Here is a 55103-nt window from a genome sequence, read left to right as displayed (position 1 = left end):
GCCGGTCAGCATCGCGGAATCGAGCCGCGCGCGGGTGTCGGCGCGCAAGGGCGTCGAGGGATCGACCTGCACTACCGCGACGACCCGGCGCGGATCCTGCGGCAGCAGGCGCACGTCGAGCGCCTCGCCGACCTTGATGCCGTTGAACGACACGGTCGAGCCCTTGGCGAGTCCGCCGACCGAACCGGAGAACACGATGCGGAGCGCCTGGGTCGCCTGTCCCCGCGATCCGCCCTGGAGCCAGAACACGAAGCCGAAGGCCGCCAGGACGACGCCGATGGTGAAGGCGCCGATCAGCACGTAGTTTGCGCGAGTCTCCATCGGCTCAGCTCTAATCCCGATCCGAGGGGGTGAAGCGGTGCGCAACCGCACCGGAGGCGATCATCCCGCGCTCACGCAGACGATCAGGCATGGGCATAGTCCGGCTGCGCGGGTCGAGCCGGCGTGGCCAGCGCGCGGGCGCGCTTGCCGTGGAAGTAGGAGCGCAGCCAGGGGTGGTCGCTCGCCAGCATCTCCTCGATGGTGCCCTGCGCGATGATCCGGCCGTCGCCGAGCGCCGCGATGCGGTCGCAGGCGGTGTAGAGGCTATCGAGGTCGTGCGTCACCATGAAGACGGTGAGACCCAGGGTCCTCTTGAGGGTCGAGACGAGGTCGTCGAACTCGCCCGCGCCGATCGGGTCGAGGCCCGAGGTCGGCTCGTCGAGGAACAGGATTTCCGGGTCGAGCGCCAACGAGCGGGCGAGCGCCGCGCGCTTGATCATGCCGCCCGAGAGTTCCGAGGGGTACTTGTCGGCCGCATCCGGCTTGAGGCCGACCATCTCGATCTTGAGCCGGGCGAACTCGTCGAGCAGCCGCTCGGAGAGCTTCAGATGCTCGCGCATCGGCATCTGGATGTTCTGCTTGACGGTGAGACCCGAGAACAGCGCGCCCTGCTGGAACAGCACGCCCCAGCGCTGCTCGAGCTGGCGGCGCCGGGCGACGGTGAGGCCGTCCACGTTCTCACCGAAGATCTCGATCGTGCCGGAGCGCTTCGGCACCAACCCGAGGATGGTCCGCGTCAGCACCGACTTGCCCTGGCCCGAGGGGCCGACAAAACCCAGGATCTCGCCGCGGCGGATGTCGAGATCGAGCCCCTTCATCACCGTACGGTGGCCGAAGCCGACGACGAGATCGCGCACGCGGATAATTGCGTCGCTCTGGCCGGAATCCGGCGCCGCCGAGGAAAGGTGAGGCGTGGTCAAGGGATCGGTCCGGATGTCGTCTGCCCGCATGATGCTAGAAATCGATCGCTGCGAAGAAGACCGCGAACAGCCCATCCAGCACGATCACCATGAAGATTGACTTGACGACTGAGGCGGTGACGTGGCGCCCGAGCGATTCCGCCGAGCCCTCGACCGCGAATCCCTCGATCGTCGCGATGATCCCGATGGTCAGCGCCATGAACGGCGCCTTGATCAATCCGACGGCGAAATGGTGGAACGATACCGCCGCCTGGAGCCGTGCCAGGAAGGCATCGACGGTCATCCCGCCATAGATCGCCGCGGTCAGACCGCCGCCCGCCAGCGCCGCGAGCGAGCCGAGGAAGGCCAGGATCGGCAGGCCGATCACCAGGGCGAGGATGCGCGGCAGGATCAGGATCTCGATCGGGTCGAGGCCCATGACGCGCAGGGCATCGACCTCCTCGCGCATCCGCATCGAGCCGATCTCGGCGGTGAAGGCCGAGCCGGAGCGGCCCGCCACCATGATCGAGGTGAGCAGCACCCCGAGCTCGCGCAGGATCAGCAGGCCGATCAGGTTCACGACGAAGCTCTGCGCGCCGAAGCGCTGGAGCTGGAAGATGCCCTGCTGCGCGACGATGCCGCCGACGAGGAAGGAGATCAGCACGATGATCGGCACGCCGCGAAGCGCCACCTGTTCGAGCTGGTTGACGAGGGCCGCCATGCGGAAGGTCTGCGGCCGGCGCGCGACCCGGCCGCCGGCGGCGACCACCTCACCGAGGAAGGCGATCCCGGACAGGATCTCGTTGCCGCCCCGCGCGACGCGCCGGCCGGTGCCGTCGAGGAGGCGCACCAGCGGGTTGCGCGTGTCCCGCGGAGCTGGCTCCGGCTCGCGCAGGCCCATCTCGCCGAGCAGGATGCGGTGCTCGGGCCGGGCGCCGGCATAGGCCAGCCGCCCGCCCGCCGCCTCGATCTCGGCGCGGGTGCGCTCCAGCACCCAGGCGCCGAGCGTGTCGAGACGCGCCAGCCCGCTCAGATCCACCAGCACCGGTTGGGATCGTCCCTGCGCCGCGATCTGCGCCGATGCACGCTCCACCGCCGGGCCCTGATCCGCCGTCCAGCGGCCGTGCAGGACCACGCGGCCGCCCGCATCGAGGTCGGCGCCGGCCGTCTCCAAGGTGCTTGAGCCGTCTGCGATCCGCACGCGCCGCTCCCGCTTCCGCTCCGAAAATCCTGAAACGAAATTCTTACCAAGATGCGTCGAATCCGATCTGTCGGATTCGACGTCGCGGCCGACTGGAGTCGTCCTCGGGGCGCTGCCCCGATTTCCCGCCAAAGGGGTGATCCCTTCGGGATCCCGTTCTCGGGATCGCTGGGGAAGCGTCGCCTATACCTTATGGGTGGAGGTGCTGCCAAATCGGCCGGGATCATGGATGCGTTGCGCCAGAACGACGAGGCCGAGGCCGGCGAGCGCCAGCGGCGCCATCATCAGGAAGGTCGAGGGGCCGCCGAACGAGCGGTAGACCGCGCCGCAGGCCAGCGTCGCCAGGGCCGAGACCAGGGCGGTCGAGGCGCCGACCGTGCCCTGCGCCCGGCCCCGGGCGCCCTCCGGGGCGAAGCCGGACACCGCCGCCATGACGCCGAGATGGGTCGCGCCGAAGGTCAGGCCGTGCAGCATCTGGAGCGGCATGAGCAGGGCGATCTCGCCGTCCGCGAGGCCGAGACCCAGGGCCCGCAGCAGGGCGGCGCCCGCGCCGAGGCCGAGCAGGCGGAACGGGCTGCGCCAGCGCGCCGGCCAGCGACCGACGAAGGCGAACAGCGCGATCTCCGCCGCGACGCCGATCGCCCAGAGCGCGCCGATCCAGGGAGCCGAGACCCCGTGGCGGGCCCAGTCGAGGCTGCCGAAGGCGTAGATCGCCGCGTGACTCGCCTGGATCAGCGCCGCCGCGGCGATGGAGAGCCAGAGAACCCGCGGCAGGGGCGGGGAGACGCCCCTCTCGGGAAGCGGCGCGACGGCCGGGGCGGCCTCCCGGCCGGACGCCGCGACCGCAGTCGCCACAAGCGCAAGCCCGGTGAGCAGCAGCGGCACCGCCGCCCGGTCGCCCAGCAGGCCGAGAAGCGCGCCGCCCGCGAGGTTCGCGGCGAGGAAGGCGACCGAGCCGCACAGGCGGATGCGGGCATAGTCGATCCGCTTCGAGCGGCGGGCGGCGGCCAGCGTCAGGTAATCGATGCTCGGCACCAGCGGGGCCTGGGCCACCGCGTTCACGACGATCAGCACGCCGAGCAGCGCCGCCGCAAGCGCGGCGGCCGCCGGCATCAGGGCGTAGCTCAGTGCGAGGGTGAGGCTGCCCGCGACGAGCAGCGTGCGCGGGCGCACGCCGCGGTCGATCAGCCCCATCAGCGGGCGCGTCGCCATGACCTTCGTCGCGATCGGCAGGGCGAGCAGCAGGCCGATCAGCCCGGCATCGAGACCGAGCGCGCCGAGCCAGACGGGCATGAACGGCATGGCGATGCCGATCTCGACAAAGACCACGGCGTAGAGGAGGCCGAGCCGGATCGGATCGGGCTCGGCGGTCGGTGAGGTGATTGTCACGGGATCGCGGCGCAACGGGCCGCCCCTTGATCTGCAGAAAACTTCGCGCGGCGGGGCGAAGTGCGAGGAAGCGTAAGCCGACGTTAAAGCGCGCCTGTCAATCTTGTCCCGACCGTCAATGGTCGCGGCACGCCTCGCGGTGGGGCCGAGTCTGTGCGGGGTGTGATGTCGAGTTCCCGTTCCCTGACGCCGCTGGACGCGTCGCAATACGATGCCATCGAGGATGCCGTCCGGGAAACCGAGCGGGGCCGGTGGTTTCTCACCGAATACGCCCGCCGCAACCGCAACGCCGACACCGAGGTGCTGCTGGACGCGATCCGGCGCATCGAGAACGTCGTCACGACGGACCGGCCGGACGATGTCGGGCGCTTCCGCGGCGATCTCATGGAGATGGCCGATGCCATCGCCCGGACCCGCGTCGAGGTGGCCGCCCTCTCCGCGCCCGAGCAGGGCGAGAGCCGCCTCACCGTCGCCTCGGAGGCCCTCGACGCGATCGTGCGCGCCACCGAGCGGGCGACCTCCGACATCCTGAGCGCCGCCGAGGAAGTGCAGGAAGCCGCCTGGACCCTGCGCGAGACCGGCGCCGATTCCGAGCTGTGCGATGCCCTCGATCGGCACGCCACGCAGATCTACACCGCCTGCTCGTTTCAGGATCTCACGGCGCAGCGCACGAGTCGCGTGGTTCACACCCTGCGCTACCTCGAGAACCGCATCGCCTCGATGATCGGGATCTGGGGCAATCCCGACGACGTGGTACCCTCTCTCGACCCGCAGAACCATGCCGAAGCGGCCGCCGCCCTCGATCAGAGCGACGTCGATCGCTTCCTCGACATGGAGGGGGCGTCCGCCCCGGTCAGGACGACCCTGCCGCCGCTGCCGGCGGTGATCCTCGACGACGATCTCGCCTTCGTGCCGGAGAGCCGCGAGACGGCCGAGCCTTCGCTCGACGAGGTATCGATTGGCGCCGAAGCGGTGGCGCCCGTCCTGCACGTCGCCGAGGAGGTTCCGGCCGAACCCACATCCCCCGAGATGCTGACTCTGGAGCCGGTCGAAGCGGATGCTGCGGCCGAACCGGCTCCGGAGAGCGTCTCCGCACTTCTGGATCCGGCGCCGATCGAGGCTGTGCCCGAGGCGGTGGAGCACGAGTCCCCGTTTGACATCCCTGCGGAGACTGCGGATGCCGAGATAGTCGAGGCGACCGATCCGACGGCCGAGCCCGCCGTTCCGGCTGAACCCGACCCGACCATGCCGGCGGCCCAGCCCCTGGTCGTTGCCGACTTCGAAGAGGGCGCCGAGGACGACCTCGCCCTGGCCTTCCCCGATCTCGACACGCTGAGCATCGAGGAGAAGATCGCGCTCTTCGCGTGACGGCGCGGCGGATCGAACCGATGCGGTGCGTCATGCCGCATCGACCGCCCGGAAAACCGGCGGCCCTTTTTCGGGCGGATGGCGTATACGGGCCCGCGTTATGGCCCTGCATCTTCTGAAGCTGTGCGTCGGTCCCGCCTCGATCGAGGAGCTGGAGGCGCGGATCGCCCATAATCGGGCGGAGGCCTTGCGCCTCGGCCAGGAGCCGGTGACGGCGCATGTCACCCGCATGTTCCCCAAGCGGGCACAGGCCATCGCCGGGGGCGGCTCGATCTACTGGGTGATGAAGGGGACGTTGACCTGCCGCCAGTCGATCCGTGCCATCGAGCAGGTCACGGGAAGCGATGGGATCGATCGATGCCGTCTCGTGCTCGATCCGGCGGTGACGCCGGTCTCGCCGCGTCCCTGCCGCCCGTTCCAGGGCTGGCGCTATCTCGAGGCCCGCGATGCGCCGGCCGACCTCGACCGGGCCAGTGCCGGCGAAGTCGCCGAGATGCCCGAGAGCCTGCGGCGCGAGCTGGTCGCGCTCGGATTGATCTGAGGAAATCGTCGAGGCTGTCGCGCTTCGGCAGGACAGCCGGGATGGCCCCGCTCCGGAGGGTGCGAGGCCGGTTCGGTCAGGCCGCTTCCTTCAGTCGCACGGCGGCCGGGGTGATCCCGAGGCGGTCGGCGAGGTGCCAGCGCAGTTCGCGCGGGGAGTGATACTCGTAGGAAGGGTCGATGAGGTGGCTGAGGTCGGCCTGCGCGCTGCGCGCCTGCGTGTCGACCAGGCTGCCCACCCGAAAGGTCGCCGCGTTGGTCACCGGCGATATGGCGCCCTGATGGCGCCGGAACTCGAACGTCATTGCTTTTTCTTTCTCGCCGGATCCCGCGCCATCAGTTCGGCGTGGCCGGCGTCGTTTCTGGTTGTTTTGAGGTGTCGGCGGCGCCCGCCGTGAGGTGCCCCTGAAACGCGTTCCGGGGACCCCGTTGCCGGTGGGTGCCGCTTCGTTGGTCAGACGGCACGGTCGGGCCGGTTCTGCACCGGCCCCGAGGCGGATTAGACCGCCTGGAGGTTGCCGGCCGCGTCCTTGCCGCTGCGCTTGTCGGTCAGAACCTCGTAGGAAATCTTCTGGCCCTCGACGAGGTTGCGCAGGCCGGCCCGCTCGACGGCGGAGATGTGGACGAACACGTCCTTGCCGCCGTTATCCGGCTGGATGAAGCCGTAGCCCTTGGTCTCGTTGAACCACTTAACAGTCCCAGTATCCACGAATAGTTCCTTCGTTCTTCACACGCCAAGCGCAAGCATCTGCTCGAAGCGAGCACGTGGCAGCGTCCGCCGATTTTGCGGGATGACGGGCGATGTGCGGATCAATCGAAGCCTTTCGCCTCGCCGCGCCCGTCAGGACTGTATGTAGGCCGCCGTTGCGGCCTTAACAAGGCAGAATGCGATTCCATCGGCGCGGCGCCTCGCGCGGAGCCCCGGATCGGAACGCGGAGTACCGCCTCCGCCACCCTGTGACAAAGCCCGGGGCCGGTGCATATATGAACGTCAATCCAGGCGGTTACCGGACCGCCCTCAAGGCAGTTCAGTCAGGCGGTTCATGGCGGGTATCTCGGTTTCCCTCGAAGGCGCGAACATCCAGCTTTCGTTCCAGAAGGACGACCAATCAACGGCGGTGGTCATGGACGCTCGCGCCGCCCGCGCCCTCGTGCGCGCCGTCGGCCAACTCCTCACCGCCATCGACGATGACGGCGAGGTCGATCTGCCCGACGAGAACGGCGACGAGGAGGTCGCCATGCTCGACGTGACCTCCTCGGCCATCGAGGTCGGCACCGACGAGCAGGGTCAGGCCGTGGTGGCTCTCCAGGCCGGCGCCCTGCCGCCGTTCCAGCTCCGCCTGACCGACGAGGAGGCCCGCCACGTGGCCTCCAGCCTCAGCGAGATCCTGGCCGCGCCGCGGGACGTGAGAACCTCGCACGGCGGTCATTGAGGACCGCGGGGCCTACGCTCACACACGTCCGTCCCCTCGGCCGGCTCGTTCTGATCCTGCCAGAGCCGGCCGGCTTCCTCGGCATCGTCGAGTCAAACCTCCGGCCTGCCCCGGCGTCGGCGCATGATGCTTGCGCACGCGGCCAATTCTTGCCTGACCATGACAATGAATCCCTCACCGCCTCTGCGTGCGCCGGCAGAGGTTGTTGAGAAGGCTGCGTCTCGACACAAACGTGTAAGGAATCAGGGTCGGAAGTATCCCGCGGCGTTAGAACGCTGTGACGCAAATGTAATATCGGATGGCCGCGTCCCGCTCTCGCATGAGCGGGACGCGATGCGCCTCGAATCAGAGCCGGATCCCGGGATCGGTCGGCCCGCCAGGCAGGTAATCCGGCTCGGAACCGGGGCCACGCGGCTCGTCGATGTTCGGATCATCGACCGGGTAGGGCGTGCGCGGGCCGGTCGGACCGATATCCGGCTGGTCGTCGGGCTGCGGGGGCGGCGGGAGATCGCCGGGGATCTGTCCGCCGGGGGTGGGTTCGGGGGTCGGGATGCCGGGATTGGCCATGGACCGCCTCCTTCGTTCGTTTCGGGGAATGGCGGTCCAACACATGCCTCCTGATCCGGTTCCGTTCCTCCTTCCTCTCTCTGCCACCTCGTCGCCTGCCCGGGTGCGACGCGATCGCCGCGGTCGGAACCTCACTCCGAGCGGCCGGTTGGCCCGGCAATTCCCGACACGAACGGAGACGACGCCATGCCCGATATCCGCGAGGCCAAGATCCTCATCGTCGCCACCGACGGTTTCGAGGAGAGCGAGCTGACGGTACCGCAGGCCAAGCTGAAGGAGGCCGGTGCCAAGGTCACCGTGGCCAGCCCGCAATCGCGCCAGTCGAAGGACACGATCCGCGGCTGGGACAAGACCGACTGGGGCAAGAACGTGCCGGTCGATCTCGACCTCGAGAGCGTGAACCCGGCCGATTACGACGCCCTCGTCCTGCCGGGCGGGCAGATCAACCCGGACAAGCTGCGCCTCGAACCGAAGGCGCTGGAGGTGGTGCGCGCCTTCCTCACCTCCGGCAAGGTGGTGGCCGCGATCTGCCACGGCCCCTGGCTGCTGATCGAGGCCGGGGCGGTCAAGGGGCGCACGCTGACCTCGTTCGCCTCGATCAAGACCGACGTGATCAACGCGGGCGGAAACTGGCAGGACAAGGAGGTCGTGACCGACGGCGGCATCGTCACCAGCCGCAATCCCGGCGACCTCGAAGCCTTCTGCGCCAAGATCGTCGAGGAGGTGAAGGAGGGCCGCCACGAGCCGCGCCAGCTCGCCGCCTGATCGGGCTCTTCGCCTGTTCCCTTGAACGACAAGGCCGCCGGCCTTCGGGCCGGCGGCTTTTTCGTGCTTGATCCGCGCCGGGTCGATGCCCGGTGCCGCGCATCAGCGCTTGGCGACGGCCTTCTGCAGCTTGGGCCGCTCCGAGGCGGCGCCGGCCATCAGCTTGGCGAGGTGGTCCTGGTCGAGCCCGCCGAGGCTCGCCGGCACGACCGCCGCTTCCGGGGACGGGCGTTCGCCCTTTCGCGGGGCGATCGAGCCGGTGGTGACCGGATCGGCGAGCGCCGCCACCGGCAGGGCCGGCGAGGCGGGCTCGCGCTGGACGCGCATCGCCCAATGGGCGGCGGTGGAGAGGACGGCGATGGCCAGGATCGCCTTGATGCCGCCGGTCAGGAAACGCCGCATGGTCGGGCCCGAAAACGCTGGGAACGCGGCCGGTTCCCCGGCCTGCCGGCATCATCACGCAAGATCGTGAACGAACCGTCCGGCCCCCAGCCGGCGAAGCGTGCCGGATCGGGAAGGCCCGCTCGCGCGGGCCGTCGCGGCCTCAGGTCCGATGCGCGATCTCCGCCGGAGGCTTCTGGTTCTCCGGCTCGGCCGCCTTGCGGGTGCGCCACAGGCTGTAGACGACGCCGAGAGTGAGCAGGACCAGGGTGACGACGAGCGAGACCCACGGCGGCAGGTGCACGAGTTCGAGCGTGTCGGCGACCACGATCTTGGCGCCGATGAAGAGCAGGATGAGGGCGAGCGCCGTCTTCAGGTAGGCGAAGCGGTCCACCATCGCGGCGAGTGCGAAGTAGAGCGCGCGCAGGCCCAGAATGGCGAAGATGTTCGAGGTGTAGACGATGAACGGGTCGGTCGTGATCGCGAAGATCGCCGGCACGCTGTCGACGGCGAAGATCACGTCCGCGATGTTGACGAGCACCAGGGCCACGGCGAGCGGCGTCAGCCAGCGCACGGTCTTGCCCGTCTTCGGGTCCGGCCTGCGGACGATGAAGTGCTGGCCCTCCGGCTTCTCGGTGACGCGCACCCACTTCTTGAGGAGGCGCATCGAGGCGCTGTTCCGCACATCCTGCTCCTCCTCCTCCTTGGAGAAGAGCATCTTGAGGCCGACGTAGATCAGGAAGGCGGCGAAGATCGAGAGCACCCAGTGCGCCTGCTGGACCAGGGCCGAGCCCAGCCCGATCATCAGGCCGCGCAGCAGCACCGCGGCGAGGATGCCCCAGACCAGCACCCGGTGCTGCGCCGCCCGCGGCACACCGAGCGAGGTGAGGATCACCGCGATCACGAAGACGTTGTCCATCGACAACGACTTCTCGATCACGAGGCCGGTCACGTATTCCTGGGCCGGGTCGAACCCGAGCATCCACCAGATCCAGCCGCCGAAGGCGAGACCGAGGGTGAAGTAGAAGGCCGTGAGGAGCAGGCTCTCCTTCACGCCGATCTCATGGTTCTTGTCGCGGTGGAGCAGGCCGAGATCGAAGGCCAGCAGGCCGGCCACCAGGGCGTGGAAGCCGAGCCACATCCAGACGGGCTTGCCGAGCCACTCGTGGGTGAGAAATTCCATCATCATCGCGCGGGACCGGATGCTTCACTTTCGGGAGAGCATCGGCTCCGACATCGCGGAGGCGTCTGCCGCATCCCTCCCGAACGGGCCGCCGAGCCGGCGGACGGTGGGCCTCACCGGAAAACCGGGGGCGTCGCGAGGGGTACGGTGCGCGTTCCGCCAGAGGGGCCCGCAGCCGATGCCGCGCAGTTAGAGAGGAGATCGCGTCGAATCAAGGGCAGCGCGATTTTCATCCCGGCTCTTCACCCGCACAGCGAGTTGCCGCTTTTCCGGCCTGTGCCGCTTGACAGCGCCGGCCGCACGGGGCCCTGCCGCGGATCATGGAAGCGGATCGAGAGAACGGAATCGCCATCGTCGGCGGCGGGCCGGCGGGGCTCGCGGCGGCGGAGCGGCTCGCCGAGGCGGGGCGGCACGTCACGGTCTACGAGCGCATGCCGTCGGTCGGCCGCAAGCTGCTCATCGCCGGGCGCGGCGGGCTCAATCTGACCCATTCCGAGCCGCTGCCGGACTTCCTGGCGCGCTATGCCCCGGTCGACCCGCGCCTGCCGGCCGCTGTCGCGGACTATCCGCCGGAGGCCCTCCGGGCATGGTGCGAGGGGCTGGGCCAGAAGACTTTTGTCGGATCGAGCGGCCGGGTCTTTCCGGAGAGCTTCAAGGCCTCGCCGCTGCTGCGCGCCTGGCTCGCCCGTCTCGAAGCGCTCGGCGTCGCGATCCGCACCCGGCACCGGCTCGTCGGCCTGGAGGAGGGCGCGCTCACCTTTGAGACGCCGGACGGCCCGCGGACCGTCCGGCCGCGGGCGACCGTGCTCGCGCTCGGCGGCGCGAGCTGGCCGCGGCTCGGATCGGACGGAGCCTGGGTTCCGCTGCTGGAGCGGAACGGCGTGAGCGTCGCGCCGCTCAAACCCGCCAATGTCGGCTTCCGCGTCGCGTGGTCGGCGCATTTCGCGCAGCGCTTCGCCGGCGAGCCGCTCAAGCGCCTCGCCGCGCGCATCGGCGAGGCGAGCGCGCGCGGCGAAGCCGTCGCCACGGCGGACGGCCTTGAGGGCGGCGTGATCTACGCATTGTCGCGGCCGATCCGCGAGGCGGTCGAGCGCGACGGCGCCGCCGAGCTCAGCCTCGACCTCCGCCCGGATCTCGACGCGGCGGCGCTGACGGCGCGTCTCGTCCGAAGCCGGTCCGGCGAAAGCCTTTCCACCCGTCTGCGCAAGGCGGCTTCGCTCAGCCCGGCCGCCATCGGCCTGCTGCGCGAGGCGCACGCCAACGCCCTGCCGGCGGAGGCGAAGGCGCTGGCGGCGGCGATCAAGGCCGCGCCCCTGCGGCTCGTCGCGCCGGCTCCGATCGCGCGGGCGATCTCGACCGCCGGCGGCGTCGCCTTCGCCGAACTCGACGCGCACTTCATGCTGCGGGCGCGGCCCGGCCTCTTCGTGGCCGGCGAGATGCTCGACTGGGAGGCGCCGACGGGCGGCTACCTGCTCCAGGCTGCCTTCGCCAGCGGCCGGGCGGCGGCGAAGGGGATGCTCGCCTGGCTCGAGGGACCGGGCTGAGCCCCGCTCAGGGCCGGGCGCAGATCCCGACCATGCCGCCGCTGCCGGCCGGGCACGACGCCTTGGTTTCCCCCTCCAGGGTTGCCGCGCCGCCGGTCTGACAGGTGGCGGAGGCCAGAACCTCGCCCGCATCGCAGCCGAGCGTGCAGCCCGCCTCGGTGCAGGCCCGTGCCCGGACGACGCGGAACGGGGCCGGCACCGTCGCGGCAGCCTCGGCTTTCGCGCCCGCCTCACCCCTGGGGCCGCGTTCGCCCGCCGGACCCTGCGCGCCTTTGGGGCCCTGTTCCCCCCTGGGTCCGGGCGGCCCGGCCGGGCCCGCCGCACCCTGCGGCCCCGCCTCGCCCTTCGGGCCGGCCTCTCCCTTCGTCCCCGCGGAACCCGCGGGACCGGGCGGGCCCTGGATTCCGGCATTGCCCTGCGGCCCGGCCGGACCGGGCTCGCCCGCCTTACCGGCCGGTCCCTCCGGCGCGCAGTTGGCGACCACCGCCTCGCGCTCGTCCTCGCCGGCCTTGATCACCGCGACGCAGGTCGCGGGCCGGTAGGGCAGACGGAACTCGAAGCGTCCGCGCCGGTCGGAGAGGACGGAGATGTCGTCGTCGAGGATCACCGTCACGCCGCTCCTGCGCACGCTGCCGGTGATCTGCAGGTTGCCGCCCTCGATGCGCGCATCCCAGATCTGGATCGGCTGGACCGGCTGGCTCGGTGCCTTCGCGCGGGTGCGGGCCGGTCGCGACGGCACGGCGGAATCGTCCTGGGAAGGGGCCTGCGCCTGGGCCGCCGGCCCCGCGAGGGCGAGGCCCAGCGCGATCAGGATCGGCGCGCGCGTCGGGCGCCAACGTCCCAGGCTCCGCGTCTTCGGCATCCTCGCACCTCTACTCTTGTCCCGCGCGTCTTCCGGCGCGGCGGGGCAGGTTTCGGTTGCGGGTCGCCCAGGGTCAAGCCCGGCCAGCCCTCCACATCCGTCCACAGCGCCTGTCCACAGAGCAAGGCTCTGCAGGCTCGGACGCGTCTCGAAACCATCCACAGGCGAGCACGAGGCCAGGTGGGGATGAGGATGTCACCCCTGCACGATCGCGGAAAAGCGCGAGCCATCGCAGGGCCGATATCCTAAGAAGGCCGGCAACGACCCGAGCCGCCGACGACCCGAGGGGGGGCGACGGGCCGGGACTTGCGACCTCGAGACTGAACCGCCGCCATGCTTCGCCCGCTTCTCTCCGTCCTGCTTCTTCTGTCCCCGGTCGCACCGGCCGCCGCGCAGGCCGACGCGTGCGATGCCCTCGCCGCCCGCATCGCCCAGGCGACCGGGGCGAAGAAGGCCGGCCGTCGGGTCGGGCCGAGCATCGACGTGAGGGCGGCGAGCGGGGTGCGGCTCGATCTCACCTGCCGCGCGCAGCCCATCGTGCAGGCTTCCTCAAGCGATCCTTCGCCCTCCGCCGAGTATTTTCGCGAGCTGACGATCGCCGCCGAGCTCGTCGTCGGCGAGCCGGCCGCGACCGTGCAGCCGATCCTGGCCCGCGCCTACCAGACCGCCCTGCGCGAGGGCCGCAAATCCTTCATCCAGCAGAACGGTTGGTCGGCGAGCTGCTACACCGACAGCGCCGGGGCCCTGCGCACGCTCTGCTCGGTCGGTCGCATCCCGACGGAGTGACAGCACCGATCGGCCCGTCTGCGCGGCGATTGGGGGCGGTGCTCGGGCAGAGCCCGGATCCGCGGTCCCGAAGGGATCGTCCGGCCCGGGAATGAGGCTGACAGGGCGGCTGGCTTGAGACCGGCCGAAGATCTTTCCCGATCGTTCCCGCTTGAACGAAGGGCACGCCCGCGCCAATGCGGAGGGCGAAGATTTCATCGCAAGGATCGGGCGCAGGGATCGGGCACGCGGATCAGGCGCAAGGATCAGGCGAAGGACAATTGCTGAGGAAACCCGCGATGGCCGATCCGACCGTCAACCACCTGTTCGGCCTCGTGCGCACCCATTGTCCGGCCGAGCCGGGCGCCAAGGTCTTCATCGAGACGCCGGACGGCGCGCGCTACACCTATGCCGACCTGATAGCCCGCTCGGGCGCCTACGCGAACGCCCTCCAGACCCTCGGCGTGAAGCCCGGCGACCGGGTCGCGGTGCAGGTCGAGAAGAGTGCCGAGGTGATCTTCCTCTATCTCGGCGCGGTGCGGGCAGGCGCAGTCTTCCTGCCGCTCAACACCGCCTATACCGGACCCGAGATCGCCTACTTCCTCGGCGACGCGGAGCCGGCGCTGTTCGTGTGCGACCCGGCCCGCGAGGCCGACCTGTCGGCGGTCGCCGCGCAGGCCGGCGTCCCGCAACTGCGCACCCTCGACGCCGCCGGGCACGGCAGCATGGCCGAGGCCGCCGACGCGGCGGCGCCCGACTTCGCCGACGTCGTGCGCGGACCCGACGACCTCGCCGCGATCCTCTACACCTCGGGCACGACCGGGCGCTCCAAGGGCGCCATGCTGAGCCACGACAACCTGGCATCGAACGCCCTGACGCTCGCGCAGTACTGGCACTTCACCGAGCGGGACGTGCTGATCCACGCCCTGCCGGTGTTCCACACCCACGGGCTGTTCGTGGCCACCAACATCGTTCTGGCCACCGGCGGCACGATGCTGTTCCTGCCGCGGCTGGATGCGAAGAAGATCCTGGAGCTGATGCCGCGGGCCACCGTGATGATGGGGGTGCCGACTTTCTACACCCGCCTCCTGAAGGAGCCCGGCCTCGACCGGGAGGTGGCGGCTCGCATGCGCCTGTTCGTCTCGGGCTCCGCGCCGCTCCTGGCTGAGACGCATCGGGAGTGGCAGCAGCGCACCGGACACGCCATCCTCGAACGCTACGGCATGACCGAGACCAACATGAACACCTCGAACCCCTACGAGGGCGCGCGGCGGGCCGGCACGGTCGGCTTCCCGCTGCCGGGGGTGACGCTGCGCGTGGTCGAGCCCGAGACCGGCGCGCCGCTCGGCCCCGAGGAGGTCGGGATGATCGAGGTCAAGGGCCCGAACGTGTTCCAGGGCTACTGGCGCATGCCGGAGAAGACCGCCGCCGAGCTGAAGGTGGACGGGTTCTTCATCACGGGCGATCTCGGCAAGATCGACCGCGACGGCTACGTTCACATCGTCGGCCGCGGCAAGGACCTCATCATCACCGGCGGCTACAACGTCTATCCCAAGGAGATCGAGACCGAGATCGACGCGCTTCCGGGCGTCGTCGAATCCGCGGTGATCGGTCTCGCCCATCCCGATTTCGGCGAGGGGGTGACGGCGGTGGTGGTGCCGGGCGAGGGCGCACCCGACGAGGCGTCGGTCCTCGCGGCCCTGGAGGGCCGTCTGGCCAAGTACAAGTGCCCCAAGCGCGTGCTGTTCGCGGCCGAATTGCCCCGCAACGCCATGGGCAAGGTGCAGAAAAATCTTTTGCGCGAGGCCCATGCCGACCTCTATCGCGGCTGACGGCCGGCCTCGTGACGGTTGTGGCCGCGGGCGGTCAAGCGTGGGGCGGAGCGACCGCCGCCGGGTCTTCCTGAACCGACACGGCGCGCACTCGCGGCCCTGGCGCTCTCAAGCCTGTGATGCGATGCTTCGCCGTGCCGGTGATAAGAGCGGGCCGCATGGTTCCGGGGGTGAGCCGTCCCGGCGGCACATCGGCCGCTGCGAGCCCGCGGTGTGTGTCTTGTCCGAACCGCGGAGTTTTCTTCGAACGTGACCAGCAGTACCGAGCAGGACCGGATCGCTGCCGAGCTGGTCCGCGTCTCCGACAGCTCCGATCCGTTCGCCGCCGCCGTCAAGGCGACGCGGATGCCGATGCTCATCACCGACCCGCACCGGGCCGACAACCCGATCATCTTCGTCAATGAGGCCTTCATCAAGCTGACCGGCTACGGCCGCGACGAGATCCTCGGCCGCAACTGCCGCTTCCTGCAGGGGACGGAGACGGATCCGCGCGATGTGGCGCGCATCCGCGACGCGATCGAGCGGCGGGTGCCGATCGAGCTCGAGCTGCTGAACCACAAGAAGAGCGGCGAGGTGTTCTGGAACCGCCTCCTGATCTCGCCGGTCTTCGACGACGAGGGGCAACTCACCTACTTCTTCGCCTCGCAGTTCGACGTCACCCTGGAGCGCGACCGCATGGTGCGTCTCCAGCGCGACCGCGACGCCCTGGAACAGGAGGTCGAGCGCCGCAACGACGACCTCACCCGCAGCGAGCATCGCCTCGAATTCATGCTGGCGGCCGGCCGGCTCGGCGCCTGGAGCCTCGACCTCGCCGAGCGCCGCCTCGTCGCCTCGGACCTGTGCAAGCAGAATTTCGGCCGTCCTCTGGGCGAGCCCTTCACCTACGACGATCTCGTCGAGGCCGTGGTGCCGGAGGATCGCGAACGGATGCAGGCGGCGATGAAGGCCGCCATCGATCGCCGGTCCGATTACGACGTCGAGCACCGCGTCTCGGCGCCCTGCGGCGAGGTGCGCTGGGTGCAGCTGCGCGGCCGGGCCTATTACCGGGCGGACGGGGCGCCGCTCTCCATGGCCGGCATCTCGCTCGACGTGACCGAACGCAAGCGGGCCGATGAGCAGCGCGCCCTGCTCGCCGCCGAGATGAAGCACCGGGTGAAGAACTCCATCGCCACGGTCCAGTCGATCGCCCACCAGACCCTGCGCAACGCCGCCTCCCTGGACGACGCCCGCCGCACGCTCGATGCGCGCCTCAACTCGCTCGCCACCGCCCACGACATCCTGACGTCGGAGGCGACCGCCGGCGTGACCCTGGCCGAGGCGGTGGAGAGCGCCCTGCAGCCTTTCCGGGTCAGCCCGCGCAACCGCATCCGGGTCGGCGGGCCGGAGGTGCGCCTCACCTCCCGCCTGACCCTCGCCATGGTGATGGCCCTGCACGAACTCGCCACCAATGCGGTGAAGTACGGCGGCCTCTCGAACGATTCGGGCCGGGTGATCCTCAACTGGGAAATCGAAGGGACGGCGCCCAAGCGCCTGCTGATGCGCTGGGAGGAACTCGACGGTCCACCGGTCGAGAAGCCATCCCGGGTCGGCTTCGGCACGCGGATGATCGAGCGGGTGCTGGCCGCCGAGTTCGGCGGCGAGGCCAAGATCGATTACCGCGCCCGCGGCCTCGTTCTCACCGTCGAGGCGCCGCTGCCGGAGCGCGAGGGCGGCTGACGGCCGCCTCATCGCCCGATCCGACCCGGATCTTATCGGGGGATGATCCGGCTTCGAGGGAACGGCCAAGCCTGATCCGGGGTTGAACCGCGTCTCACTCAAGGCGCGTCCCTCAAGGCGCGTGCGCCCGACCCCGCCGAGCGATGCCGTCCTCTCCCCCGACCCCGCCCCGTTCCCCTGCGGAGGGCATGGCCTCCGTGCTCTGGACCCTGATGATGGGCGCGGCTCTGGTCGCGCTCGCCGCCGCGCCCCGGCGCCGGCCCGACGAGGAGCCGCCGGAGCAGCCGGAGGCGAAGGAGCACAACGGCGGCGCCCATTCCCACGAAGGCCGTTCCGCCCGCTGGGTGGCGGCGACGCAGCAGGACCGCGGGCGTGCCGCCGACCATCCCGGCGAGATCCCGTCTCCCGGCTGGTGGGACATCGCCACGCGGGTCTACCTGGAATTCAACAAGGACCGGGTGCTCTCGGTGGCGGCGGGCGTGACCTTCTACACCCTGCTGTCGCTGTTTCCGGCGATCGCCGCGCTCGTCACCTGCTACGGGCTGGTGGCCGATGTGAACACGATCAACGTCCACCTCGCCACGCTGCACGGCGTGCTGCCGGAGAGCGCCATCGACATCATCGGCGAGCAGGTCAAGCGGATCGCCGCCAAGGGCGGAGGCGCGCTCGGCTTCACCTTCTTCACCAGCCTGACGCTGTCGCTGTGGAGCGCCAACGCCGCCATGAAGGCGATGTTCGATGCGCTCAACGTGGTCTACGAGGAGGAGGAGAAGCGCAACTTCTTCTGGCTTAACGTCCGCTCGCTCACCTTCACCGCGGGCGCCCTGCTGTTCATCATCCTGGCGCTGATGTCGATCGTCGTGCTGCCGGTGGTATTCAACTTCCTCGGCCTCGGCGACGGCGCCCGCCTCATCGCCATGGCGCGCTGGCCGGTGCTGCTCCTCGTCCTGCTCGGCGGGCTCGCCGTGCTCTACCGCTACGGCCCGAGCCGGGAGCGGGCGCGCTGGCGCTGGGTCGGCGCGGGCAGCGTGGTGGCGGGCCTGCTCTGGCTCGTCGCATCGATCCTGTTCTCCTGGTACGTCGCCAATTTCGGCAACTACAACGAGACCTATGGCTCGCTCGGCGCGGTGATCGGCTTCATGACCTGGATCTGGATCTCGGCGACGATCGTGCTGCTCGGCGGCGAGATCAACGCCGAGATCGAGCACCAGACCGCCCGCGATTCGACCACGAGCCCGCAGAAGCCGCTGGGACAGCGCGGCGCGCGCATGGCCGACACCGTGGGCGCGGCGGCCTGAGGTTCGGACAACATATCATCGGTTCTTGCGCGACAGGGTCGCACTCGTGACAAGCGGTGCCCGGCACCATCTTGCCGAATGAGAAACGAACCGAGGAACGCGACAATGGCCGGATCCGACGTCATCGGGCAAGATCCCGGACTTCGTACGGAAGACGAGTGGCGCGCGACGCTGACACCTGAACAATATCGCGTGCTGCGCGAGCACGGCACCGAGCGGGCCGGCACGAGCGGCCTCAACGCCGAGAAGCGCTCCGGGACCTTCTTCTGCGCCGGATGCGGCGCCCCGCTGTTCGAGAGCGGCACCAAGTACGAGTCGGGCAGCGGTTGGCCGAGCTTCTTCGCGCCGCTCGACGGTGCGGTCGAGACGCAGGTCGACCGCAGCCACTGGATGACCCGCACCGAGGTGCATTGCGCCCGCTGCAAGGGGCATCTCGGGCACGTTTTCGAGGACGGACCGGCGCCGACGGGGCTGCGCTACTGCATGAACGGCGTCGCCCTCGGCTTCGAGCCGGAGGGTTGAACCCAGCGGAATCCATGGGCTTCGTCCCATGAATTCCACGCCTTTTCTGCCTCCAGGCTTGCCGCGCGGTTGTTTCGGGCTCAACACTTCGCCATGAAGGTCCCTTGAAGAAGAGGTTAACGCCCCGGTCTTCGCGAACCGCCCCTGTCCGATACGGTGGGCGGCCGCCGATCCCGCTCCGGATCGGTTTCCCGAAGGCCGAGCGTCCGGGCCGGTCCCGGACCGGTGCATGCCGACCCGCGGAGGGAAGTGAATGAGTGTCGTTCGCCGGTTTCTCGTGGCGCCCTCTCTGGTCCGCCTCCTGCGGAAGGAGCGGGGCGGATCCCGCGTCACCGAGGGCTACTTCGCGCCGCAGGCCGGGCGGACCTCGTTCGTCCGCCTGCAGGGCACCAACTGCTTCCTCGTGCTGATGACCGGAGCCGAGGGCGCGATGGCCGAGGAGCGCACCGAGGTACCGCGCGCCCACGGCGACGCGCTGCTCGACGTCTGCCAGGGCCGGGCCGTCTACGAGCGCACCACGGTTTCCCTCGGCGGCTCGGTCGAGGCGCTGGTCGATCGCTACGTGCGCCCGTCAGGCCTCGACATTGTCAGCCTCGTCTTCCCCGACGCGGCCGCCGCCCAGGGCTTCACGCCGCCGGTCTGGTTCGGCGCCGAGGTGACGACGGACAAGGCCTATGACGGCCAGTCGATCGCGCTGACCGGCGTCCCGACCCCCGGCGACATCCCCCTCAGCAACGCCGCTCTGGACGCGGTGCTCGACCTGATCGAGCCGCGCTTCGGCTCCAATCGCCCGCCCTTCTCCCCGTCGAAGCCGGTGACGCCGTCTCGGGACAATTCGGTCCCGCCGCGCTCGCCCGAGCCGCCGCGTCACCCTCCGATCCCGGAGGCGCTCCTCGCCGCGGCCGTGGCGGAGCCTGCGACGTCGGCCGAGACTAAGTCGGAGGAGCAGTCTCAGGCCGCCGAAGAGCCCCTCCCGGCCGCGGCCGAAGTGGAGCCCGCTCCCGAGGCGCCCAAGGCGGAGCACGCGCCGGCCGAAGAGACCCGGGCCGAGGAGCCGGCGACCGAGCCGGCGGTGCCCGCCGAGGAGGAGGAGCCGGCGCACTCCGAGTCGGTCGAGGCGGCCAAGTCGGACGAGCCTCAGACGGCGGCCGAGCATGCCGAAGCTCCGAAGCCCGCCGCCGAAGCCGGTGAGCGGCTTGCGCCGGATGCACGCATCGACGACGTCATCGAGAGCCTCTCGAAGGCGCTGGGTGCGGCGATCCGCAACCCGCAGGAGCCGGGCCGCGATGAGGACGTGACCGAGGCGTTCGAGCGCTGGCAGGTCCGTCCCCGGCGCACGCAGCAGACCTGACCGGCCGCCGCTCGCAGGGGCCGACAAGAGTTGAGGAAGCCGGCCTCCGCAGGGGCCGGCTTTTCTGTTTCAACCCTGGAGCGTTGGCGGCCCTCCCAGCGCATCGTGCTGGATATCGGATCCAGCACGATGCGCTGGGCTTTTGTTTTTGCATCATCTTTTCCGAAAGCCGCAAACCACCTTTCGGGAGGATGCTCCAGCCGGGGATGGCGCCTCCCGCATGCGCAGCAGAGGTGCGGGAGCAGAACACAAGGCTGAAACCCAAGGCCGGAACTTGGGGATGGCGCCCCGGTCGCTCGGAACCGGCAAGGGCTACGCTTCGTTGGCTGGCATCCAGTCGCGTCCCGCTCGCGCGTAGCGCTGGTTAAGTCCGGATAACAAATGAGGAATCTCCGCCATGAGACGTCTCGCCATCGCCGCCGCAGGCTTGATGCTGTGCCTCCTGCCCATCGCCGGTGAGGCTCAGGCCCAGGGTATTCCGGGCGGCATGCGCCGCGGTGCGGCCGAGGGCGATCGCGTCGCCGGACCGATCGGCGGGATCGTGGGCGGCGCCGTCGGCGGCGCGGTGGGCGGTGTGAACGGCGTGCTCGGCATCGATCCCGGCCGGCGCGCCTACCGCACCCGGATGCGCTCGCACCGCCACGACCATCATCACCGCCGCCATCATCGCCGCTATCGCTGAGGCCGGCTCGCAGCGCCATCGCGCGGGGGAGGGGGCTCCCTCCGCCGCGCGTGCCGGCGCATCAGGGCATCCTCCCCCAGGAGGGCGAGGCCCGAGGCGACGATGATCGCGGCGCCGAGCATGGTCCAGAGGCTCGGCATGTCGCCGAAGAGCAGGTAGCCCAGCAGGACCGACCACAGGATCTGCGTGTAGATGAAGGGCGCGAGCAGGCTCGCCGGCGCCCGCGCATGGGCCAGCACGAGCAGCCAGTGCCCGATCGTGCCGAACAGCCCGACCGCGATCAGCATCGCCCAGACCGTGCCGGAGGCCGGCGCCGTCCAGATCCAGGGCAGGAGCGGGCTCATCACGGCGAGGCCGCCGAGTCCGGTGTAGAACATTGTCGTCGCGGTCGAGTCGTAGGCCGCGAGTTTGCGCGTCACGATCACGTAGATCGCGTAGCAGAGCATCGCACCGAGGCTGAACAGGATGGCCGGCTTGGCCACCAGCGCGTCCGGCCGCACGATGACGAGGACGCCGACGAAGCCCGCTGCCACCGCCGCGAGCCGCATCCGCGACGACCATTCGCCCAGCAGCGGACCGGCGAGCAGCGCGACGGTGAGCGGCGCGGCGAACTGGATCGAGATCGTCTCGGCGAGCTGGAGCGAGCGCAGGGCCAGGAAGTTGAGGGCGGTCGAGCCGAACAGGAGCAGCGAGCGCAGGATCTGCAGCGGCAGGCGCCGGGAGCGGGACACGCCCGGCCGCGTCACCGGATTGATGAAGGCCGTCACCAGCGTGACGTTGACGGCGTAGCGCATGAAGGTGGTGAGCAGCGGATCGACGCCCGTCCCCGCCAGCACCTTGCCCGTGGCGTCGAGGCCGGCGAAGAACACCGGGGCGATGCACATCAGGGCGATGCCCACGAGGCGCCGCGGATCGCGGGCGACCGGTCCTACCGCTTCTCCGGCCTGTCTGGCGGACACGTCTCACTCCCGGTTTCCGGCCCACGTCCGGATCGAGGCCGTAGACCAAGCCGGCGTCCGGCGCAGCCCGATCGGCGCAGGTCTCCTCCTCTGAAGGAAACGAAAGCCCGCTGACTTCAACGGTTTTTGCGCGCCGGCCCCGTCACGCCTCTGCGGCGAAGCCGGCGCCCGGCTCGTGGATCGGGCACCCGTTATGCTCGGCCCGAAAGCGGGCGGAGGCGGGGTAGACGACCCGGCGGGCGCGCATGATCGCGCCGAGCGGCCGATGCGCGGCGAGTGCGTGCCAGGGGTTGAAGGCCAGACCGTCGTCGATCCGCCGCATCTTGTCCTCGCTCCAGGCGTCCTGGCGCGGCACGGTCAGGCGGGCCACCGCGACGTAGGGGCTCCGGTCTTCCGGCCAGGGCTGCGAGGCGTCCTCGACCGGCATCGTCTCCTCGTCGGTGCGCAGCTGCGCCCGCAGCTCCCACACGCCCTCGTTCTCGGCGAAGAAGGCGGTGACCGCCTCGCGTAGGCCGTTGGGCCGACCGTTGACGTTGAGGCTCGCGCCCGTGAGCACCGTCAGCGCGGGCGAGACCGGTGCGACCGCGACCTTGGCGACGTAGGCACCCCAGCGCAGGGAAACCTGGCTGTAGAACGTCTCGCCGAGGATGTGCGTCTCCGGGTGGCCGCCCATCGCGATCAGGGTCGGGCTCTGGGTGCCGAGACCTTCGAGCACCGTTTCGACGCCGCGCAGGATGGCGGAGAACGCCTTCTTGAACACCTGCGGCGTGTCCGTGGTCGCGGCGAGGAGCTTCAGGCTCTTGAGGAAGGCGGCGTCGTCCGGCGCCGTGAAGGCGGGCGCGTCGGCCATCACGAAATCCTGGCTCGTCCCCTCCGCACCCTCCAGGCGCTCTCCCTCGACGCCGACGATCTTCAGCGCGAGGCCGCGCGGGGTCGAGACGCTGTCGTCGAGGATGTCGCCGGGATTGGTGGAGAAGCGAAGGACGGCCTTGTAGGAGCCGGGCTTCTCGAACAGCCCCTGCGCCAGTTCGGGAGGCAGGCCGTCCAGGATGTCGAGCCGGCCGACCAGCAGGCCGTGCGCCTTGGCGTGAACACCCCGCACCGCCCGCCCGTAATCCTTGAACGTGGTCTCCTGGATCTTCGCGAAGGTCGCGAGCATCTGCGCGTGGATGTCGGCCTCGTCGGTGCGCGGCTGCTCGACCGAGGGGTGGTAGGGAATCGGGCTCGCAGCGTTCACGTCCAGCCTCGCGCACGGGTCTCCGGCCTCGCGGGACCGGTCTAGGGCCCAACCGGGACCGAAGAGGGCCGTTCAGCGGCGAGCGGTCAAGTTTGCGCGACCGGTCCGTCGAGGGGAGCGAGGCGGGGTTCGGGCGCCAGCGCCGCGGACGGGCCGGGTCGCCGGGGTCGGGCGAGACGCCGGGCGAGGCCGGGCAGATCGACCGGGCTCTCGCTCTGCGACGCCTGACCGAAGACCCGCCGGTCGAGGCCGGCGATGTCGCGCGCCAGATCGGGCTCTCCCCGCCAGAGTGCGGCGAGATCCGGCTGCGCCTGCTCGGCGCGGCCGAGCGCCGCCCGGAACGCCGCCGCGTCGCCCGAGGCTGCGGCGAGGCGCAGGGCGCGGGCCTGCCCGCGGTCGAGGCGACGGCGGCCGGGGCCGGTGCGGAAGCCGATCAGCGCGAGTCCGAGGCCGAAGGCGGCAAGTGATGCCGCGGCCAGCACCGGCCAGGACGCGGGAGCCGCCGCCTTGAGATCCTCCTCCCGGTCGGCGAGGCCGCCGCCGATCTGGCGGGCCGGAATCTCGGCCTCGCGCTGGGTGCGGGTGAGGGTGTCGAACCAGGGGATCTTGATCGCGTCGAGCGGGATCACCTCCGACACGCCCTTCTTGATGTCCCACTGGTAGGTCGCCCGCGCCACCGGGCCGGAGGGCGTGATGATGGTCTCGCGCTTCACCGGGCCGGCGAAGGTGATGATGCCGCGGGTGCGCATGACCGGGCGCGGCGGCAGCCCTTCGGCCAGCATGCCCTGCGCCTCGACCGTGACGATCCGGCGGGCCGTGTCGCCCTTGTTCAGCGTCTCCGGGTCGGGATCCCAGGAATCGGTGATCGACACGTCCCGCGCCGGCAGCCACCAGGGCTCGGCCGCGTCGGGGCCGCCGGTCGCCCCGGTCCAGGCCGCGACCGGGAAGGGCACGGGCTCCGAGCGGACGTCGATCTGCTTGCGCTCGCCCCCGTCGTTGATGGTGAGGCGGTGGATGAACGGATCGATGGTGAAGGTCCCCGTATGCTGGGGGAAGATCGCGATGGTGCGCTCGAATTCCAGCGCCATCTGACCGTCGGGCAGCCGCGTGCGGCCCCAATGGTCGCGGCCGAGCTGCGTCCAGGAGAAGTTGACCAGCGGCGGTTGGCGCATCTCCTCCAGCAGGATCTGCGTGCGGTAGACGCCGCGCAGGCGCAGCAGCACCATCTCGCGGGCATAGGGCTGGGTCCCGTTGGGGAGGTCGGGCGTCACCGTGAGGGTGAGGTCGCCGGGCTCGATGGCGCGGGCGGGCGTGAGGACGGCCAGCAGGATGAGGCAGAGCGCCGCCAACACTCCCCTCTCCCCTCTGCGGGAGAGGGTGGCCCGCGAAGCGGGTCGGGTGAGGGGAGCGCCCTTTCCGGAGAGACCTGAGCCGGCCCCTTTCGCGCCTGCTCCGCAGGCACCCTCCCCCGCAGAGGGGAGAGGGGTGTTCGCGCGGCGCCGGAGAACGTCGAAAAGAATCACCACGGGTTGCTGCCTCCCGGGATGGCGGTGCCGGCCTCGATGCGGCGGGCCTGCTCGGCCTTGAGGCGCAGCTTCAGGAAGCGGCCGGGCTCGTCCGGCAGGGTCTGGAGCCAGAGCCGGTCGGGATGAATCTCGTGGGCCTCGAAGCTTTTCGTCACCCGCCGGGCCTCGCGCTCGGGCGCGGCGGCGACCATGGCCGAGCCGGCGCCCTGGCGCCCGCGGCCGGCCGCGTCGCTCGCCGAGCCGCGGGCCTGACCCTTGCCGGAATCGATCGCCTGCTGCTCCGCCTTGCCGCGCCGTGCCACCGGGCTGGTGCCGGGCAGCGAGGCGGACGAACTCGCCTCCTTGTTGCCGGCCAGACCCTCGCCGCTGGAGGTGGCGCGGATGTCGTCGTTCTGGTCCTGGTTGGCGGTGTTGTTGTAGCGGGCGCCATACTGGGCCGAGGCGTTGGCGATGCCGCCGCCCTTGCCGCGGTCGATCTCCTCTTCCAGCGCCCTCGCGATCAGCGAGCGGTTGGCCTGCGCGTCGGCGTCGCGCGGATTGTAGGTCAGCGCCTCGTCGTAGGCGTCGAGCGCGCCCTTGAGGTCGCCGGATCGGGCGAGCGCGTTGCCGAGGTTGTAGGCGCCGCGCTTGCCCTGCGCCCGGAACATCGGAATCGCCTCGCCGTAGCGCCCGGCCTCGTAGAGGGCGGCGGCCCGCCAGGCGGGCACCTCGAACACGTGGAGGGCCGCGCTCGGCAGCCCGACCGCCATCAGGAAGCGGCCCAGCGTCGTGCGCGGCTCCGACACGAGCAGCAGGCCGAGGATGCCGATTCCCGCGAGCGCGAGGCCGGCAATGCGCGCGAGCCGCCGCCAGTTGCGCGGGAAGGCGATGGGAAGCGCCCGCCGGAGGGGCGTCGCTCCGGCAAAGAGCCGGGAAGGAGCGGGCGCCACCATCATGCGCTCCGACGGAACAGGAGAAGGGCCGGCACCAGCGCCAACAGCAGCAGCCAGCGGCCGAAATCGGCGAAGGCGAGCACGCCGAAGCCGCCCGCAGCGAGATGCTGCGCGGTCGAGGCGCCGACGCGGTCGAGCACCGCCTGCGGGCTGTCGATGTCGGCGGCACGGCCTCCGCCGGCCCCGGCGAGCCGGTCGAGGGCGGCCCGGTCGGGGCGCGGCGCGCCGGGCGGCAGTGCCTTGGCGGCCGGCACGAACAGGGCGTGGAGCTGCCAGCCCTTGTCCCTTATCGCGGCGGCCTCGCGCTCGGCGGCCTGCCCGATTCCGTCGCCGTCGGAGATCAGCACCACGTCGGCGGCGACGACATTGGCCTCGGCGAGCGTCCGACGGGCGAGCGCCAGCCCGCGCTCCGGATGGCTGCCGCGGTCGGGCACGGTGTCGGCATCGAGGGCGAATAGAGTGGTGGCCAGCGTCTCGCGGTCGTTGGTGGGCGAGAGGGCGGTGTAGGCGTCGCCGGCAAAGACGATCAGCGCCAGCGAGCGGGTGCCCGCGGCCTCCGCCACGGATTGCGCGGCCTGCCGCGCCTCCTTGAAGCGCCCGCCCTCGGTGACGGAGCGGGATAGGTCGAGCACGACCACCGTGGCATCGAGGTTGCGGAAGGTCGCCGCTTCCGGCCGCTCGACCGCCGGCCCGGTGAGCGCCAGCGCCAGGATGCCCGCGGCGAGCGCGGCGGCGAGGTTGGCCTGTCGCCGTCCCCCGAGCAGGGCGCCGCTTCGGGCGAACAGCGCCATCAGGTGGGGATCGACCGCCTTGCTCCAATCGCCCAGCGGCGCCGAGCGCCACGCCGCGCGCAGAGCCAGCACGGCCACGACGGGAAGCGCCAGGAACCAGAGCGGGCGCAGGAGGGTGAGGGATTCGATCATATTCTGCGCCGCGTCGCCAGAAGCCCGCAGGCGCACAGGAAGGCGAGCGCCGCCGGCCACGGCCAGAGGTCGCGCCGCAGGGGCAGCGGCGGCGCCTTGGCCCGTCCTCCCTCCAGTTCGTCGATGGCGTTGGCGACGGCCTCCAGGTCGTCGGTGGTCTTCACGCGGAAGGCGCGGCCGCCGCTGGTCTCGGCCATGGCCCGAAGGGTCTCGACATCGACCACGTCCTGCTCGTTGTTCGGGTTGTCGGCCATGTCGATCGGCCCGAGCGCGATGGTGTAGACGCGCACGCCGAGGTCTTTTGCCAGAGCCGCCACGTCCTTGGGCGCGGTCTGGCCGGCATTGTTGGCGCCGTCCGAGAGCAGCACCACGACCTTGTCGCGGGAGGGGGGCGGACCGCCGCCCTCCGCATTCGCCACCTGGGCCGGCGCGAGCCGCTTGAGGGCGAGGCCGAGCCCGTCGCCGATGCCGGTGGAGCGCCCGACCAGACCGATCGTCGCCTCCTCCAGGGTGCGGGCGACCGCCGCCGTGTCGAAGGTGGGGGCGGCGGCGACGTAGGCCTGATCGGCGAACTCGACGAGGCCGATGCGGTCGCCGGCCCGGCGGCGGATGAACTCGGCGCCGACGCGCTTCACCGCCGCGAGCCGGCTGACGGTCTCGCCGTCGAGGGAGAAGTCCTTGCGCTCCATGCTGCCCGACAGGTCGAGGGCGAGCACGATCTCGCGGGCCGAGGCCGGCAGCGCCAGGGCGGGCAGGACGAGGCGGGGGCCGGCGAGCGCGACCACGAGCGCCACCCAGAGCGTGCCGATGAGCCAGAGCCGCCGCCGTCCGCGGGCGGCGATGGACTCGGAGCCTTCCGCACCCCGGACGAGGGTGGGCGGCACGCGCAGCGCGCCGCTGCCGCCCTCGCGCTCCGGCGGGATCAGCCGGGCGGCGAGCGGCAGGGGCAGGAGCAGCAGGGCGAGCGGCGTCGCGAAGTCGAAGGCGGAGACGAGGGCCGTGAACCAGGCGGGCATCGAGGTCAGGCCCGGATCTGTGCGAGCATGCGGCCGAGGCCGGCATCGATCGCGGTCGGATCGACGGCTTCGGGACGCCGATAGAGGTCGTCGGCGAAGACGCGGCCCGGACCGCTGCGGAAGAAGTCGGTGCCGAAGGTGGCATCGAGCGTCGCCGCCCAGGCTGGGCCGCGGGTGCGGGCCGCCTCCTCGCCCTTCAGCGTGCGCACCACGCGGCGCAGGAGGCGGGCCTGGGCGACGCGCCGGGCTTCGGGCTCCAGCTGCGCGGCGAGCGCGAACTCCCGCAGGGCCGCCCGCCGCAGGGATGCGCCGCGACGCGCGCGGAGCAGGCGGATCCCGCCGACGAGCAGCGCGAGGCCGAAGCCGAGGACGATGGCGGCCACCATCTCGGGCTGCACCGCCCCGTTGCCGCCGGTGGGCAGGTGCAGGCCGCGCAGGGTGGAGAGGTCGGGGGTGGCGGTCATTCCTTCCGCCCCCGCGCGTGCCCGCTCCCGGTCTCACAGCACCGCATCGAGCCGCTCCATCAGGGGGGCGTAGCTCTCCGGCCCGGCCTCGACGTCGATGCGCAGGCCCTCGACGCCGCAGGCATGGAGGCGGGCGAGGCGCGGATCGATCTCATCGGGGGGCGGTGCCCCGCGGCGGGCCTGGACGGTGCCGCGATGTCCGTCGGGCAGGGCGTAGGGGTAGAAGCCGGGCGGGCGGGTGCGTTCGAAGGCGTCGCTGACCAGCAGCAGGCGGATCGACAGACGCTCGGCCAGCGCGGTGATCAGGCTCTCGAAATCCGGCCCCGGGGCGTCGAGGGCGCTCGCGACGACGAGGTGCCCGCCGGAGGGCAGCAGTGAGCGCGCGAGCGCCAGGGTGTCGGTAAGCGGCGGGTCGTCCGCCGCGGGGCGCGCCAGGGCGGCGGCGTGGGCGTGCGCCATCGCCCCGGTGACGGCGGTCATCGCCCGCTCGCCGCCGGCCGGACGGACCACGGACGGCTCGCCCGCCCCTGCCGCGATCAGGCCGATGCGACCGCCATCGCCGACGATGCGCCAGCCGAGCAGAGTCAGCGCCTCCGCGCCCGCGACCGAGCGCAGCGCCCGGCGGGTGCCGAACAGCATTGAGGGCCGGAAGTCGGCGAGCAGCACCACGGCGCGGTCGCGCTCGTCGTGGTGGGTGCGCACGTGCAATTCGCCGGTGCGGGCGGTGGCGTTGCGGTCGATGAAGCGGCGGTCGTCGCCCTCGGACCAGGGCCGCACGTCGTCCGGCTCGGAGCCGCGCCCGCGCTTGCGCGTGACGATGCCGCCGGGCAGGCCGGCGATGGTGCGGGTCGAGGGTGAGACGCCGCGCCGGGCGAGGTGGCGCAGGCTCATCAGCCCGGCACCGGAAAGGTGGATGCCGGGGGCGTCGGTCGGGTCGCTTGCGGGAGCCGCGGTCGCGGTCATGGCGGCTACAGCGCCCGTGTCCGCTCGACCAATCCGCCGACGATGCCCCGCGTGGTGCGCCCCTCGGCCGCCGCGCGCCAAGTCAGGCCGATGCGGTGTGAGAGGGCGTCGGCGGCCAACTCCGCGATGTCCTCGGGCACGACGTGGTCGCGGCCGTGCAGGTAGGCCCGCGCCTTGCCGGCGACCATCAGGGCGAGCGTGCCGCGCGGCGAGGCCGGGTGCTCGATCGCCGCGCGCAGCTCCGGCGCGACGCTGTCGCCGCGGGTGCCGGCCACGAGCCGCACGAGATAGTCCTTGAGGGCCGGCGAAACGTAGGTGGCGAGCGCGGCCTCGCGGGCGGCGATCACCTCGGCGACCGAGAGCTTCACCGGCATCGCCTCGGCGTGGTGATTCAATTCGCCCTCGACGAGATCGAGGATGCGGCGCTCGGAGGCCTCGTCGGGCATCTCGACGACGACGTGGAGCAGGAAGCGGTCGAGCTGCGCCTCCGGCAGCGGGAAGGTGCCGGCGTGCTCGATCGGATTTTGCGTCGCCACCACCATGAAGGGGTCGGGCAGGCGGTGGGTGTGGCCGGAGACGGTGATCTGCCCCTCCGCCATGGCCTCCAGCAGCGCCGACTGCACCTTGGGCGGGGCGCGGTTCACCTCGTCGACGAGGATTAGCGAGTGGAACAGGGGGCCGGGCAGGAACTCGAAGGTGCCCGCATCCTGGCGCCAGACGGTGGTGCCGGTGAGGTCGGCCGGCATCAGGTCGGGCGTGCACTGCACGCGGGCGAAGGAGCCGTCGAGCCCGTCCGACAGACGCTTGACCGCGCGGGTCTTGGCGAGACCCGGAGCGCCCTCGATCAGCAGATGGCCGCCGGTCAGAAGCCCGATCAGCAGGCGCTCGACCAGCTTGTCGGCGCCGATCAGGCCATGGCTCAATCCGTCGCGGAGCTGGAGGATGCGGTCGCGGACGGGCGCCGGCTCCGCCGCGGGACGGGCGAGTGCCTCGACGCTCATGCGCGCGCCTCTGCCAGCGCCCCGAGCGCCGGTCGAACCTCGGCCATCGTCGCAGGAGAACGATCCTGCCGCATGTGCGTCTCCTCAGCGTGGGTTTTTCTTATGGGTCCCACAATCCTGCCGGTGTGCCCGCTGCCCGGTCGCCGCGTCAATCCCGCGCCATGACCCTGGCCACGGGCAAATTGACCGCATTCGAGCGGGCGCACGCAGATCGGTGACGTTTCGTCACGCAACCGTCACGCTTGTGCGACAGCGGGGAAAACCTGCGATACCGAACCACTCCCCGAAAGGTCCGATGCCCGGCCCGTTTCCCTTCCCCACGCCCGAAGCCCTGAATTCCGGCATCAGCCTCGCGGTCGCCTTCGGCCTCGGCACCCTGATCGGGGTCGAGCGGCAGTACCGGCAGCGCAGCGCGGGCCTGCGCACCGCCGTGCTGGTGGCGCTGGGCGCCGCCGCCTTCGTCGATCTCGGGATGCGGCTGACCGGCGGCGAGGGAGCGACCCGCGTCGTGGCCTACGTCGTCTCCGGCATCGGCTTCCTCGGCGCCGGCGTCATCATGAAGGAGGGCATGAACGTGCGCGGCCTCAACACCGCCGCGACCCTCTGGTGCTCGGCCGCCGTCGGTGCCTTCTCCGGAGCCGACCTGCCGCTGGAGGCCTGCTTCGTCACCATCGCCGTGCTCGCGGGCAACACGCTGCTGCGCCCGCTCGTCAACCTGATCGACCGCATCCCCATCGACGAGAGCGCGACGGAGGCGACCTACGAGGTGCAGGTGACGGTGCCCGCCGAAGCGGCCGGTCTCGCCCGCGACCTGCTGGTGGAGCGCCTGGAGGCGGCGGACTACCCCGTCGGCACCACGGAGGTGGAGGAGCGCGGCGAGACCACCGTCGACGTCATCGCCACACTCACCGCGACGACGGTCCATTCCAAGGATCTCGACGCCGTGGTGGCCGATCTGAAGAAGCGGCCGGAGGTGCGCCACGCCACGTGGACGGTGCAGACGGGCGATTGATCGGGCCCCGCGCCGGGGCCTACGGCGACACGCGTATCCCGGTGCGAGCACGGTCCAGCGACGATGACGAATCCCGAACGAAGCGCCCTGATCGTCGGCGCCTCTCGCGGCCTCGGGCTCGGCCTCACCGAGACCTTCCTGCGGCGTGGCTGGCGGGTCACCGCAACCCGGCGCGGGGGAGCGCCCGGCCTCGAACGGCTCGCGACGCGCGGGGTACGGGTCGAGACGGTCGATATCGATGACGATGCGTCCGTTGCCGCCCTGCACGGCCGGCTGGATTGCGAAACCTTCGACCTGATCTTCGTCGTGGCCGGCGTCCTGGGGGAATCGGACCGGCCGCTTCACACGGTGCCGCGGGCGGTCCACGCCCAGGTCCTTCTCACGAACGCGGTGAGCCCGATCCTGTTCGCGGAGGCCTTCAGCGACAGGCTGCTGCCCGGTGGCACACTCGCCTTCATGTCCTCGGTGCTCGGCAGCGTCGGCCTCAACACCGAGGGCGGCTGGGAGAACTATCGAGCCAGCAAGGCGGCGCTGAACACCAATGCCCGGAGCTTCGCCGCGCGCCACGCCGAGCGGAGCTTCGGCGTGCTGCTGCTGCATCCGGGCTGGGTGGCCACCGACATGGGCGGCGAGGGCGCCGACCTCGACGTCGCCACGAGCGCGGCCGGGCTGGCGGACGTGATCGAGGCGAGGGCCGGCCGGACCGATCTCGCCTTCCTCGACTACCGGGGCGAGGCGCTGCCCTGGTGAGCCTGGGCCTCCCTCCGACCGGTTACCGCGACCGCCGGAAGGGCGCGGAAGAGGGCTCAGCGGCGCGTGTCGAGGGGCCGGCTGCGGCGCTCGACCACCACGGTCGGGCGGCTGCGCCGCTCGACGATGACGGCACGCGGCGGGGCGCGGTTGGGGCTCGCTGGCGCCAGGATGCGCTGCTCCTGGGGCCGGTGCGCGGGCCGCGCCGCCGCCGCCTTGGCCGCGGCGACCACGTGCGGGCGCACCTCGTCCGCGCTCAGGCCGATCAGCCCGCAGGCGATCTCCACCTGCTGCTCGACGTCGTCGGCAAGGTCCTGGGCGGCGGCGACCGCCTCGGCGACGGTCGGCGGCTCGCGCCGCACCCGGATCGGAGGCAGATCCTGGAAGCTCTTCGGGGTTCTTTTCACGGCACGACTCGCGGTCTTCATGCACCGATCTTAGGACGGCCCGCCCGATTTGTGCATTGCACACAAATCGGACGTGACGGACCGCCGGCCGCATGGCTGCCGGGCGGACGCCCCGCTCGTCGAGCATGCAGGATGCGCGCCGACAAGGAGCGCCGCCAGCACATTCGTTGACGCGGCCTTCCGGCGGGGTTCGACACGCGACGGTCAAAGTGTCGCGGCGGCGCAGCAAATGGCGTGACCCGCGATTCGGTCGACCGGGGCGGCGGAAATCGTACGCTGCGAGCGAGCGCATCCCCAATCCCGCCCCGATCCTGCGTCAGTCCCACGTCCCACGATGCCAGACGCTCCCGACCCCCGCCTCACTCCGGCCCGGCCCGACCTCGCCGACCTTCGCCTGAAGGGCATCGTCGCGGCAGAGCGCTACGTTGCCGGAGAGCCGGCGCGGGTCGTCGTTCCCGCTGCCCCGCTGCGCCGCGCGCCGCGTCTCGAGGCCGGGCTCGAGACCGAGGCGGTGATGGGCGATGCCGTGACGGTGTTCGAGATCCGCCACGGCTTCGCGTGGGTCCAGATCGTTCGCGACGGTTACGTCGGCTACCTGCCGGAGGCGGCGCTTGGGCCGGCCGATCCGGCGCCGACCCACCGGGTCGCGAGCTTGCGCACCTTCGTCTATCCGGCGCCCGACCTGAAGCGCCCGCATGTTGCTCATCTGAGCCTCGGCGCCGCCTTTGCAGCGCAGGTGCAAGAGGGCGAGTACTGGCAGCTCGCCGGCGGCGGCTTCGTTTTCGCCGGGCACGCCGCGCCGCTCGGGGCCGTCGAACCGGATTTCGCGGCCACCGCCGAGCGGCTCGTCGGCACGCCCTATCTCTGGGGCGGGCGCACCAGCCTCGGCCTCGATTGCTCCGGCCTCGTCCAACTCTGCCTGCAGATGGCGGGACGCGCCTGCCCGCGCGATGCCGACCAGCAGGAGCGGGCGCTCGGCAACGCCCTGCCGCCGGGGCTCGATGGGCTCCGGCGCGGCGATCTCGTGTTCTGGAAGGGCCATGTCGGGCTGATGCTCGACGCTGATCGGCTGATCCACGCCAACGGCCACCACATGGCGGTGGCGGTCGAGCCGCTGCGCGAGGCGGTCGAGCGCATCGCCGCCAAGAGTTTCGGCGCCGTCACCTCGATCCGGCGGCTCGATCCGGTCGCCTGAGGGCGCTCAGCCGGCGCGGACGCGATCGGGGGCCAGTGAGGCCACGGCCTCGGCGAGGGCATCGACCTGCCCCTCGTCATGGGCGGCCGAGAAGGCGACCCGCAGGCGTGCCGTGCCCGCCGCTACCGTCGGCGGCCGGATCGCGACGACCAGGAAACCGCGCGCCTCCAGAGCCGCCGAGAGGGCGAGTGCCGCCTCGGCTTCGCCGACGAGGACGGGCACGATCGGGCTCTCCGCCTCCGGCAACCCGAGCCGCGCGGTGAAGCGGCGGGCGAGGGCCAGGGGGCGGGCGGCGCGCTCCGGCTCGGCCTCGACGATCTCCAGGGCGGCGAGCGCGGCGGCGGCGGAGGCCGGCGGCAGGCCGGTGGTGTAGACGAAGCTGCGGGCCCGGCTCGTCAGCAGGTCGATCACCGGCCGCGAGGCGCAGAGATAGCCGCCGTAGGAGCCGAGCGTCTTCGACAGCGTCCCCATCTCGAGTGGCGCCCGCGAGCCGGGCTCGACCACGCCCAGACCGTGGGCGTCGTCCACCAGCGTCCAGGCATCGTACTCGCCGGCGAGCGCCAGGATCTCGGCGAGCGGCGCCCGGTCGCCGTCCATGCTGAACACCCGCTCGGTGAGGATCAGCGCCCGCCGCGCCGCGCCGCGATGCTCGGCGAGCAGGGCGCGCAGCTGCGCGCCGTCGTTGTGGGCGAAGCGTACGACCTGTGCGCCCGACATCTTCGCTCCCGCGAACAGGCAGGAATGGCCGAGGTCGTCGATCAGGATCAGGTCTCCCGCGCCGACCAGGGCCGGGGCGATGCCGAGATTGGCGAGGTAGCCGGAGCCGAAGACCAGGGCCGCCTCCTTGCCCTTGTGCCGGGCGAGCCGCGCCTCCAGCGCCGCCAGGGGAGGGGCGTTGCCGGTCACCAGCCGGGAGGCGCCCGCGCCCGCGCCGTAACGCGCGAGGGCATCGGAGGCGGCCGCGATCACCCGCGGATCGTGGGCAAGGCCGAGATAGTCGTTGCAGGAGAACGAGACGAGGCGGCGGCCGCTCCGCTCGGCCGCCGCCTCGGCGCCGCGGGCGGTCACGACCAGCCGGCGGCGCAGGGCGGCGGCCTCCAGGCCGGCGAGCTTTTCCGCGGCGAAGGCGTCGAGGCTGTGCGAGTGGTTCGGCGACATGGCGCCTGAAGGCGACGGGTCCCGGGGGATGTCAAGCCGCCGGCCGGCGTGAACCCGGCGCGGGGCGGCGCGTTGCTCCACCTCTCTCGGAACACGCCGCCATGCTGCGTTGCCTCATCCTGGCTGTCCTGCTCCTGGCCGGTGCCTTCGCGATCACGGTACCGGCCTCCGCCGGTCCGGCCCAATCCTACCTGTTCGGCGAGCAGCGCTTCCGCAATGCCTGCCGGCCACCGCTGAAATATGCGGCCGGGGCCTGCGTCCGCCGCTGCCCGGCGGGCTACCAGTCCTTCCGCGGCTACTGCCGCTTCCGCAACATGCGGTGGTGATCGTCACGCGGGCGGCTTGCGGCGCGGTTCGCACCGTGCGAGCGTCAGGCCGTCCGATACAGACGATACGGGAGAGCCCAGGCCGCTCGGAAGAGAGGTTATGGCGCCGACGGAGCAACCACCCCCGGAAACTCTCAGGCACAATCACCGTATCGTTGGACAATCTGGAGAGAGGCGCCGTCCGGCGTCCACCGAAGGAGAAACCTCGCTCGGCCACGGGTGAGGGAAGCTCTCAGGTAAGCGCGACAGATGGGGGCAACTTGCCAGCCGGCCGGCGGGCAAGATCCGTCTGTCGTGGAGTGCCCGATGAGTCCGCAAGCTTCCGGGGCCGTGAGCCCTGCCGCCCCCAGCCCTGCTGATCTGCTGGCCCAGACGCCGCTGCACGCGCTCCACCTGCGCCTCGGCGCCAAGATGGTGCCGTTCGCGGGCTACGCGATGCCGCTGCAATACCCGGCAGGGCTCTTGAAGGAGCACCTGCACACGCGGGCGGCGGCCGGCTTCTTCGACGTGTCGCATATGGGCCAGATCGCCGTGACGCCCCGCTCCGGTGATGTCGCCGATGCGGCCCATGCTCTCGAAGCGCTGATCCCAATCGACATCCTCGGCCTCGGAATCGGGCGCCAGCGCTACGGCTTTCTCACGGACGAGGCCGGCGGCATCCTCGACGACTTGATGGTGGCGCGCCTGCCCGACCGGCTCCACGTGGTCGTCAACGCCGCCAACAAGGCCGCCGACCTCGCGCGCATCCGGGCGAATTGCCCCGAGAGCATCGACGTGGCGCTCGTGCCGGACGCGCTGATCGCGCTGCAGGGGCCGAAGGCCGCCGAGGTGCTCGCCCGCCTCGCCCCGGAAACCGCGGCGATGCGCTTCATGGATGTGCGCGCGGTCGATATCCTCGGTACGCCCTGCCTCGTCAGCCGCTCCGGTTATACCGGCGAGGACGGGTTCGAGATCGCCGTGCCGGCCGAGCGCGCCGAGGCGGTGGCCGAGGCGTTGCTCGCCGCGCCCGAGGTGATGCCCGTAGGCCTCGGCGCCCGCGATTCCCTGCGCCTCGAAGCCGGCCTTCCCCTGCACGGCGCCGACATCGACGCCGGCACCAGCCCGGTCGAGGCGAGCCTCGCCTGGGCAATCTCACTCGTCCGCCGCCGGGGCGGCGTCCGCGAGGGCGGATTTCCCGGCGCGGACCGCATCCTTGCCGAGATGGAGGCGGGCCCGGCCCACCGCCGCGTCGGCCTGCGCCCCGAGGGCCGCGCGCCGGTGCGGGCGGAAGCCCCGCTCTTTGCCGCGGAGGCCGGCGGCGAGCCGATCGGCCGCGTCACCTCCGGCGGCTTCGGCCCGACCCTCGGCGCGCCCGTCGCCATGGGCACCCTGCCGGCGGCGCTTGCCGCCCCCGGCACCCGCATCTTCGCGGAAGTGCGCGGACAGCGTCTGCCCCTCGTCGTCTCCCCGCTCCCCTTCGTCCCGGCCGGCTTCAAGCGCGGCTGATTGTCTTCAGACCAGGAGTTCGAACCATGCTGCGTTTCACCGACGAGCACGAATGGCTGCGCCTCGACGGCGACGTCGCCACGGTCGGCATCACGGCGCATGCCGCCGAACAGCTCGGCGACCTCGTCTTCGTCGAGCTGCCGAAGGTCGGCGCCCGGCTCACCAAGGGCGAGGCGGCGGCGGTGGTCGAGTCCGTCAAGGCGGCCTCCGACGTCTACGCGCCGCTCTCCGGCGAGGTGACCGAGGTCAATGAGGCGGCTTTGTCCGATCCGGCCTCGGTCGGGGCCGACCCGCAGGGCGCGGGCTGGCTCTACCGGCTCAAGCTCGACGACGCCTCCGCCATGGACGCGCTGATGGACGAGGCGGCCTACGCCGCGTTCGCGAAGTAGCGCGTCCGCCAATCCCTTCCCCCGACGGATCTCCGGCTTGCCCGAAATCCGGAAAGCATCTGCCCAAGTCGGGCAGGCCCGGATTGGGGGGTGGGAGGGTGGCCCTCGCGTCAGCGAGGGTCGGGAGAGGGGAGCGCCATGTCCGGAGGGACCCGAGCCGGCCCCTCATCCGCCCGCTCCGCGAGCACCCGCTCCCGCGAAGGGGAGAGGGAAAGCCGAAGCTTTCGCCCGAGAGGCATCCGATGAAATACGATCGCCACGATCCCTTCGATTTCGCCGCCCGGCGCCATATCGGGCCGAAGCTCTCCGAGATCGACCAGATGCTGGAGACGGTCGGCACCAAGTCGCTGCACGCGCTGATCGACGAGACCCTGCCCCCCGACATCCGGCAGGCGGAGTACATCGACTTCGGCGCCTCGCTCACCGAGCGGCGCTCCCTGGAGAAGCTGCGCGCCACCGCCAACAAGAACCGGCTGCTCGTCTCGCTGATCGGCCAGGGCTATCACGGCACGACGATGCCGCCGGCGATCCAGCGCAACATCTTCGAGAACCCGGCTTGGTACACCGCGTACTCGCCCTACCAGCCCGAGATCAGCCAGGGCCGGCTGGAGGCGCTGCTCAACTTCCAGACCCTGGTCTGCGACCTGACCGCGCTCGACGTGGCCAACGCCTCCCTCCTCGACGAGGCCACCGCCGCGGCGGAAGCCATGGGCATGGCGCGCCGCGTGGCGAAATCGGACCGGACGGCCTTCTTCGTCGACCGCGACTGCCTGCCCCAGACCATCGCCGTGCTGAGGACCCGCGCGGCGCCGCTCGGCTGGGAGATCGTCGTGGGCGATCCGTTTTCGGATCTGGACCCGTCCGCCGTCTTCGGGGCCTTGTTCCAGTATCCCGGTGTGAACGGCGCGGTTCACGATTTCTCCGAGGTCATCGCCGGGCTGCACGAGGCCGGCGCGCTCGCCGTGGTCGCCGCCGACCCGTTGGCGCTGACGCTCCTCAAGGCACCGGGTGAGATGGGCGCCGACATCGCCGTCGGCTCGATGCAGCGCTACGGCGTACCCATGGGCTATGGCGGCCCGCACGCCGCCTATCTGGCGACCCGCGACGCCCACAAGCGGGCGCTGCCCGGCCGCATCGTCGGCGTGTCGGTGGATGCCCGCGGCAACCGCTCGTATCGCCTCGCGCTCCAGACCCGCGAGCAGCATATCCGGCGCGAGAAGGCGACCTCGAACATCTGCACCAGCCAAGTGCTGCTCGCGGTCATCGCCTCGATGTTCGCGGTCTATCACGGGCCGGCCGGACTCAAGGCCATCGCCCTGAGGGTCCACCGCGACGCGGTGCGTCTCGCCGCCGGGCTGGAGCGCCTCGGCTTCACCGTCGAGCCGAAGCACTTCTTCGACACCATCACCGTGCGGGTCGGCGCGTTCCAGGGCGTGATCCTGAAGAGCGCGGTCGAGAACGGGGTGAACCTGCGCAAGGTGGGCCACGACCGTGTCGGCATCAGCGTCGATCAGCGCACCCGGCCCGACATCCTGCAGGCGGTCTGGCGCGCCTTCGGCGGCACCGATCTCGCCTATGACGAGACCTACCCGGAGCCGCGCCTGCCCGCGGATCTGGAGCGGACCTCAGAGTACCTGACCCACCCGATCTTCCACATGAACCGGGCCGAGAGCGAGATGACGCGCTACATGCGCCGCCTCGCGGATCGGGATCTGGCGCTCGACCGGGCGATGATCCCGCTCGGCTCCTGCACGATGAAGCTCAACGCCACCGCCGAGATGCTGCCGATCTCCTGGCCGGAATTTTCGGAATTGCACCCCTTCGTCCCCGAGGAACAGGCGTTGGGCTACCGGGAGCTGATCGACGATCTCAGCCAAAAGCTCTGCGCGATCACCGGCTACGACGCGATCTCGATGCAGCCGAATTCGGGTGCGCAGGGCGAGTATGCGGGGCTGCTCGCCATCCGAGGCTATCACCTGTCGCGGGGGGAGGGGCATCGCACGGTCTGCCTGATCCCGTCCTCCGCCCACGGCACCAATCCGGCCTCGGCGCAGATGTGCGGCATGAGTGTTGTCGTGGTCGGCGCCGACGCACACGGCAACATCGACGTCGATGACTTCGCGAAGAAGGCCGAGCAGCACGCGGACAAGCTGGCCGCCTGCATGATCACCTATCCCTCGACGCACGGCGTGTTCGAGGCGCGGGTGCGCGAACTCTGCGACATCGTCCACCGGCATGGCGGCCAGGTCTATCTCGACGGGGCCAACCTCAACGCCATGGTCGGGCTGGCCCGGCCCGGCGATATCGGGGCCGATGTCAGCCACCTCAACCTGCACAAGACCTTCTGCATCCCGCATGGCGGCGGCGGTCCGGGCATGGGACCGATCGGCGTCAAGAGCCACCTGATCCCGTTCCTGCCCTCCGATCCGCGCACCGGCGAGGAGGGCGCGGTCTCGGCTGCCGCCTTCGGCTCGGCCTCGATCCTTCCGATTTCCTGGAGCTACTGCCTGATGATGGGCGGGCGCGGCCTGACCCAGGCGACGCGGGTGGCGATCCTCAACGCCAACTACATCGCGGCACGGCTCTCGGGCGCCTACCCGATCCTCTATGCCGGGCGGAATGGGCGCGTGGCGCACGAGTGCATCGTCGATGTCCGCCCCTTCCAGAAGAGCGCCGGGGTCACTGTCGAGGACATCGCCAAGCGCCTGATCGATTGCGGCTTCCACCCGCCGACGATGAGCTGGCCGGTGGCGGGCACGCTGATGATCGAGCCCACCGAATCCGAGACCAAGGCCGAGATCGACCGCTTCTGCGACGCCATGCTGGCGATCCGGGAGGAGGTCCGGGCGATCGAGGAGGGGCGGATGGATCGGACGAACAACCCGCTCAAGAACGCGCCGCACACGGTGCAGGACCTGATCGGCGCCTGGGAGCGGCCCTATTCCCGCGAGGCGGCCTGCTTCCCGTCGGGATCCTTGCGTATGGACAAGTACTGGCCGCCGGTGAACCGCGTCGACAACGCCTACGGCGACCGCAACCTCGTCTGCTCCTGCCCGCCGCCGGAGGCCTACGGCGAGGCGGCGGAGTAGGGCTGCGCCGCATGGACACCCTCCCCCCTTTGCGGGGAAGGGTGCCCGCGGAGCAGGCGGGAGAGGGGGGCGACGCTTCCGAAGAGTGCGGAGTCAGCCCCTCACCCGACCCCTTCGGGGCCACCCTCTCCCGCAGAGGGGAGAGGGAAGGGCTGACGCGTTTGACTCCGTCCGCGCCACCCCTCAATCCCCGCGCATGACCGCGCTCGACAGCCACCACCTCTGGCGCCCCTACACCCAGATGAAAACCGCCGCGCCGCCCCTGGAGGCGATCGCGACGCGGGGGACGCGCATCACGCTCAGGGGCGGGCGCGAACTGATCGACGGCATCGCCTCGTGGTGGACGGCGGTGCACGGCTACAATCACCCGCACATCGCGGCGGCGATGGCCGACCAGCTCATCCGCATGCCGCATGTCATGTTCGGCGGGCTCACCCATGCCCCGGCCGAGCGGCTGGGCGCACGCCTCGCCGCGCTGCTGCCGGGCGATCTCAACCACGTCTTCTTCACCGATTCCGGCTCGGTCGCCGTCGAGGTCGCCCTGAAGATGGCGGTGCAGCTCTGGCTCAACCGCGGCGAGGCCGGCCGCACGCGGGTGCTCGCCTTCCGCGGCGGCTATCACGGCGACACGATGGGCGCGATGTCGGCCTGCGACCCGGAGGAGGGGATGCACCGCCGCTTCGGCACCTACCTGCCGAGCCAGGTTTTTTGCGATCTGCCCCGCACGGCCGAGGCGGAGGCTGCGCTCGACGCGGCCCTCGCCCGCCATCGCCACGAGCTCGCGGCGGTGATCGTCGAGCCGCTGGTGCAGGGCGCCGGCGGGATGCTGGCGCATCCGCCGGAGGTTCTCGCCACGGTCGCGCGCCTCGCCCGCCGCCACGGCCTGCCGCTCATCGCCGACGAGATCTTCACGGGGTTCGGCCGCACGGGGACGATGTTCGCCTGCGAGCAGGCGGGCGTCGTGCCCGATATCCTCTGCCTGTCGAAGGCGCTCACCGGCGGCACGATGGCGCTCGCCGCCACCGTCGCCACCACCGAGATCTTCTCCGCCTTCTGGTCGGACGACCCCGCGGCGGCGCTGATGCACGGCCCGACCTTCATGGCGAACCCGCTCGCCTGCGCGGCCGCCAATGCCAGCCTCGACCTGTTCGAGATCGAGCCGCGCTTGACCCAAGTTCGCGCCATCGCCGCGCGCCTGGAGGCGGGTCTCGCGCCCCTGCGCCGGCTCGCCGGGGTGCGGGACGTGCGGGTGCTCGGCGCCATCGGCGCGGTGCAGTTCGCGCAGGCCCCCGACCTCGCCGACCTGAAGCGGCGCTTCGTCGAGCGCGGCGTCTGGGTGCGGCCGTTCGGGGACATCGTCTATCTCACTCCCGCGCTCACCATCGACGAGGCGGACCTCGATCGCCTGATCGGGGCGGTGACGGCGGTGACCGAGTCCACCCTATCGACCGGCCCACGCGACGCTTGAGCCAGGTCGAGACTCGCCGTCCCGGCCGGATCAACCGGATGAGGCGCGAGTTCGGCTCGCCTCGCCCGGTTCGCGGCGCGGAGCTTGCAGGCTTGTCCGGTACGGACCGCCAGGAACCCTGTCACGAAACTCTGTCATGGAGCCCTGCCACGGGACCCTGCAACCCGCAGCGGGGTTACTCGTTGGATCATCGCAGCGCAGCGGTTCCCGCCATGGGAAACGGCCAAGTCTGCAAACAACGGGTCTGCGAACAACAAGTCTGCGAACAGCTTGGGTCGCTGGAGCAAATTGGGGAGAGCTTAAGGTGGCGAGCCAGACCGAGACGACGAATCCGGAATCCGACCGTCCCGTCATCCTCCTCGTCGAGGACGAGGCCCTCACCATCATGGACCTCGGCGACGTGCTGGAGGAGGGGGGATACGACACCGTGCAATGCGCCTCCGCCGAGCGCGCCCTCTCGATCCTCCAGGCCCGGCCGGATATCTGCGGCCTCGTGACCGACGTGCAGCTCTCGGGCCGCGTCGACGGGTTCGAACTCGCGACCTCCGTCGCCCAGGCCCGGCCGAACCTGCCGATCCTGATCGTATCCGGCCGCGCCTCGCCCGATCCCGAGCGAATGCCGGCGGGCGCTCAGTTCATCGCTCGTCCCTGCGCGGGCGAGGACATCCTGGCCCGCCTCAAGGGGCTGATGCCGCAGTGCTGAGCGCGGCGCGCCCGTCCGCGACCGTCTCCGCCAGACCCCGTGCGAGGCCGTAGCGCGGAGCGAAGCCGACTTCCTCCGCCAGGCGCCGGATGTCGGCCTCGATGCAGGCCGGCTCGGTTGGGCTGAGCGGGCGGGCGCCGAAATCAATCAGGTCGGTCCGGCCGGTAAGTGCACCGACCGTTTGCAGAAGCTCGCGGACCGGCACGGCCTCGCCGGAGCCGATGTTGACGGGGCCCTCCACCGCCGAGTCGAGCAGGGCCGCGAAGGCGCCGCCCGCGTCCGCGATGTGGAGAAAATCGCGCCGCTGCCGGCCCTCGCTGGTGGCAAGACGCGCGCCCTGGAGCAGCGCCCGCGCCGCGTCGCCGACGAGCCGGCCCGGGGTTTCGCCGGGACCATAGAGGTAGAACAGCCGCCCCCAGCCGAGGGAGAGTCCGGCCTCGGCGGCGTAGGCTTGCAGGACGCGGCGCAGACCATCCTTGGCCGCACCGTAGAGCGTCGCCGGCCGGCAGGGGGCTGCCTCCGCCAATCGACCGTCTCGGATCTCGGCCACAGCCCCATTCGCCGTAGGCCCGGAACTGGATTGCCGCCGAGGGCGCTTCTCCTCGGACGGCTCCATCGGTGCCGCCCGCTCATCCGGGCTCTCACGCGTCGCGCTGACAGCGGGGCCGTCGCGATCCTCGCCGGCGGAGCCGGGCGAAGGAAGTCGCGCGATTTCGGTCCAGTCGTACTCTGCGCAGGTCCCGGCCACGACCGCGCGGGTGCCGCCGCTCTCGCGAAACGTCCGCACGAGGTCGAGGCTCGCCGCGGTCCAGTCGAGGTTGTCGGGTGCCTGCCAGTAGCGGCCGGGCGTGGTGATCCAGGCGAGATGGAGGAGGTGGCTCGCGCCCGCCGCCCGCACGGCGGCGCGCCGTAGGGCCGGATCGAGCAGGTCGGCGGCGTGGAAGGCGTGGACGCCCGCGGGCGCCGTCCTGCCGATCGCATGGACCTCGAAGCCGCGGGCGGTGAGCGCCGCGACCGCGTGGCGGCCGACGAAGCCGGCCGCGCCGGTGACGAGGACCCGCTTCAACGCCCCGCCCAATCGGGAAAGGCGAGATCGCGCGGCGCGATCACCGTGACCGGCTCGGGCCAGGCGAGCCCGAAGGCGGGATCGTCCCAGCGCACCCCGTCGGCGGCGGCGGCCACGAAGGGCCGGTCGATCATGTAGAGGACTTCCGCGTCGTCGCTGAGCGTCTGAAATCCGTGGGCGAACCCCGCCGGGATGTAGAGGGCATGGTGGTTGGCGGCCGAAAGCGTCACCTGCAGGGTCCGCAGGTAGGTCGGCGATTCGGACCGCAGGTCGATCACCGCGTCGCGGATCAGGCCGCCCGTGCAGCGCACGAGTTTCGTCTCGGCGTGCGGTGCCCTCGAAAAATGCATGCCGCGCACGGTGCCGCGGCGATGGTTGAACGACACGCTCGACTGCGCGAAGCGCCCGATCAGCCCGTGTTCCGCGAACTCGCTCTCGCAATGGGTGCGGGCGAAGAAGCCGCGCTCGTCCGCATGCGGCTCGGGCGTCACGCGGAACAGGCCGGGGAGTTCGAGTTCCTCGAAGATCATGGGACGACCGGATCGTTGCGACCCGCAACCGGGTCTTCGGCCGTCTCCCTCCACGCCGCCGTCATCGCGCGGGGTGGCGAAGCGATCCAGGGTGCTCCGGACAGACCGTGCCCCGGATTGCTTCGGCTCCGCCTCGCGAGGACGGGGAGAGCCATCAGAACACCGTCAGCTCGGGGATCGCCACGGCGAAGCGCCCGCCCCACTCACGGATGGCGGCCATCTCGCCGGCGATCTCGTCCTTGAGGTTCCAGGGCAGGATCAGCACGGTGTCCGGGCGCAGCGCGAGAAGGTCGTCGGGCGAGACCACGGGGATGCGGCTGCCGGGCAGCCACGTGCCCTGCTTGTGCGGCGAGCGGTCGGCCACCGCCCGGATCAGCTCCGGCTTGACGCCGCAATAATTGAGGAAGGTGTTGCCCTTGGCCGCCGCGCCGTAGGCGCAGACCGTGCGGCCCGCCGCCCGCTCCTCGATCAGGAAACGCAGGGCCGCGCATTTGATGTCGGCCACCGCCTGCCCGAAGCCGTCGTAGCCGGACGGATCGAACAGCTTCGCCCCCCACTCGCTGAGCACCACATGCTCCAGCGCCGGGGTTGGCTGGTGGGATGCGGCCTCATGGCAGGCGAAGACGCGCAGCGAGCCGCCATGGGTCGGCCATTCCTCGACATCGAACACCCGCAGGCCTTGTTGGCGAAGGATGCCGATCACGACGCCGAGCGAGAGGTAGGAGAAGTGCTCGTGGTAGATCGTGTCGAACTGCCGGCTCTCGATCATCCGCAGCAGGTGCGGGAACTCGAACGTTGCCACGCCCTCCGGTTTCAGGATCTCGGCGAAACCCGCCGCGAAATCGAGGATGTCGGGCACGTGGGCGAGCACGTTGTTGGCCGCCGTCAGATCCGCCCCGTGGCCCTCTGCCGCGAGCCGCCGGGCGGTCTCGCGGCCGAAGAAGGCGACCTCCGTCGGCACGCCGCGCTCCACCGCCACGCGGGCGACGTTGGCCGCCGGCTCGACCCCGAGCACCGGCACGCCGCGCCTGACGAAGTATTGCAGCAGGTAGCCGTCGTTGCTCGCGACCTCGACGACCTTGCTGTCCGGCCCGAGGCCGAAGCGCGCGATCATCGCGTCGACATAGGCTTCTGCGTGCCGTAGCCAGCCGGCGGAGAAGCCGGAGAAGTAGGCGTAGTCGGAAAAGATCGCCTCGGGGCTCTCGAAGGCTTCGAGCTGCACCAGCCAGCAGGCGTCGCAGACATAGGCGTGGAGCGGGTGGAAGACCTCGCCCCGGTGGCGCCGCTCCGGCGTGACGTAGGAATTGGCGAGCGGCGACAGGCCGAGATCGCAGAAGGTCCGGGTCAGGGCAGCGCCGCAGGCGCGGCAGGTCGGGGCGATCACGCGAGGACTCCGGCTTGAACTCCGGCTTGGGCGCCGACCCCGGCTCCGGGCTGGCCCAGCGCCTCGTAACGCGCGATCTCGACCTCGGCCAGGGCCCGAGGATCGGCGCCGGCGGCGGCTGCGCGGTACCACGCCGCGGTCCAGTCGAGCGCGGTGTCGAGCGGCAGGCGCCGGTCCCAGCCGAGCCGGGCGCGCGCCTTCGAGGCATCGACCTTGAGATAGGTCGCCTCGTGCGGATGGGTTTTTTGCGAGAGGTGCCAGCCGGCGCCGTCGCCCCAGCCGCGGGCCAGCCGCTCGACGAGGGTCGCGACCGGCCGGCAATCCTCGTCCGCCGGCCCGAAATTCCAGCCCTCCGCGAAGCCCTCGCCGCCCGCGCCCGCGAGGCATTCGGCCAGCCGCAGGTATCCGGCCAGCGGCTCCAGCACGTGCTGCCACGGGCGGATCGCGTGCGGCGCCCGGATCTCCACCGACTCACCCGCTCCGAACGCCCGCACGATGTCGGGGATCAGCCGGTCGAGGGAATAGTCGCCGCCGCCGATGACGTTGCCCGCCCGGGCGCTGGCGATCCGCGCCGGGTGGCCGCCCGGACCGAAGAACGAGGCGCGGTAGGCGCTCGTGACGAGTTCGGCGCAGCCCTTCGAGGCGCTGTAGGGGTCACGTCCGCCCATCGCCTCGGTCTCGCGGTAGGCGTAGGGCCATTCGCGGTTCTCGTAGGCCTTGTCGCTCGTCACCACCACGACGGCGCGCACGCCGGGCGCGCCCCGCACCGCCTCCAGCAGGTGGACGGTGCCCATGGTGTTGATGGCGAACGTCCCGACCGGGTCGGCGTAGGAGGGCCGCACCAGGGCCTGGGCGGCCATGTGGATCACGATCTCGGGCTCGGCCGCCGCGACGGCCTCGGACAGCTCGGCTCGGTCGCGGATGTCGCCGATCCGCGACTGCTCGGACGGAAAACCGATCGCCGTGAAAAGGTTCGGCTGCGTCTCGGGCGGCAGGGCGAAGCCGGTGACGCGGGCGCCGAGCCGGGCGAGCCACAGGCTCAGCCACGCGCCCTTGAAGCCGGTATGTCCGGTGAGCAGAACGCGCCGTCCGGCCCAGAAGGCGGGATCGGGATTGAGCGCACCCATCACCACACCTTCCACGGGGCGTCGCCGCGGGCCCAGAGTTCTTCGAGATGCTTCTTGTCGCGCAGCGTATCCATCGCCTGCCAGAAGCCGGTGTGGTGGTAGGCGTGCAGCTGCCCGTCACGGGCGAGGCTCTCCAGAGGCTCGCTCTCCCACACGGTGGCGTCGCCCTCGATCCGGTCGAGCACATCCGGCGAGAGCACGAAGAAGCCGCCGTTGATGGTCGCCCCGTCGCCCGCCGGCTTTTCGCGGAAGCTGCGGACCGCGTCGCCCGCGAGATCGAGCGCGCCGAAGCGGCCGGGCGGCACCACGGCCGTCAGGGTGGCAAGACGCCCGTGCGCCCGATGGAATGCGGCGAGGGCGGTCAGGTCGATGTCGGCGACGCCGTCGCCGTAGGTCATGAAGAAGTCGTCCTCGCCGAGATAGTCGCGCACCCGCTTGAGCCGCCCGCCGGTCATGGTGGCGTCGCCGGTCTCGATTAGCGAAACCTTCCAGTCCTCGGCGGCCGAGCGGTGGAACTGCACGTCGCCCCGGCCGAGGTCGAGCGTGACATCGCTCAGGTGCAGCCGGTAGTTGAGAAAGAACTCCTTGATGACGTAGCCCTTGTAGCCGAGGCAGATCACGAACTCGGTCACGCCGTGGGCGGCGAAGATCTGCATGATATGCCAGAGGATCGGCCGTCCGCCGATTTCCAGCATCGGCTTGGGGCGCACCACGGTCTCCTCCGAGAGCCGCGTGCCGAGCCCGCCCGCGAGGATCACGGCCTTCACCGTCGGTCTCCGAGTGTCTGCGTCGTCGCCATCATCGCCACGCCTCTACCATGCGCCGCGCGGCGAGCGGAAACCGCTCAGCATCGAGTTCGAAGGCCGGCGGGCGGATGCCGAACGGGTCCGGGTAGTACGGGTCGCGGGCAAGCTGCTCGCCCCAGCGCTTGCGGAAGCGCGCCTGCTCGGCGGGATCGACGGTCGGAACGCGGTTGCGGCTCTCGTAGTGATGCAGCCGGGCCTCGGCACAATAGACCGTGCGCAGGTTGTGCTCGCGCAGGCGCAGGCAGAGGTCGATGTCGTTGTAATTGACGGCGTAGCCCTCGTCGAAGCCGCCGATCGCCTCGAAATCGGCGCGGCGCACCATCACGCAGGCGCCGGTTACGGCGAGAACGTTGCGGTTGGCGAGACTGGAGCCGTTGTAGCCCGCATCGTCACCGGGAAACCCGCGGCGGACATGGTCCGGCAGACCTTCGCCGAAGACCACGCCGGCATGCTGCAGGCTGTTGTCCTCGAACAGGAGCTTGGGGCCGACCGCGCCGACGCCGGGGATGGTGAGCTGCGCCAGCATCGCCTCGATCCAGTCCGGCGTGATGACGCTGATGTCGTCGTTGAGGAAGACCAGCACCGTGCCTTCGGCCGCCCGGGCGCCGAGGTTCATCTTGGCGGCGACGTTGAAGACCGGCTTGTCCCAGGTGACGGACCGTGCCTCGAACCGCTCGATCGCCGCGCGCGTCTGTGGACGGAGGTCGCCGTTGTCGACCGCCACGATCTCGATGCGGTCGTAGGTGCTGGTTCCGCGGAGGCTGGCGAGGCAGGCGGCGAGCAGATCGACGCTGCGCCCGCCGATGGTGCTGTCGCGCCCGGCGGTCGGGATGACGATGGAGACGAGGGGGCGGGACGCGAGCCGACGCCGCAGAGCGAAATGTTCAGGGCCGAGCGCGCGGATGAGGGCGAGCCCACCGGTGCGCCGGGCGCGTCCGGTCAGCGCACGGGCGGCGGCCTCCGGATCCTGCGCGGCGGCGCGGCGCTGGGCGCGGCCATGGTAGAGCACCTGCGCGACGTGACCGACACGGTCGCTCCGCTCGGTCAGGCGGAGCACGAGGTCGTAGTCGGGCGCGCCCTGGCTCTCGCCCGGAAAGCCGCCGACCGCCCGCACCAGGGCGGTGCGGCAGAGGGCGAGCCCGCCGATGTAGAAGCTGCTCTCAAGCGTCTCGGGCGACCAGTCCGGTTTGAAGTCGGGATCGCAGCGCGCCCCATCCGCGCCGATCCGGTCCTCGTCCGTGTAGAGCAGGTCGAGATCAGGCTCGCGAGCGATTCGTCGGACGAGGGCGAGGAGCGTGTGCGGTGCGAGCCGGGCAGCGGGGTCCATCGTGGCGAGGTAGGAGCCGCGCGCCTGCGCCAGCGCCGCGTCGCGGGAGGTCGCGGCACTCTCGGCGGGCGACAGCAGACGGATGCGGTCGTCCTCCGCCGCCAGTGCCCGGAGCGCGACCGATGTCTCGGCGCCTGTCTCGGCGACTGTCTCGGCGACGAGGCACAATTCCCAATCCGGGTAGATCTGCGCCCGCAGGCTCGCGACCGCCTCCGCGAGATGAACCGGATCGGCCTCGCCGGCCACCATGAGCAGCGAGATCAGTGGGCGCTCCGGTAGGGTCGCGAGCTGGGCGCGCATGGCCTCGGCCGAGGGCAGGGCTCTGGCCTCGACCTCCCGGATCCAGGCGGTGTAGGTGGCGGGTGGGCGCCGGGTCCCGGCGGCGCGGGTGAGACGGCGCCAGATCTCCCGCGGCGGCACGCTACGCACCAGCCCGAAGGCGCGCCGCAGGAGGCGCGACGGCCGACGTTCCTGCGGCGGCAGCCGTTCGATGATCCTTCGTGCCGACAGGACCGCCGCCTCGATCCGGCCCGAGGGCTCGACCTGCACGGCGTCGAGGCGGAAGCGCGGGCCGGCCTCGGCGGCTTCAAGGCGCAGCGCGCGGGTGCCGGGCGGCAGGCGGATCAGGTCGTCGGTGCCGCCCTCCCGCAGGGTGAGCCGGTAGCGGCGCGGCTCCGCCTCGCCCGCGGCCTCGACGGCGAGCACCGGCTGCACCGCCTCGGGGCGGCAGCGGATGCGGATGCGCGTCGCGGACAGCGCCGCCACCGCCGCCGCCGGGCCGAGGGCGAAGGCCGGATCCGGGCCGGTCGCGGTCCAGGCCCCGTCGTCCGCCGGCCGGCGCAGGTCGCGCAGGGGATAGAGGCCGAGCGCCTCGCGGCGCCTCATCGGATCGGCCCGTTGTCTCGGTTGCGGTGGACGCTCATGCGGCGTCGGATTCCATGAAATCGGCGGCGGCGTGAAGCGATTTCTCGAGAGAGCTGTGTCTTGTCCCCCCGGTCGCGTCAAAGCGAGACGCTTCTGTCATCGAAGTTTCATGGGCCGTCGGCAGATGCTTGCCCGGCGGGCCGCCCGAAGGGCATCCTCTCGGGCAGCGTTCGAGGGCCCGCGCGTCCGTGAAGGGAAACCGATCATGTCGGCGGCAAACGAAGCGGTCGCCGTGCGGGCGCACGGCGAGGCCACCGGCCAGCCGGATGGCCGAAGCGTGCAGAAGGACAAGGCGGGCAAGACCGTCAAGCGGCTGCGCCCCCCGGCGGCCAAGAGCGTCGGCTGGGCGCTGGTCCAGGCGGCGCGGCTGCACCGCGCCCGGGTCGGCGACCGGCTCGCCGAACTCGACCTGTTCGCCGGTCAGGAACAGGTGGTGCAGGCGCTCGCGGCCGCCGGCAGCATGACCATGGGCGATCTCGCCGCGACCCTGCGGGTGCGCCCGCCGACCGCGTCCAAGACGATTTCCCGGCTCGCCGCCCTCGGCTTCGTCGAGCGCCGGGCCGAGGCCGGAGACGGCCGCATCGTGCGCGTGCGCCTGACCGAGACCGGGCTGGCCAAGGCCGCCGCGATCGAGCGGATCTGGGACGAGGTCGAGGCCGAACTGCTCGAGGACTTCGACAACAAGGAGCGCCGCCGCCTGCGCAAGCTCCTGCGCCGCGTCGCCCGCAACCTCGCCGAAGCCGCGGGCGTGACCGGCCACGAGGAGGCCGATTCCGAGATCGACGGCGAGACGGACGACGAGGATGAGGTCCTGCTGGGACCGGCGGCCTCCGACGCGGTGGCGCAGTCGTAGCCTTCGCCGATTGGGAGCGGCTCCGCTCGGAACCGCTCCTCAGGGTCCGTCACAGGATCGGCTGATCCCGGCCCGACGGCTCAGGCCCGCCCGACCGGCACCATGTCGGCGAGGTCGCGCTGGGCCGGATGCGACAGGGCGGCGGCCAGCATCGCCTCCAGAACGATGAGGTCGGCTTCCGGGTCGGGCTCCCAGCCGCAGGTGCAATGTCCATCGGGACCGTGCGCGGCGGCCACCTGCCGGTAGAGCGTGCCGACGGTGCGCGCCGCCGTCTCCAGCGCGGCCATGACGTGCATCGGCTCCCGCTGAAGCGCCTGCCAGAAGGCGACCGTGAGCGCGCGCTCCAACAGCCCCTGCGCGTGCCGCTCCGCCGCGTCGGGCGGGGATGTGACGAGACCGGCGCTCATGCCTGCGCTCCGGCCCGCATCTCCGCCCTCCTCGCTGTCCGCCCCCCTGCCCGGGCCTCGACGGGCACCAGCCGCGGCGGCGTCGCGTCGCCGGGCTCCAACCCGACCAGCGCTTCGAGGCCGCCTCGGCTCAGGCCGAGGGCGGAGCCGTCCCACCACGCGAGACGCACCGATTCGAGCAGGTTTTCGAGGGTGCCGAGCCACCCCGCGGGTCTGCGGGTGCGGATGTGGGCGGCCGGCAGCCTATCGCCCGGCGAGAGCCACGGGGTGGCCTGGGAAGCGTTCGGGAATGGGAGAATGTGTGCCATGGGATTACCATGGCTCTGACTATAGATCTTACGCAAGAGATCTTCGAAACATTGGAAATACTTTAAATCATCCGTCTTTCGAGTTGCTGCAGTATCGATTTGGAATAATTCGATCGGTTCGGGAAAAGCTCCCGTCCCGTCTCGGTTTGGCCCGACCGGGGCAGGTCGATCACCGAACCGGTTGGTCGAACGATGTGTCGGGGAAGGGTTCGACTCGGAGGGTGAAGTGCCACCATTCCTGGGCGTAGGGGACGAAGCCGGCGCGAATCATCGCGTCGCGCAGGCGACGGCGATTGCGGGCTTGCGCCGGGGCGAGGCCGGAAAAATCCGTCGCCGAAGCCTCGTCGAACAGGTCGAACGGGGTGCCCATGTCGAGTTCGGAGCCGTCGGCGCGGTGCACCAGCGTCAGGTCCACGGTCGAGCCGCGGGAATGCGAGGAGCGCTCGGCGATGTAGCCGAGGCGGAAGAGATCCGCCTTGTCGGTCCGCGGGTAGTAGGCGGCCTTCATGCGGGTGTCGGCGGGGTCGCGCGCCCAGGCGGCAAAATCGGCGACCGCCCGGCGGGGACGGTAGCAGTCGAACACCTTGAGGCCGAGCCCCTCGGGCGCCAGCGATGCCTGGACCGCCGCCAGCGCGCGAGCTGCTTGCGGCGTCAGCAGGCAGCGCGGCGCCTCGTAGCCGGCGATGGGACGGCCGACGAAGTTGTCGGAGCCGGCATAGCGCATGTCGAGGACGAGACCCGGCACGACGCCGCCCGCATCGACGAAAGGTCCGGTCGCCGCCCCGGCGGGCTGGGTCGCGGCGAGGGCGAGGCCCGTCAGGATTGTGCGCATCAGCCGCGCCATGCCAGCAGCCCCGCGCCGGCCGCGATCAGCCCGACGCCGGCCCAGTGATGCGGCGCGAGGCGCTCGCCGAGGAAGAGGACGCCGAACACGGCCACCAGCACGACGCTCAGCTTGTCGAGAGGCGCGACCCGGCCGGCATCGCCCAGGGCGAGCGCCCGGAAGTAGCAGAGCCAGGAGGCGCCGGTCGCGAGCCCCGAGAGGATCAGGAAGACGAGGTTTCGACCGGATACGCGGGCGAGATCCGGCACCTGCCCCGCGGCGGCGACGATGGCGCCGGCGAGCACCACGATGACGAGCGTCCGGATGAAGGTCGCCACATCCGGCGCGACGCCGTCGATCCCGACCTTGGCGAGGATCGCGGTGGCAGCGGCGAATCCGGCGGAGAGCAGGGCCCAGAAGCGCCACGACAGGAGCAGGTCACCCACCGGAACCTCCCTACAGCACTTGCCGCATCACGATCAGCGCCAGGGCCAGCCCGCCGATTCCCGCCAGAACGGAGACCAGCACATAGGCCAGCGCCGCCAGCCCATCGCCGCGCTCCATCAGGGTGAAGGCTTCCAGCGAGAAGGTCGAGAAGGTGGTGAAGCCGCCCAGGATCCCGGTCGCCACGAACAGCCGCGCCTGGGGCGGGCCGCCGCGCAGCGCGAGCCATCCGGTGACGATCCCCATCAGCACCGAGCCGGCGATGTTGATGCCGAGCGTGCCCCACGGGAAGGTCGATCCGAGCCGCGCGGCCGCGAGGTTGACCCCGTGACGCAGCACGCCGCCGAGGCCGGCACCGAGGAAGACGAGGAGCGTGTTCAAGGCTTGGGGCTCGGGATGGGCGCGGCCACGGCGCGGGCTTGCTTCAAGGTCTAGCGCATCGGGGCGAGAAATGGCCAAGCCCAAAAAAGAAGCCCGCCGGCTCTGTGCGGCCGGCGGACCCCTCGGTTCAGGACGGAGACGGGGTTCAGCTCTCGCCGACGATCTTGTCCGGGGTGATCGGCAGGTGGCGGATGCGCTTGCCGGTGGCGTGGAACACCGCGTTCGAGATCGCGGCGGCCACGCCGACGATGCCGATCTCGCCGAGACCCTTCACGCCGAGTGGGTTCGCCTTGTCCTCCTCGTCCACGAAGATCACGTCGATGTCGTGGATGTCGGCGTTCACCGGCACGTGGTACTCGCCGAGATTGTGGTTCATGAACCGGCCGATGCGGTGGTCGAGCATCGATTCCTCGTGCAGCGCCGAGCCGACGCCCATGACGATGCCGCCGAGGATCTGGCTGCGGGCCGTCTTCAGGTTGAGGATCTTGCCCGCCGCGATGGCCGAGACCACGCGGGTGCAGCGCACTTGGCCCAGTTCCTCGTCGATCTTCACCTCCGCGAAGATCGCCGAATGGGTGTAGGCCTCGTATTCTTTCGCAAAATCCTTGTCCGGAGCGGCCTCACCCGTCGCTTCCAGCCGCTCGGTGCCCGTCGCCTTCAGCACATCGACCAGAGCCACGCTCTTGGCGGGATCGCCCGCCACCTCGATGCGGCCGTTGGAGAAGACGACGCGCTCGAAATCGGCATTGGCCAGCGGTGAGTTCTCCATGCCGCGGGCCAACTTGAACGCCTGCTCGGCGATGTCGCGGCAAGCCTTCATCACGGCGGTGCCTGAGGACGCCGCCGTCCACGAGCCACCCGCCACGGGGGCCTTGGCGAGCGTGGTGTCGCCGAGCTTGGTCGTGACGTGATCGAGGGGCAGGCCCAGCGTGTCGGCGGCGATCTGGGTCAGGATCGTGTAGGTGCCGGTGCCGAGATCGCCCGTCTGGTTGCCGACCTCGAGCCGGCCGTCGGCGGTGAGCACCGCGTGGGCGCTCGACTGCATCATCATCGATTCCCAGATGCCGGTCGCCATGCCCCAGCCGACGAGTTCGCGGCCCTCGCGCATGGAGCGCGGCTGCGGGTTGCGCCGGCTCCAGCCGAAGCGCTCGGCGCCCTGGCGGAAGCAGTCCTTGAGCGCCTTGGAGCCGAACGGCTTCTCCTCGGTCGGATCGCTCTCGGTGTAGTTCTTCAGGCGCAGTTCGATCGGGTCCTGGCCGGTGGCGTAGGCCAGCTCGTCCATCGCCGTCTCGATGGCGTAGACGCCGGTCACGGCACCCGGCGCGCGCATGTCGCCCGGCGTCGGAGTGTCGAGCTTGGCCAGACTGTAGGTGAGCTTGACGTTGTCGCACTCGTAGAGCACGCCCGACCAGTTGACGACGACCTCCTGGTAATCCTCGTAAGCCGAGGTGCCCTGCACCGCGTCGTGCTTGAGCGCGGTGAGTTTGCCCGAGCGGTCAGCGCCGAGCGACACGGTCTGGAGCGCCTCCGAGCGGTAGGTGAAGGACCACATCTGGTCCCGCGACAGCGTCACCCGCACCGAGCGGCCGAGATCCTTGGCCGCCAGCATCGCCAGGAAGAGCTGGTATTGCGGGCGCAGGCCCGAGCCGAAGCCGCCGCCGAGATAGGGGTTCAGCACTCGCACCTGCTCCGGCTTCAGGCCGAAGGCGCTGGCGATGTAGTCGTGGGTGTTCGAGACGCCCTGGATCTTGTCGTAGACCGTGTAGGTGCCGTCCTTCTCCACCACGACGGTGGAGGCGTGCGGCTCCATCGGGTTGTGGTGCTCGTCGGCCAGCCGGTACTCGCCCCGGACGCGGATCTCGGACGCGTCGAACGCCGTCTCGGCGTCGCCCCACGGCTCCGGCGGCGGCTTGATGCCGGCCCGCTTCATCGGCGGATCGTAGGCCTCGGGCGCCTGCGCCGCGAGGTCGGTGCGCGGGGCCACGACCCCGTAATCGACCCGCACCAGGGAGGCGGCGTAGCGTGCCGTCTCGAAATCCTCGGCCACGACGAGGGCCACCGGCTGGCCGGAGAAGACGATCCGGTTGGTCGCCAGCGCCTGGAACGGGGCGCCGGGGGGCGCCACCGCGTCCTGGTAATCCTCCGGGTTGTCGGAGGTGGCCGGGCGGTTCTCGTGGGTGATCACCTTGATGACGCCGGGCACCGCCTCCGCGGCGGAGGCGTCGATGCCCCGGATGCTGCCCTTGGCGATGGCGCTCGACACGACCACGCCGTAGGCGAGGTCGGGCGCGGCGAACTCGCCGGCATATTTGGCGAGGCCGGTGACCTTGGCCGGGCCGTCGACGCGGCTGACGGCGCTGCCGACGAACCGGTCACGGCCGGCCGCCGAGCTGATCTGGACGGTCATGGACGGCTCCTTACTGGATGCGCTTGTCGGACTGGGACTGGGGCGTGCCGGCGGCAGCCTGCTCCAGGCCGCGGACGATGGCGCGGCGCGCCAGTTCGATCTTGAAGCCGTTGGTCGATTGCGGCTTGGCCTCGCGCAGAATCAGGTCGGCGGCGGCCCTAAAGCTCTCACGGGTCGCGGGCTTGCCCTGCAGCAGGGCCTCGGCGTCCGTGTTGCGCCAGGGCTTGTGGGCGACGCCGCCGAGCGCGAGGCGCGCGGTGCGGATGGTCTGCCCGTCGAGTTCGAGGGCGGCGGCGACCGAGACCAGCGCGAAGGCGTAGGAGAGCCGGTCGCGCAGCTTGAGGTAGGTGTGGTGGCCGCCGACAAAGCCCTTCGCCGGCAGATCGATGGCGAGGATGATCTCGCCGGGCGCAAGGTTGGTGTCCTTGGCCGGATTGTCACCCGGCAGGCGGTGGAACTCGGCGAACGGGATCGACCGGTCGCCCTGCGGCCCGCTCACCTGCACGACCGCCTCCAGCGCGGCCAGCGCCACGCACATGTCGGAGGGGTGGGTGGCGATGCAGTGCTCGCTGGTGCCCAGGATCGCGTTGATGCGGTCGACGCCGCCGATCGCCGAGCAGCCGGTGCCGGGCTCGCGCTTGTTGCAGGGCGTGGCCGTATCGTAGAAGTAGTAGCAGCGGGTACGCTGCAGCAG

56 protein-coding genes and 1 riboswitch (2 of these 57 cut by a window edge) are annotated in these 55103 nt (G+C 71.1%); of the genes, 22 read left to right on the top strand and 34 right to left on the bottom strand.

All coding sequences use genetic code 11. The annotated features are described in order from the left end of the window. The 4 genes from MPPM_RS04480 to MPPM_RS04465 form a co-directional block, all read right to left on the bottom strand. Positions 1–321, bottom strand: partial view of an MlaD family protein gene (locus MPPM_RS04480; protein ID WP_096484018.1) — the start only. Its footprint begins 762 nt before the window's first position; 321 of the gene's 1083 nt are visible here — the first part of the coding sequence; it begins with the start codon at positions 319–321; the stop codon falls past the left edge of the window. An 83-nt stretch (positions 322–404) separates the two neighbouring features. After that, the gene (locus MPPM_RS04475; RefSeq protein WP_173807873.1) at positions 405–1241 is read right to left on the bottom strand and encodes an ABC transporter ATP-binding protein; all 837 of its coding nucleotides are present in this window, start codon (positions 1239–1241) and stop codon (positions 405–407) included. A 34-nt stretch (positions 1242–1275) separates the two neighbouring features. Next, positions 1276–2421, bottom strand: a complete 1146-nt coding sequence (locus MPPM_RS04470; protein ID WP_096484017.1) for an ABC transporter permease — start codon at positions 2419–2421, stop codon at positions 1276–1278. A 183-nt stretch (positions 2422–2604) separates the two neighbouring features. Continuing rightward, complete coding sequence (locus MPPM_RS04465; RefSeq protein ID WP_096487717.1) at positions 2605–3810, bottom strand: MFS transporter; 1206 nt, start codon at positions 3808–3810, stop codon at positions 2605–2607. A gap of 165 nt (positions 3811–3975) precedes the next feature. Between MPPM_RS04465 and MPPM_RS04460 the strand changes: the two genes are divergently transcribed. Continuing rightward, entirely contained in the window at positions 3976–5178 is a 1203-nt protein-coding gene (locus tag MPPM_RS04460) for a hypothetical protein (RefSeq protein WP_096484016.1), read from the top strand. A gap of 100 nt (positions 5179–5278) precedes the next feature. After that, complete coding sequence (locus tag MPPM_RS04455; protein WP_096484015.1) at positions 5279–5719, top strand: DUF1489 family protein; 441 nt, start codon at positions 5279–5281, stop codon at positions 5717–5719. 76 nt (positions 5720–5795) lie between these two features. Here MPPM_RS04455 and MPPM_RS04450 read toward each other — a convergent pair whose 3' ends face one another. Next, positions 5796–6023: an AsnC family transcriptional regulator gene (locus tag MPPM_RS04450; RefSeq protein WP_096484014.1), complete on the bottom strand. Its 228-nt coding sequence runs from the start codon at positions 6021–6023 to the stop codon at positions 5796–5798. 194 nt (positions 6024–6217) lie between these two features. Beyond that, complete coding sequence (locus MPPM_RS04445; protein WP_012452746.1) at positions 6218–6427, bottom strand: cold-shock protein; 210 nt, start codon at positions 6425–6427, stop codon at positions 6218–6220. A 334-nt stretch (positions 6428–6761) separates the two neighbouring features. Here MPPM_RS04445 and MPPM_RS04440 point away from each other — a divergent pair, with 334 nt between their 5' ends. After that, positions 6762–7151 (top strand): hypothetical protein, encoded by a 390-nt coding sequence (locus tag MPPM_RS04440; protein ID WP_003598900.1) that lies wholly within the window; start codon positions 6762–6764, stop codon positions 7149–7151. 345 nt (positions 7152–7496) lie between these two features. On the opposite strand, the gene MPPM_RS04435 is transcribed toward MPPM_RS04440, so the two are convergent. After that, positions 7497–7718 carry a hypothetical protein gene (locus MPPM_RS04435; protein ID WP_096484013.1) on the bottom strand — a complete coding sequence of 74 codons (222 nt, stop codon included), beginning with the start codon at positions 7716–7718 and terminating at the stop codon, positions 7497–7499. A gap of 186 nt (positions 7719–7904) precedes the next feature. On the opposite strand from MPPM_RS04435, the gene MPPM_RS04430 reads away from it, so the two are divergent. Continuing rightward, positions 7905–8483: a type 1 glutamine amidotransferase domain-containing protein gene (locus MPPM_RS04430; RefSeq protein ID WP_096484012.1), complete on the top strand. Its 579-nt coding sequence runs from the start codon at positions 7905–7907 to the stop codon at positions 8481–8483. Positions 8484–8585: 102 nt separating this feature from the next. Here MPPM_RS04430 and MPPM_RS04425 read toward each other — a convergent pair whose 3' ends face one another. Together MPPM_RS04425 and MPPM_RS04420 are read right to left on the bottom strand one after the other, a co-directional pair. Further along, complete coding sequence (locus MPPM_RS04425; protein WP_096484011.1) at positions 8586–8885, bottom strand: hypothetical protein; 300 nt, start codon at positions 8883–8885, stop codon at positions 8586–8588. A gap of 142 nt (positions 8886–9027) precedes the next feature. After that, positions 9028–10053, bottom strand: coding sequence for a TerC family protein (locus MPPM_RS04420; protein ID WP_096484010.1), 1026 nt, complete (start codon positions 10051–10053; stop codon positions 9028–9030). A gap of 314 nt (positions 10054–10367) precedes the next feature. On the opposite strand from MPPM_RS04420, the gene MPPM_RS04415 reads away from it, so the two are divergent. Continuing rightward, positions 10368–11591 carry a TIGR03862 family flavoprotein gene (locus MPPM_RS04415; protein ID WP_096484009.1) on the top strand — a complete coding sequence of 408 codons (1224 nt, stop codon included), beginning with the start codon at positions 10368–10370 and terminating at the stop codon, positions 11589–11591. A 7-nt stretch (positions 11592–11598) separates the two neighbouring features. On the opposite strand, the gene MPPM_RS04410 is transcribed toward MPPM_RS04415, so the two are convergent. Continuing rightward, positions 11599–12453 carry a collagen-like domain-containing protein gene (locus MPPM_RS04410; RefSeq protein WP_096484008.1) on the bottom strand — a complete coding sequence of 285 codons (855 nt, stop codon included), beginning with the start codon at positions 12451–12453 and terminating at the stop codon, positions 11599–11601. Positions 12454–12786: 333 nt separating this feature from the next. Here MPPM_RS04410 and MPPM_RS04405 point away from each other — a divergent pair, with 333 nt between their 5' ends. The 7 genes from MPPM_RS04405 to MPPM_RS04375 all read left to right on the top strand — a co-directional run bounded on the left by MPPM_RS04405 (position 12787) and on the right by MPPM_RS04375 (position 20619). Then, positions 12787–13239, top strand: coding sequence for a hypothetical protein (locus MPPM_RS04405; protein ID WP_096484007.1), 453 nt, complete (start codon positions 12787–12789; stop codon positions 13237–13239). 278 nt (positions 13240–13517) lie between these two features. Then, on the top strand, positions 13518–15050 hold the full coding sequence (locus tag MPPM_RS04400) for a malonate--CoA ligase (RefSeq protein WP_096484006.1): 1533 nt from the start codon (positions 13518–13520) through the stop codon (positions 15048–15050). Positions 15051–15299: 249 nt separating this feature from the next. Further along, on the top strand, positions 15300–16766 hold the full coding sequence (locus MPPM_RS04395) for an HWE histidine kinase domain-containing protein (protein WP_096484005.1): 1467 nt from the start codon (positions 15300–15302) through the stop codon (positions 16764–16766). A 143-nt stretch (positions 16767–16909) separates the two neighbouring features. Continuing rightward, positions 16910–18064, top strand: coding sequence for a YihY/virulence factor BrkB family protein (locus MPPM_RS04390; RefSeq protein ID WP_096484004.1), 1155 nt, complete (start codon positions 16910–16912; stop codon positions 18062–18064). Positions 18065–18169: 105 nt separating this feature from the next. Then, positions 18170–18586: a peptide-methionine (R)-S-oxide reductase MsrB gene (gene msrB / locus MPPM_RS04385; RefSeq protein ID WP_096484003.1), complete on the top strand. Its 417-nt coding sequence runs from the start codon at positions 18170–18172 to the stop codon at positions 18584–18586. A gap of 253 nt (positions 18587–18839) precedes the next feature. Further along, positions 18840–19937 (top strand): CYTH domain-containing protein, encoded by a 1098-nt coding sequence (locus MPPM_RS04380; RefSeq protein WP_096484002.1) that lies wholly within the window; start codon positions 18840–18842, stop codon positions 19935–19937. A gap of 397 nt (positions 19938–20334) precedes the next feature. Further along, positions 20335–20619 (top strand): hypothetical protein, encoded by a 285-nt coding sequence (locus MPPM_RS04375; protein ID WP_096484001.1) that lies wholly within the window; start codon positions 20335–20337, stop codon positions 20617–20619. Here MPPM_RS04375 and MPPM_RS04370 read toward each other — a convergent pair. The 9 genes from MPPM_RS04370 to MPPM_RS04330 form a co-directional block, all read right to left on the bottom strand. Continuing rightward, positions 20610–21578: a DMT family transporter gene (locus MPPM_RS04370; protein ID WP_096484000.1), complete on the bottom strand. Its 969-nt coding sequence runs from the start codon at positions 21576–21578 to the stop codon at positions 20610–20612. The genes MPPM_RS04375 and MPPM_RS04370 overlap by 10 nt on opposite strands. Positions 21579–21720: 142 nt before the next feature. After that, positions 21721–22815 carry a catalase family protein gene (locus MPPM_RS04365; protein ID WP_096483999.1) on the bottom strand — a complete coding sequence of 365 codons (1095 nt, stop codon included), beginning with the start codon at positions 22813–22815 and terminating at the stop codon, positions 21721–21723. 86 nt (positions 22816–22901) lie between these two features. Further along, the gene (locus MPPM_RS04360) at positions 22902–24164 is read right to left on the bottom strand and encodes a hypothetical protein (protein WP_244573467.1); all 1263 of its coding nucleotides are present in this window, start codon (positions 24162–24164) and stop codon (positions 22902–22904) included. Positions 24165–24334: 170 nt separating this feature from the next. Next, positions 24335–25273, bottom strand: coding sequence for a tetratricopeptide repeat protein (locus tag MPPM_RS04355; RefSeq protein ID WP_096483997.1), 939 nt, complete (start codon positions 25271–25273; stop codon positions 24335–24337). Then, entirely contained in the window at positions 25273–26196 is a 924-nt protein-coding gene (locus MPPM_RS04350; protein WP_096483996.1) for a vWA domain-containing protein, read from the bottom strand. The genes MPPM_RS04355 and MPPM_RS04350 overlap by 1 nt, the downstream gene beginning before the upstream one ends. Further along, positions 26193–27212 carry a VWA domain-containing protein gene (locus MPPM_RS04345; RefSeq protein WP_096483995.1) on the bottom strand — a complete coding sequence of 340 codons (1020 nt, stop codon included), beginning with the start codon at positions 27210–27212 and terminating at the stop codon, positions 26193–26195. Before MPPM_RS04345 ends, MPPM_RS04350 begins: the two co-directional genes overlap by 4 nt. Before the next feature lie 5 nt (positions 27213–27217). Next, complete coding sequence (locus MPPM_RS04340; protein ID WP_096483994.1) at positions 27218–27676, bottom strand: DUF4381 domain-containing protein; 459 nt, start codon at positions 27674–27676, stop codon at positions 27218–27220. A 33-nt stretch (positions 27677–27709) separates the two neighbouring features. After that, positions 27710–28639: a DUF58 domain-containing protein gene (locus MPPM_RS04335; RefSeq protein WP_096483993.1), complete on the bottom strand. Its 930-nt coding sequence runs from the start codon at positions 28637–28639 to the stop codon at positions 27710–27712. Between the two features lie 5 nt (positions 28640–28644). Next, a complete protein-coding gene (locus MPPM_RS04330) occupies positions 28645–29640 on the bottom strand; it encodes an AAA family ATPase (RefSeq protein ID WP_017487227.1) in 996 nt (331 codons plus the stop codon). 295 nt (positions 29641–29935) lie between these two features. On the opposite strand from MPPM_RS04330, the gene MPPM_RS04325 reads away from it, so the two are divergent. Both MPPM_RS04325 and MPPM_RS04320 read left to right on the top strand, forming a co-directional pair. Further along, on the top strand, positions 29936–30652 hold the full coding sequence (locus MPPM_RS04325) for an MgtC/SapB family protein (RefSeq protein WP_096483992.1): 717 nt from the start codon (positions 29936–29938) through the stop codon (positions 30650–30652). A 63-nt stretch (positions 30653–30715) separates the two neighbouring features. Continuing rightward, complete coding sequence (locus MPPM_RS04320) at positions 30716–31402, top strand: SDR family NAD(P)-dependent oxidoreductase (protein ID WP_096483991.1); 687 nt, start codon at positions 30716–30718, stop codon at positions 31400–31402. 56 nt (positions 31403–31458) lie between these two features. Here MPPM_RS04320 and MPPM_RS04315 read toward each other — a convergent pair whose 3' ends face one another. Further along, positions 31459–31830, bottom strand: coding sequence for a hypothetical protein (locus tag MPPM_RS04315; RefSeq protein WP_096483990.1), 372 nt, complete (start codon positions 31828–31830; stop codon positions 31459–31461). A 313-nt stretch (positions 31831–32143) separates the two neighbouring features. Here MPPM_RS04315 and MPPM_RS04310 point away from each other — a divergent pair, with 313 nt between their 5' ends. After that, positions 32144–33004 (top strand): C40 family peptidase, encoded by an 861-nt coding sequence (locus MPPM_RS04310; protein WP_096483989.1) that lies wholly within the window; start codon positions 32144–32146, stop codon positions 33002–33004. Positions 33005–33010: 6 nt separating this feature from the next. Here MPPM_RS04310 and MPPM_RS04305 read toward each other — a convergent pair whose 3' ends face one another. Further along, positions 33011–34162: an aminotransferase class I/II-fold pyridoxal phosphate-dependent enzyme gene (locus MPPM_RS04305; protein WP_096483988.1), complete on the bottom strand. Its 1152-nt coding sequence runs from the start codon at positions 34160–34162 to the stop codon at positions 33011–33013. A gap of 101 nt (positions 34163–34263) precedes the next feature. Here MPPM_RS04305 and MPPM_RS04300 point away from each other — a divergent pair, with 101 nt between their 5' ends. The 6 genes from MPPM_RS04300 to MPPM_RS04275 all read left to right on the top strand — a co-directional run bounded on the left by MPPM_RS04300 (position 34264) and on the right by MPPM_RS04275 (position 41622). Next, complete coding sequence (locus MPPM_RS04300) at positions 34264–34488, top strand: hypothetical protein (protein ID WP_017487233.1); 225 nt, start codon at positions 34264–34266, stop codon at positions 34486–34488. A gap of 58 nt (positions 34489–34546) precedes the next feature. Next, a riboswitch (glycine riboswitch) is annotated at positions 34547–34648 on the top strand. Between the two features lie 146 nt (positions 34649–34794). Continuing rightward, positions 34795–35973 carry a glycine cleavage system aminomethyltransferase GcvT gene (gcvT, locus tag MPPM_RS04295; RefSeq protein WP_096483987.1) on the top strand — a complete coding sequence of 393 codons (1179 nt, stop codon included), beginning with the start codon at positions 34795–34797 and terminating at the stop codon, positions 35971–35973. Between the two features lie 26 nt (positions 35974–35999). Beyond that, a complete protein-coding gene (gene gcvH / locus MPPM_RS04290) occupies positions 36000–36362 on the top strand; it encodes a glycine cleavage system protein GcvH (RefSeq protein WP_096483986.1) in 363 nt (120 codons plus the stop codon). 242 nt (positions 36363–36604) lie between these two features. Beyond that, entirely contained in the window at positions 36605–39451 is a 2847-nt protein-coding gene (gcvP, locus tag MPPM_RS04285) for an aminomethyl-transferring glycine dehydrogenase (protein WP_096483985.1), read from the top strand. A 196-nt stretch (positions 39452–39647) separates the two neighbouring features. Next, the gene (locus MPPM_RS04280; RefSeq protein WP_096483984.1) at positions 39648–40919 is read left to right on the top strand and encodes an adenosylmethionine--8-amino-7-oxononanoate transaminase; all 1272 of its coding nucleotides are present in this window, start codon (positions 39648–39650) and stop codon (positions 40917–40919) included. A 304-nt stretch (positions 40920–41223) separates the two neighbouring features. Next, positions 41224–41622: a response regulator gene (locus MPPM_RS04275; protein WP_096483983.1), complete on the top strand. Its 399-nt coding sequence runs from the start codon at positions 41224–41226 to the stop codon at positions 41620–41622. Here the strand turns inward: MPPM_RS04275 and MPPM_RS04270 are convergent. From MPPM_RS04270 to MPPM_RS04245, 6 genes are all read right to left on the bottom strand, one after another. Continuing rightward, complete coding sequence (locus tag MPPM_RS04270; protein WP_096487716.1) at positions 41597–42688, bottom strand: NAD-dependent epimerase/dehydratase family protein; 1092 nt, start codon at positions 42686–42688, stop codon at positions 41597–41599. The two genes, MPPM_RS04275 and MPPM_RS04270, sit on opposite strands and share 26 nt — an antisense overlap. Further along, positions 42685–43218, bottom strand: coding sequence for a dTDP-4-dehydrorhamnose 3,5-epimerase family protein (locus MPPM_RS04265; protein ID WP_096483982.1), 534 nt, complete (start codon positions 43216–43218; stop codon positions 42685–42687). Before MPPM_RS04265 ends, MPPM_RS04270 begins: the two co-directional genes overlap by 4 nt. A gap of 154 nt (positions 43219–43372) precedes the next feature. After that, the gene (locus MPPM_RS04260) at positions 43373–44602 is read right to left on the bottom strand and encodes a class I SAM-dependent methyltransferase (protein ID WP_096483981.1); all 1230 of its coding nucleotides are present in this window, start codon (positions 44600–44602) and stop codon (positions 43373–43375) included. Continuing rightward, positions 44599–45729, bottom strand: coding sequence for a CDP-glucose 4,6-dehydratase (rfbG, locus tag MPPM_RS04255; RefSeq protein WP_096483980.1), 1131 nt, complete (start codon positions 45727–45729; stop codon positions 44599–44601). The genes MPPM_RS04260 and rfbG overlap by 4 nt, the downstream gene beginning before the upstream one ends. Beyond that, entirely contained in the window at positions 45729–46496 is a 768-nt protein-coding gene (gene rfbF, locus MPPM_RS04250; protein ID WP_096483979.1) for a glucose-1-phosphate cytidylyltransferase, read from the bottom strand. Before rfbF ends, rfbG begins: the two co-directional genes overlap by 1 nt. A gap of 31 nt (positions 46497–46527) precedes the next feature. Continuing rightward, the gene (locus MPPM_RS04245; RefSeq protein WP_096483978.1) at positions 46528–48747 is read right to left on the bottom strand and encodes a glycosyltransferase; all 2220 of its coding nucleotides are present in this window, start codon (positions 48745–48747) and stop codon (positions 46528–46530) included. Between the two features lie 244 nt (positions 48748–48991). Here MPPM_RS04245 and MPPM_RS04240 point away from each other — a divergent pair, with 244 nt between their 5' ends. Continuing rightward, a complete protein-coding gene (locus MPPM_RS04240; protein WP_096483977.1) occupies positions 48992–49639 on the top strand; it encodes a MarR family winged helix-turn-helix transcriptional regulator in 648 nt (215 codons plus the stop codon). Between the two features lie 80 nt (positions 49640–49719). Here the strand turns inward: MPPM_RS04240 and MPPM_RS04235 are convergent, their stop codons facing one another. From MPPM_RS04235 to MPPM_RS04205, 7 genes are all read right to left on the bottom strand, one after another. Then, positions 49720–50046 (bottom strand): hypothetical protein, encoded by a 327-nt coding sequence (locus tag MPPM_RS04235; RefSeq protein ID WP_096483976.1) that lies wholly within the window; start codon positions 50044–50046, stop codon positions 49720–49722. After that, a complete protein-coding gene (locus MPPM_RS04230; RefSeq protein WP_096483975.1) occupies positions 50043–50354 on the bottom strand; it encodes a hypothetical protein in 312 nt (103 codons plus the stop codon). Before MPPM_RS04230 ends, MPPM_RS04235 begins: the two co-directional genes overlap by 4 nt. A 169-nt stretch (positions 50355–50523) precedes the next feature. After that, complete coding sequence (locus MPPM_RS04225; protein ID WP_096487715.1) at positions 50524–51186, bottom strand: M15 family metallopeptidase; 663 nt, start codon at positions 51184–51186, stop codon at positions 50524–50526. Beyond that, the gene (locus MPPM_RS04220) at positions 51186–51623 is read right to left on the bottom strand and encodes an EamA family transporter (RefSeq protein ID WP_096483974.1); all 438 of its coding nucleotides are present in this window, start codon (positions 51621–51623) and stop codon (positions 51186–51188) included. The genes MPPM_RS04225 and MPPM_RS04220 overlap by 1 nt, the downstream gene beginning before the upstream one ends. Before the next feature lie 10 nt (positions 51624–51633). After that, positions 51634–52002: a fluoride efflux transporter CrcB gene (gene crcB, locus MPPM_RS04215; protein WP_096483973.1), complete on the bottom strand. Its 369-nt coding sequence runs from the start codon at positions 52000–52002 to the stop codon at positions 51634–51636. A gap of 145 nt (positions 52003–52147) precedes the next feature. Next, positions 52148–54409, bottom strand: a complete 2262-nt coding sequence (locus MPPM_RS04210; protein WP_096483972.1) for a xanthine dehydrogenase family protein molybdopterin-binding subunit — start codon at positions 54407–54409, stop codon at positions 52148–52150. Between the two features lie 10 nt (positions 54410–54419). After that, positions 54420–55103, bottom strand: partial view of an FAD binding domain-containing protein gene (locus tag MPPM_RS04205; protein WP_096483971.1) — the 3' portion only. Its footprint extends 333 nt past the window's final position; only the last 684 of its 1017 coding nucleotides appear in the window; its start codon lies off the right edge, out of view; its stop codon occupies positions 54420–54422.

Origin of the sequence: Methylorubrum populi, assembly GCF_002355515.1 — a bacterium.
Lineage (GTDB): Bacteria > Pseudomonadota > Alphaproteobacteria > Rhizobiales > Beijerinckiaceae > Methylobacterium > Methylobacterium populi_A.
Note: the sequence above shows the minus strand (reverse complement) of the source record. Positions and strands in the feature narration are given on the sequence as shown.

Excerpts from the sequence above, each read along its gene's own strand:
- MPPM_RS04420 (WP_096484010.1), bottom strand. The coding sequence starts at position 10,053 with ATGATGATGGAATTTCTCACCCACGAGTGGCTCGGCAAGCCCGTCTGG.
- MPPM_RS04380 (WP_096484002.1), top strand. The coding sequence starts at position 18,840 with ATGAGTGTCGTTCGCCGGTTTCTCGTGGCGCCCTCTCTGGTCCGCCTC.
- MPPM_RS04340 (WP_096483994.1), bottom strand. The coding sequence starts at position 27,676 with ATGACCGCCACCCCCGACCTCTCCACCCTGCGCGGCCTGCACCTGCCC.
- gcvT (WP_096483987.1), top strand. The coding sequence starts at position 34,795 with ATGAGTCCGCAAGCTTCCGGGGCCGTGAGCCCTGCCGCCCCCAGCCCT.
- MPPM_RS04410 (WP_096484008.1), bottom strand. The coding sequence starts at position 12,453 with ATGCCGAAGACGCGGAGCCTGGGACGTTGGCGCCCGACGCGCGCGCCG.
- MPPM_RS04330 (WP_017487227.1), bottom strand. The coding sequence starts at position 29,640 with ATGAGCGTCGAGGCACTCGCCCGTCCCGCGGCGGAGCCGGCGCCCGTC.
- MPPM_RS04430 (WP_096484012.1), top strand. The coding sequence starts at position 7,905 with ATGCCCGATATCCGCGAGGCCAAGATCCTCATCGTCGCCACCGACGGT.
- MPPM_RS04435 (WP_096484013.1), bottom strand. The coding sequence starts at position 7,718 with ATGGCCAATCCCGGCATCCCGACCCCCGAACCCACCCCCGGCGGACAG.
- MPPM_RS04245 (WP_096483978.1), bottom strand. The coding sequence starts at position 48,747 with ATGAGGCGCCGCGAGGCGCTCGGCCTCTATCCCCTGCGCGACCTGCGC.
- MPPM_RS04390 (WP_096484004.1), top strand. The coding sequence starts at position 16,910 with ATGCCGTCCTCTCCCCCGACCCCGCCCCGTTCCCCTGCGGAGGGCATG.
- MPPM_RS04325 (WP_096483992.1), top strand. The coding sequence starts at position 29,936 with ATGCCCGGCCCGTTTCCCTTCCCCACGCCCGAAGCCCTGAATTCCGGC.
- MPPM_RS04305 (WP_096483988.1), bottom strand. The coding sequence starts at position 34,162 with ATGTCGCCGAACCACTCGCACAGCCTCGACGCCTTCGCCGCGGAAAAG.
- MPPM_RS04280 (WP_096483984.1), top strand. The coding sequence starts at position 39,648 with ATGACCGCGCTCGACAGCCACCACCTCTGGCGCCCCTACACCCAGATG.
- MPPM_RS04345 (WP_096483995.1), bottom strand. The coding sequence starts at position 27,212 with ATGCCCGCCTGGTTCACGGCCCTCGTCTCCGCCTTCGACTTCGCGACG.
- MPPM_RS04300 (WP_017487233.1), top strand. The coding sequence starts at position 34,264 with ATGCTGCGTTGCCTCATCCTGGCTGTCCTGCTCCTGGCCGGTGCCTTC.
- MPPM_RS04450 (WP_096484014.1), bottom strand. The coding sequence starts at position 6,023 with ATGACGTTCGAGTTCCGGCGCCATCAGGGCGCCATATCGCCGGTGACC.
- msrB (WP_096484003.1), top strand. The coding sequence starts at position 18,170 with ATGGCCGGATCCGACGTCATCGGGCAAGATCCCGGACTTCGTACGGAA.
- gcvH (WP_096483986.1), top strand. The coding sequence starts at position 36,000 with ATGCTGCGTTTCACCGACGAGCACGAATGGCTGCGCCTCGACGGCGAC.
- MPPM_RS04230 (WP_096483975.1), bottom strand. The coding sequence starts at position 50,354 with ATGGCACACATTCTCCCATTCCCGAACGCTTCCCAGGCCACCCCGTGG.
- MPPM_RS04355 (WP_096483997.1), bottom strand. The coding sequence starts at position 25,273 with ATGGTGGCGCCCGCTCCTTCCCGGCTCTTTGCCGGAGCGACGCCCCTC.
- MPPM_RS04210 (WP_096483972.1), bottom strand. The coding sequence starts at position 54,409 with ATGACCGTCCAGATCAGCTCGGCGGCCGGCCGTGACCGGTTCGTCGGC.
- MPPM_RS04400 (WP_096484006.1), top strand. The coding sequence starts at position 13,518 with ATGGCCGATCCGACCGTCAACCACCTGTTCGGCCTCGTGCGCACCCAT.
- MPPM_RS04405 (WP_096484007.1), top strand. The coding sequence starts at position 12,787 with ATGCTTCGCCCGCTTCTCTCCGTCCTGCTTCTTCTGTCCCCGGTCGCA.
- MPPM_RS04440 (WP_003598900.1), top strand. The coding sequence starts at position 6,762 with ATGGCGGGTATCTCGGTTTCCCTCGAAGGCGCGAACATCCAGCTTTCG.
- MPPM_RS04315 (WP_096483990.1), bottom strand. The coding sequence starts at position 31,830 with ATGAAGACCGCGAGTCGTGCCGTGAAAAGAACCCCGAAGAGCTTCCAG.
- MPPM_RS04225 (WP_096487715.1), bottom strand. The coding sequence starts at position 51,186 with ATGCGCACAATCCTGACGGGCCTCGCCCTCGCCGCGACCCAGCCCGCC.
- MPPM_RS04425 (WP_096484011.1), bottom strand. The coding sequence starts at position 8,885 with ATGCGGCGTTTCCTGACCGGCGGCATCAAGGCGATCCTGGCCATCGCC.
- MPPM_RS04265 (WP_096483982.1), bottom strand. The coding sequence starts at position 43,218 with ATGATCTTCGAGGAACTCGAACTCCCCGGCCTGTTCCGCGTGACGCCC.
- MPPM_RS04350 (WP_096483996.1), bottom strand. The coding sequence starts at position 26,196 with ATGATCGAATCCCTCACCCTCCTGCGCCCGCTCTGGTTCCTGGCGCTT.
- MPPM_RS04375 (WP_096484001.1), top strand. The coding sequence starts at position 20,335 with ATGAGACGTCTCGCCATCGCCGCCGCAGGCTTGATGCTGTGCCTCCTG.
- MPPM_RS04415 (WP_096484009.1), top strand. The coding sequence starts at position 10,368 with ATGGAAGCGGATCGAGAGAACGGAATCGCCATCGTCGGCGGCGGGCCG.
- MPPM_RS04310 (WP_096483989.1), top strand. The coding sequence starts at position 32,144 with ATGCCAGACGCTCCCGACCCCCGCCTCACTCCGGCCCGGCCCGACCTC.
- MPPM_RS04460 (WP_096484016.1), top strand. The coding sequence starts at position 3,976 with ATGTCGAGTTCCCGTTCCCTGACGCCGCTGGACGCGTCGCAATACGAT.
- MPPM_RS04335 (WP_096483993.1), bottom strand. The coding sequence starts at position 28,639 with ATGACCGCGACCGCGGCTCCCGCAAGCGACCCGACCGACGCCCCCGGC.
- MPPM_RS04455 (WP_096484015.1), top strand. The coding sequence starts at position 5,279 with ATGGCCCTGCATCTTCTGAAGCTGTGCGTCGGTCCCGCCTCGATCGAG.
- gcvP (WP_096483985.1), top strand. The coding sequence starts at position 36,605 with ATGAAATACGATCGCCACGATCCCTTCGATTTCGCCGCCCGGCGCCAT.
- MPPM_RS04235 (WP_096483976.1), bottom strand. The coding sequence starts at position 50,046 with ATGAGCGCCGGTCTCGTCACATCCCCGCCCGACGCGGCGGAGCGGCAC.
- rfbG (WP_096483980.1), bottom strand. The coding sequence starts at position 45,729 with ATGGGTGCGCTCAATCCCGATCCCGCCTTCTGGGCCGGACGGCGCGTT.
- MPPM_RS04240 (WP_096483977.1), top strand. The coding sequence starts at position 48,992 with ATGTCGGCGGCAAACGAAGCGGTCGCCGTGCGGGCGCACGGCGAGGCC.
- MPPM_RS04320 (WP_096483991.1), top strand. The coding sequence starts at position 30,716 with ATGACGAATCCCGAACGAAGCGCCCTGATCGTCGGCGCCTCTCGCGGC.